Source organism: Bacillus sp. (in: firmicutes) (assembly GCF_031983925.1).
GTDB classification, from domain to species: domain Bacteria; phylum Bacillota; class Bacilli; order Bacillales; family Bacillaceae_G; genus Bacillus_A; species Bacillus_A pacificus.
Window position 1 is genome coordinate 1 of the sequence record NZ_DALYZR010000018.1, and the last position, 56,761, is coordinate 56,761.

Consider the following 56,761-nt stretch of genomic DNA (forward strand, 5'->3'; position numbering starts at 1 on the left):
AAGAACTACTTGGTCGCTCATTTGCGACTTCCTTATGTTAACATCTTCGTTTTTCAATGTCAACTAAGTTTTTCAATTTCTTTTTTGTCGTTTTTTGCGTTTCCGCATCAGCGACGGTTATTAATTTATCATATAATATCTACCAACGTCAACACTTTTTAATAAAAAGTTCTTTTTCTTACATAACGAATACATTCCTCTGCATTAGCGACTCTTCGAAACAAACAAAAAATGATTTTATATCTTTCTTCCATTGCCTTTTTTACAACGTCATGAATACGTTCATCTTCAAAATCAAATAAAAGTTCTTCTAACTCTCTCTTCAATATGTATTCCATTTCTTTTTTCTCTTCTTTCGTTAACATAAACCCAAGCAAATCATCACCTCAATCATTTCTTCCAGAGCAATAAACATTAAGCCCATTTTCATTTAACAAAATCCTACCATCCATTATATCCACTACTTACGATATTAATCCCTTGTTCTCTTTTTTATATTTACAGCATATATGTAACTGAAAAGGATTGGACAAAGGGGCGTAATATTATGTTTTTCTTTTTTATTACGAGTAAAAGAAACTTTAAACACATTAGCTTAATAGTGATACTTTCCTTATTTACAGCATGGCTACTCTTTTTGAAAACATATTCACACGAGTCTGCTTTTTCAACCGCTACAGGACCTAAAGTTATTTACAAAGGCGACACCTCTAAAAAACAAGTTGCATTCACGTTTGATATTAGTTGGGGAGACAAAAAAGCAATTCCAATCCTTGATACACTTAAAGAAAGAGATATTAAGAATGCAACCTTCTTCCTTTCTGCTGCATGGGCAGAAAGACACCCTGATGTTGTTGAACGCATCATAAAAGATGGACATGAAATCGGTAGTATGGGTTATAATTACACGTCCTACACTTCTCTAGAGGCAAATGAAATACGAAGAGATCTTCTGCGAGCACAAGATGTTTTTACAAAACTCGGCGTGAAACAAATTAAACTATTGCGTCCACCTAGTGGAGACTTTAACAAGGCAACACTTAAAATAGCAGAATCACTCGGATACACTGTCGTTCATTGGAGTAATAACTCAAACGATTGGAAAAACCCTGGCGTAAACAATATCGTTTCCACCGTCTCTAATAATCTAAAAGGTGGAGATATCGTCTTATTACATGCATCCGATTCTGCTCTTCAAACAAATAAAGCTTTACCACTGCTTCTACAGAAATTAAAGAGTGACGGCTATGAACAAATATCCGTATCACAACTTATTTCCAACACAAGTACGAAAAGTAAAGATGTCCAATAATTTTTCACACATAAAAAGCTCTACTACCTTTCGTTCAGGTAATAGAGCTTTTTTTATCCCGATATTTTCATTCGTACAACTACCCTGCGTAAAAACTCTCTTAATTAGGCCGACTTACTCGCCTTTCCAATTAAACGATGTAATATAAGTAACTGATATGCATTACATAATAAAAGTGGTATCACCATTAAATATAACCAATCTGTATCATTAATTCGAAGTGCTGGTACCCACTCAAGAATTGTTACAACGACCATAAAGAACAAAGCTGGCACAAATGCCTTTTTATTCGTTTCCTTACTTTTTATATAAGCAACGATGGCACCAAACATAAATAACACCCCAGCAACAAGTATGTTATTCCCTAATGAAACTTCCCCATTTGCAATCAATACCGATCTTAAATACACAAAATCAAATAAAACGAATGCAATAAAGAAGAGCTGGACTATATTCCATAAAGAAGACGATCGAAACATTCCCAGTCCAAAACGGTGGATTGTTAAATAAGCAAAGAACCCCATTTGACTTATCACACTAAAAATAAATCCTACACCCATCAACCAGAAGGAGACTGCCAAAATTTCCTTTCCGTCGAAATTTTGAAAAAATTCAGCGTACTTGTCCCACTCTAAAACAAATCCAATAATGACTGTACTAACCCCACCAAGAAACAACGTCGTAAAAAATAGTCGTACCCACTTGCGGCTATTCACAACACATCCCCCATTATCCTTATATTTCTAATTAAATTGTATCAATGACAATTTCAAAAAGCTAGCCATGTTCATGTATAAATTCCTTAAAGATATTTATATTAAAAAGAGAGAACTGTGCTGAAAGGAGTTCCAACTTATGAAACGGATGCTGCTCGTTTTGACTTCTTCTTTTCTATTTCTTGTACTTGTAGCATGTGCACAAGAAAAAGAAGCAAAGTCCGAACTTGATTATGATCAAACGAAGAAAATGATTGTTGATATTTTAAAAACCGATCAAGGTAAGAAAGCCATTCAAGATGTGTTAACTGATGAAAAAATGAAACAAGCACTCATACTAGATGAAACAGTAGTAAAGAAAACGATTGAAGATGCAATGGTATCCGATAAAGGGCAACAATTCTGGGAAAAGCTCTTTAAAGACCCTGAGTTCTCATCGAAATTCGCTAAAAGTATGGGAAAAGAACAAACAGCCTTAATGAAAACATTACTAAAAGACCCTGAATACCAAGCAGGCGTCATGGAAATTATGAAAAACCCTGAAGTAGAAAAAATGATGTTACAAACGATGAAGAGCAAAGAATACCGTCAATATTTACAACAAGTACTAACAGAAACTGCTGAAAGCCCACTCTTCCAAGCTAAGATGATTGATATTATTAGTAAAGGTGTCCAAAAAGCCGAAAAAAGTGGTTCTGATAAAAAGGAAGCCGGCGGTGAAGGTGGTTCCCAAGAAGGTAAAAAGGAACAGCAGTAAAAATAATAACGATAATAATGAGTGGACAATATATGTATCATCCACTCATTATTATTTTATTTTTGCGCAACAGTTGTTTTATCAATTACCGTTTCAGCTATTGTGCGATAAATAAGACCTGTCGTATGCGTATCTTCATATACTGACGGCGCAAAATCTTCTTTATTCCAATCAGGTTGTTGAAGCGGGATTCGGCCAAGTACTTCTGTTTGAAGTTCTGTAGCTAGTTTATCTCCTCCACCTCTTCCAAACACATATTCTTTTTCGCCAGTTGTTTTACTTTCAAAATAAGCCATATTCTCAACAACACCAAGAATACTATGTTCTGTACGTAAAGCCATTGCTCCAGCACGTGCTGCTACAAATGCCGCTGTTGGATGCGGTGTTGTGACAATAATCTCTTTACAAGCTGGTAGCATCGAATGTAGGTCTAGCGCAACATCACCTGTACCTGGTGGTAAATCTAAAACTAAATAATCTAAATCGCCCCATTCTACTTCTGTAAAGAAATGATTTAACATTTTCCCAAGCATAGGTCCTCTCCAAATAACCGGTGCATTATCTTCTACAAAGAACCCCATTGAGATTACCTTTACACCTAGACGCTCCACTGGAATGATTTTATCTCCTCTTACTACAGGGCGTTTTTCTATCCCCATCATATCAGGTACGCTAAAACCATAAATATCGGCATCAATGATACCAACTTTTTTCCCTAGACGAGCTAGAGCAATAGCAAGATTAACAGAAACTGTTGATTTCCCTACTCCACCTTTTCCACTCGCCACTGCTAAAAATGTCGTTTTCGAATTTGGTGACAATAAAGATTCAGTTTGCTCTTCTTCTTGTTCTGGTGCAAACTGAGCTAATTCCTCTTCTGTAAATTCTGCAAAGCGAAGCCCTACTGTTGCTGCTCCTAGTTCTTTCACTAACTTTACAATTCCAGATTGCAATTGCATTTGTTCCGCTGTACCGGTTTTTAGGATTGCAATTTTAACACTTACATGTTCCTTCTCAGGCTTGACTGTCACCTCTTTAATTGCCCCTGTTTCTTTTAACGTTTTATGTAAAAACGGATCTACAATCCCTTCTAACGCTTCCACTACTTGCTCTTTCGTTACCATAATTAGCCCAGCCCCCTGTATGAAAAATAACATAATGTTAATTAAATATATCTCTCTTTACTTTTGAAATAAATGCGTTTACATTTCCAGTATAACATATTTTCGGAAAACTTCGTTAACGAGAGAAACGCAAAAAAATCCTCCTTATTCTGGAGGATTTCCTTTTTCCGTGAAATAACGTAATATACCACGATATACTGCAGCTGCTACCTTTTGCTGATATTTCTCCGAATTTAACATATACCTTTCATTTACATTCGATAAAAAGCCAGCTTCAATTAAAGCGCCTGGTGTTTTCGCATACTTTAATAAATACACATGAGAAATTGTTTTAGCAGAACGATTTGTATTCTCTAAACTCGTTCTCAACTCAGCTTGTATAAATTTCGCAGCACGTTCATTTTCAATTGAAGAACGGTAATAGAACGTTTGTGCGCCCTTCGATCCACTACTAGTTAAAGCATTTAAATGGATACTTGCAAAAAAGTCTACATCGGGTTTATTAATAATCTCTACACGTTTTTTTAAATCTTCTGCTTTACGTCTACTATATGACTTTGTATCTTTCTGGGCTAAATCATAATCTCCCTCACGCGTTAAAATAACTAGTGCACCTTGCTCTTGTAAATAATCTTGCACCTTCTTTGTGATCTCAAGCGTAATATCTTTTTCTACAATATCCTTGCCACCAACAGCCCCTCCGTCTGGTCCACCATGCCCAGCATCTAATACGATTACTTTCCCTGATAAGGGTAAATTCCAAGCTCGCCACGATTTTGTAATTTGAAATTCTTGTTTGACTAAAAAAAACAAAATAACCGCAGCGAGTGCAAAAGAGATAATTCGAATTCTCTTCATACCTTTCCTCCTCCAGCTAGTCCCTCTAATTACTTATATGGGACAAGAGGAAAGTTTATGCTTGTCTTAATGAAGCTTTAATCGATATCTTCTTTCACCTTTTTCATATCCTTCCTGCCACCATAAGCCGATAAACTGCTGGCAAGATTCAAAAAGTAATTCCTCATCTTGTAATTTAATTTCCCGCATAGTCATGCTCGTTAAAAATTGAAATAGTGTTTCCGTTAATTGTTGCTCTTCTTCTAAGGCCCTATATTTCACATCAAAGAACGATTCGCCATAATAGCCAAATTTACTATATCTCGCTCCTAATAAATACGATTCTATCCCTAATTCAATGCAGTAATCTTCATACTGACGATGAAGTTCCTGCATCTGAAAGGCATCTCTAATATTTGAACGTAATGTTTTTAATGATAATTCCCGCAGCATCTTCCGCTCATATTTCAACTGCTTTTCTTTTTGTTTTTCTTGTAAGCTGACAATGACATTCATAGTACTTATAAACCTCCCTAATACGTATTAGTCTAAACTTCTAAAGAAGAAGCATACGCGAGAGGATAGCACTAAAATATTCCAAACTACAAAAATTACAAAAGAGGAATGAAACATAAAAAAACCCCAACCAAAATGGTTGGGGTTTGTAGTTCGCAAAAATTAACGTTTTGAGAACTGAGGTGCACGACGTGCGCCTTTAAGACCGTATTTTTTACGCTCTTTCATACGTGCGTCACGAGTTAATAGACCTGCACGTTTTAGTGTTAGACGGTATTCTGGATCAGCTTTTAATAAAGCGCGAGAAATACCGTGACGAATAGCACCAGCTTGACCAGTGTATCCACCACCATTTACGTTTACAAGTACATCGTAGTTACCTAAAGTTTCTGTTGCAACTAGAGGTTGTTTCACTACTTCACGTAATGCAGCAAATGGGATATAGTTTTCAAAATCACGACCGTTAATGATAACGCGTCCTTCGCCTGGAACTAGGCGTACGCGCGCTACTGAACTCTTACGACGTCCAGTGCCATAGTATTGAACCTGTGCCAAAGTAAGCCCTCCTTTAATTGATTATCCGCGAAGTTCGTAAACTTCTGGTTTTTGTGCTTGGTGTGGATGCTCTGCTCCAGCATACACGTTTAGTTTCTTAGAAACTTGACGGCCTAAGCGTCCTTTTGGAAGCATGCCTTTAATTGCAAGCTCTAACATTTGTACAGGGTAGTTTGTACGCATTTCAAGAGCTGTTCTTTGTTTAAGTCCACCTGGGTGGTTAGTGTGACGGTAGTAAATTTTATCGTTTAATTTATTACCTGTTAAATGAATTTTCTCAGCGTTAATAATAATTACATGATCACCCGTGTCAACGTGTGGTGTAAATGTAGGTTTGTTTTTACCACGTAAAATGGATGCTACTTCACTAGCAAGGCGACCTAAAGTTTGACCTTCAGCATCAACCACATACCATTTACGCTCAACTTCGTTAGCTTTTGCCATAAAAGTCGTACGCATGTGTTTCCCTCCTCGTTATCTTTTCCATAGAAAAAATCTATTGTTTATCTTAAACACGATTTCCTTCCGGGGCTAATCGTGGTTTTAGAAACAATACCATATGTTATGATATACTTTTGAGTTTCTAATGTCAAGCAAATGTTACACCAGGATTAGTTGTTATAGTTTACCTGCCATAAATAAAGCCCATGACCAGGAGCCATCTTTCCAGCAAACTGACGATTTTGTTTCGCTAAAATCTCTGGAATGCTATCCGGATCAAGCTTTCCTTGCCCTACGCTCAGTAACGTACCAACAATAATCCTGACCATATTATATAAAAATCCATTACCTACAAAACGAAAAATTAATTCGTCGTCCTGCTCAATTAGCTCGATTTCATAAATTGTTCTCACTTTATCTTTTTTGTCAGTTTTTGCCGAACAAAAAGAAGTGAAATCATGCGTTCCAATAAAATAAGGGATCGCTTTTCTTATAGCGTTTATTTCGAGCGGATATGGATATTGATATACGTAATTTCTACGGAATACATCCGCAGTCTTTGATAATAATACACGATAACGATATTCTTTTCTCTCGACACCGTAACGTGCGTGAAATTCTTCTGTTTTTTTCTCTACCTGTGTGATAACAATATCATCTGGTAACATTGTGTTTAATGCATTGTTCCATTGCCACTCTTCAAGAGACAACGGTGTATCAAAGTGTATCACTTGTCCTTTAGCATGAACAGTCGAATCTGTTCTGCCCGATGCCTGAACACGGACAAGTTCCCCTTTATGCAATTTCTGTAAAGCTTTCTCTATTTCTTGTTGAACAGTACGATGCTGCGGTTGAATTTGATAACCACAAAAATGCATGCCATCATATGCAACCGTACATTTTATTCTATCCATTTCTTTATTCTCCATTACGATCGCACCCATGCCAAAATACAAGCTAAACAAAGTAAGCTTATAATTGTTACTGTATCGCTTGTTTTCCAGCGTAGTTGCCTGAATTTAGTACGTCCTTCGCCACTTTGATATCCACGGGCTTCCATAGCAATTGCTAAGTCCTCTGCACGCTTAAAAGCACTGATGAATAGAGGAACGAGTAGTGAAATGATAGCTTTCATCCTATCTTTTATCGGTCCCCCTGCAAAATCAATACCACGTGACGATTGTGCCTTCATTATTTTACTCGTTTCATCCATTAATGTCGGGATAAAGCGAAGAGAAATTGACATCATTAATGCGATTTCATGAACAGGAACTTTTATACGCTTCAACGGCTTTAATAACGTCTCCAAACCATCTGTAATCTCAATAGGTGTCGTCGTTAACGTTAATAATGTCGTCATTAAAATAATAACGAAGAATCGTATAGAAATGTATATTCCTTGCTCTAATCCTTTTTCATGTATCGAAAACCAACCAAGCTGGAATAGTACTTCCCCTTCTTTATTTGTTAAAATATGCAGGAAAAATGTAAAAAGAAAAATCCATAGAATTGGTTTTAAGCCCGAAAGTACATAACGAATCGGCACTTTTGCAAAAAATAAAGCAATGAGTGCATATAAAAATAAAAATCCATATGAAATCGCATTATTTGCTAAGAAAACAACAAATACATATAAAAAGACAATCAGCAGCTTCGTACGTGGATCAAGTTGATGAATAAGAGAATTCCCTGGAATATATCTTCCAATAATCAACTGCTGCATGATTCATGACCACCTTTTCGTAACACCTGCACAACTTCATGAGTAAGATCCTCTAAAGATAAGGTAGCCTTTGGGATTGAAATGCCAAACTTCTCTTCAATTGCACGTTTATACTTTAAAGACATAGGAAGATCCACGCCAATTTTCTCTAGTTCATCAGCATGTGAAAATACTTCCTCTGCACTTCCTTGCAAAAAGACCGTTCCTTTATGCATGACTACAATCTGCTCGGCATATTTAGCAGCATCCTCCATATTATGCGTTACAAGGATAACTGTAAGGCCTTTCTCCTTATGTAGCTTATAAAACATCTCCATAAGTTCATTTTGCCCTTTTGGATCTAGTCCTGCTGTAGGTTCATCTAATACAAGCACTTCGGGTTCCATCGCTAATACGCCTGCTATCGCAACACGCCTCATTTGCCCACCACTTAACTCAAATGGTGAACGTGCTAACAGTTCTGGTTCTAACCCTACAAGTTCAATTGCCTCTCTTGCCTTTTGCTTCGCTTCTTCTACAGATACACCAAAATTAGTAGGTCCGAAGCAAATATCTTTCTCTACAGTCTCTTCAAACAACTGATGTTCTGGGAATTGAAAGACAACCCCTACCTTTTTACGTAGTGGCTTTAGCTTTTTTTCTTTCTTTCCTGCCGAAATGAAATGTTCACCAATTTGAACTGTGCCATTTGTCGGCTGCAATAAACCATTTAAATGTTGAATCATCGTCGACTTACCTGAACCAGTATGACCGATAATGGCATAATAGCCCCCACTTGGAAACGACACGTCTACATCATAAAGTGCGCGTCTTTCAAATGGAGTTTTATGTTGATAACGATGTTCTACTTTTTGGAATGTAATCTCCAAAGTTCGTTCACCAAGCTTTCCATTGTAAGATGCGTATTTTGCAAGAGAATTTCATTTCTTTTTAATAATTCTGCTATTTTCACTGAAAATGGTACATCTAATCCAATTTCTTGGAGCATATGAGAGGACTTGAAAATTTGTTCTGGAGTCCCTTCCTCTAATATCTCTCCCTTATTTAAAATAATGACACGGTCTGACTGTGCCGCTTCTTCTAAATCATGCGTAATTGATAACACGGTAATACCTTTTTCATTAACAAGTTGTCTAACCGTTTCTACCACTTCACGTCTCCCTTGAGGGTCTAGCATTGACGTTGCTTCATCTAATATCAAAATAGATGGCTGAAGTGCTAAAACGCCTGCTATTGCTACTCGCTGCTTTTGCCCACCAGATAACGAATGTGGCTCATCATTAAGAAAATCTTCCATACGGACTAGTCGTAAGGCCTGATCTAATCTTTCTACCATTTGCTCTCTTGGCATTCCGATATTCTCTAAACCAAAGACAACGTCATCTTGCACTGTTGTTCCAACAAATTGATTATCTGGATTTTGAAATACCATCCCAATTTGTTTTCGAACATCCCATACCGTTTCCTCTGACAAAACCATTGTATCATTTACTGTAATTGTCCCTGCTTCTGGCAAAAACAAACCATTCAATAATTTTGCAAGTGTAGACTTCCCAGAACCGTTTTGTCCAATAACAGATACCCATTCACCTTCACCTTCATATAAGGAGAATGAAACATCTTTTAATGCATAAGTGGCTGCACCAGGATATTGAAATGATATATTTTCTGTCCGAAGTTTCTCTTTTTTCAATACAAGGCACCCTTTCCTTCGCCAAGTAAGCCTATTTTTATATTTAAAAAAAAGGGCCATGACCAGTTTCTTGAAAAGAACTGTCCTGCCCTTTTAATTATCATTATACTAACTCGATAATTACCATTGGTGCTGCGTCTCCGCGACGTGGACCAATTTTTGCAATACGAGTGTATCCGCCTTGGCGCTCAGCATAGCGTGGAGCTACATCAGCGAATAGTTTTTGAAGTGCATCTTGACCAGTCTCAGCGTTAGCTACTTCATTGCGAATGAAAGCTGCTGCTTGACGACGAGCATGAAGATCTCCGCGTTTACCTAAAGTGATCATTTTTTCCACTACAGAACGAAGTTCTTTTGCACGAGTTTCTGTCGTTTGGATGCGCTCGTTGATAATTAAATCAGTAGCTAAGTCACGTAACATAGCTTTACGTTGCGCACTTGTACGGCCTAATTTTCTGTATGCCATTCGTAGTTCCCTCCTTTGTTGATGGGTTTAAATCCTCAGTCGTCTTTACGTAAACCTAAACCTAATTCCTCAAGTTTATGTTTAACTTCTTCTAAGGATTTACGTCCTAAGTTACGAACTTTCATCATATCTTCTTCTGTTTTGTTCGCAAGCTCTTGTACAGTATTAATTCCTGCACGTTTTAGGCAATTATAAGAACGAACAGAAAGGTCTAGTTCTTCGATAGTCATCTCAAGAACTTTCTCTTTTTGATCTTCTTCCTTCTCGACCATAATCTCAGCATTTTGTGCTTCATCAGTTAAACCAACAAAGATATTTAAATGCTCAGTTAAGATTTTGGCACCTAAAGAGATAGCTTCTTTTGGCCCGATGCTTCCATCCGTCCATACATCAAGCGTAAGCTTATCATAATTAGCCACTTGTCCGACACGTGTCTTTTCCACTTGGTAAGTCACACGTGATACTGGAGTATAAATAGAATCAATAGGAATTACTCCTATTGGTTGATCTTCGCTTTTATTTGCATCAGCTGGCGTATACCCACGGCCACGCTTTGCAGTTAAACGCACGCGGAAATGCGCATCTTTTGCTAACGTTGCAATGTGTAAATCTGGATTTAAGATTTCTACATCACTATCGTGAGTAATATCAGCAGCTGTGACAATACCTTCGCCCTGCACATCAATTTCCAACGTCTTCTCTTCTTCAGAGTAGATTTTAAGAGCTAACTTTTTCAAGTTTAAGATGATCGTTGTAACGTCTTCTACTACGCCCTCAACTGTTGAAAATTCATGTAATACGCCATCGATTTGGATAGCAGTAACAGCGGCACCAGGGAGTGAAGATAAAAGAATACGACGTAAGGAGTTACCCAACGTAGTACCATATCCACGCTCAAGCGGTTCAATTACGAATTTACCATATTTAGCATCTTCGTTAAGTTCAACCGTTTCGATTTTCGGCTTTTCGATTTCAATCATTAACTAAACCCTCCTTCAAAACGTCGAAACCCCGGTTAAACAAAGGTATAACCCCTGTCTAACCGAAAGTCCCCCTTAGGCAGTTCCCGATTGTGCACAACAAGCGATGTTTCTGTACGAAATTTCTCGATAATGCATCATATCCATTATAGACAAAAGGGAAAATTCTATACAGAAAAATTACACACGACGACGTTTTGGTGGACGACATCCATTATGAGGAACTGGAGTAACATCTCTAATTGCTGTTACTTCTAGACCTGCAGCTTGAAGAGCACGAATTGCAGCTTCACGACCAGCACCAGGACCTTTAACAGTAACCTCTAAAGTTTTTAAACCGTGCTCCATTGCAGCTTTAGCAGCAGTTTCAGCAGCCATTTGCGCAGCGAATGGAGTAGATTTACGAGATCCACGGAAACCAAGTGCACCAGCACTAGACCAAGAAAGCGCGTTACCGTGAGTATCTGTAAGTGTTACGATTGTGTTGTTGAAAGTAGAACGAATATGAGCTACACCAGCTTCAATATTCTTTTTCACACGTTTTTTACGAGTGTTTGTTTTACGTGCCATTGTTAGTTCAACCTCCTTTACTTATTATTTCTTTTTATTTGCTACTGTACGACGTGGACCTTTACGTGTACGAGCATTGTTTTTAGAGTTTTGACCACGAACTGGTAAACCACGACGGTGACGAAGACCACGGTAAGAACCGATCTCCATTAGACGTTTGATGTTAAGAGATACTTCACGACGAAGGTCTCCCTCAACTTTAATACGATCGATGATATCACGGATACGTCCTAATTCGTCTTCCGTTAAATCACGAACTCGTGTTTCTTCAGAAACACCAGCTTCAGCAAGAATTTTTTCAGCAGTTGTGCGACCAATGCCGAATACGTAAGTTAAAGAAATAACAACGCGTTTGTCACGAGGAATATCTACACCTGCGATACGTGCCATTCCGAATGCACCTCCTTCTGATTAACCTTGTTTTTGTTTATGTTTAGGGTTTTCACAAATAACCATTACTTTTCCACGTCTACGAATAACTTTACATTTTTCGCAGATTGGTTTAACTGACGGTCTTACTTTCATGTCTCGAACCTCCTTAAAGATTACGGAGTGCTATATTATTTAAAACGGTACGTAATACGACCACGATTTAAATCGTACGGAGATAATTCTACCGTAACTTTGTCTCCTGGTAAAATACGAATGAAGTTCATACGGATTTTACCAGAAACGTGAGCCAATACGACATGCCCATTCTCTAATTCTACTTTGAACATAGCATTTGGCAACGTTTCAAGAACGGTACCTTCGACTTCAATTACATCATCTTTAGCCATTCAATAGTTCTCCCTTCTTCAAATCAGTAACATTTTACACTGCTCTGAAATCCCGGAGAGCCAGCTACTTATAAAGTGGTAAGGATTTCGTATCCTGCTTCTGTAAGAGCAATCGTGTGCTCAAAATGGGCACACCATTTACCATCTACCGTTACCACTGTCCAGTCATCAGATAGTGTTTTTACATATCGTCTTCCTTGATTCACCATCGGCTCAACACAGATGACCATTCCCGGCTTTAATCTAGGGCCTCTATTTGGTGGACCATAGTGCGGGATTTGAGGGTCCTCATGTAAGTCTTGCCCGATTCCGTGACCAACATACTCCCTAACGATCGAGAATCCATTCTCTTCAGCATGGGTTTGAACCGCATGTGAGATATTTGATAATCTCTCGCCTGGTTTTACTTGTTCTAGACCAAGATACAACGATTTTTCTGTGACATCAAGTAGCTTTTGAACAGATTCAGAAATGTTTCCAACTGGATACGTCCATGCAGAATCTCCATGGTACCCATTGTATTTCGCACCAATATCGATACTGATGATATCGCCCTCTTTGAGCTTGCGCTTCCCTGGAATTCCGTGTACAAGCTCTTCATTTACAGAAGCACATATGCTCCCCGGAAATCCGTTGTATCCTTTAAAAGATGGCGTAGCACCATATTTTTGAATCGTCTTTTCCGCTATTTGATCGAGCTCTTTCGTTGTAATTCCTGGAGTAATGTGCTGTTTTAACTCTTGATGAGTTAAAGCAACGATCCTGCCAGCTTCTCGCATGATTTCTATCTCGCGAGGAGTTTTGCAGATTATCATTACGCTAAGCCTCCGATGAGAACATCGATATCAGCAAATACTTTATTGATATCTTGCTCACCATTAATGCTTTGTAAGTAACCAAGCTCCTCGTAGAAATCAAGCAAAGGTTTAGTTTGCTTAATATTTACATCTAAGCGATTTGCTACAGTTTCTTCATTGTCATCAGAGCGTTGATATAATTCGCCACCACATTTATCGCACACGTCAGCTTTTGCTGGCGGATTGAATTCTAAGTGGTAAGTCGCACCGCACTCTTTACAAATGCGACGGCCTGTAAGGCGCTTTAATAACAACCCTGAATCCACATTAATGTTTAAAACATAGTCGATTTTTTTGCCAAGATCTTTCATAATCTCTTCAAGAGCTGATGCTTGTGCAACAGTTCGTGGGAAACCATCTAATAAGAAGCCTCTTACGCAGTCTTCTTGGCTTAAACGTTCACGAACGATTCCGATTGTAACTTCATCTGGAACAAGTGCACCTTTATCAATAAAAGATTTTGCTTGTAAACCCATTTCAGTTTCAGCCTTCATAGCTGCACGGAACATATCTCCTGTTGAGATGTGAGGGATGTTATACTTGGCAACAATCTGTTCGGCTTGTGTACCTTTACCAGCACCAGGAAGCCCCATTAAAATTAAGTTCATCCTTGTTCCCCCTCAGAGTACATGAGCATGTAGGGAAGACAATACTTCCCACTTACTCACTGCTTGATAAACCCTTTGTAATGGCGTTTTACCAGTTGGCTTTCTAGTTGCTTCATTGTTTCTAAAGCAACGCCGACAACGATTAACATACTCGTTCCACCGATCTGTGCAGATGGAGGAAGATTTCCCAGCTTCGTAAAGATAACTGGTAAGATTGCAATCGCTGCTAGGAAAATTGATCCTACAAAGGTCAAACGATACAAGATTTTTGTTAGATATTGTTCTGTATTCTTACCCGGACGAATACCTGGAACATATCCACCTTGTTTGTTTAGATTCTCTGACATTTGCTCTGGATTAACCTGAACAAACGCATAGAAATATGTGAAGGCTACAATGAGCGCAACATATATGATCATTCCCACTGGGTGAGAATAGTTAAAGTTTGCAATAATCCACTGCGATACATCATGTTTCGGGAAGAACTGTGCAATAGTCGGAGGCGTAATTAAGAATGAAACAGCAAAAATTACTGGAATAACACCAGCACTATTTACCTTAAGCGGTAAATGTGTGTTTTGTGCTCCAGCATAACCACCATTTCCTCCTGTTACACGCTTCGCATATTGAATTGGGATCTTTCTAACAGCCTGTTGAATGAAAATAACACCCACAATAACTGCTAACACAGCTAGTAAGATCAATGCAACTTTAACGATACTCATGAACAATTGATCTCCGATATTTTGAAACTGTTGCTGATACACTTGAGATATAACACTTGGGATCGCTGCGGCAATACCACCAAAGATTAGGATGGAAATACCATTACCTACACCTTTAGCTGTAATCTGTTCACCTAACCACATTAAAAATGCAGTACCAGCAGTCAGTACCGTAGCAATGTATAAATAAGTGCTCCAACCAGGATTCAAAATTAATTGTCCACCTACCATACCGTTAAAACCGATTGACATACCAAACCCCTGAATAAACGCAAGAACAATTGTAAAATAACGCGTGAATTGCGTTAATTTACGACGGCCCATTTCACCTTGTTTCGCCCATTCCGAAAATTTAGGAACAACATCCATCTGCAATAATTGCACGATGATGGATGCTGTAATATACGGCATGATTCCCATCGCAAAGATGGAGAAGTTTTTCAAGGCTCCACCGCCAAATGTATTTAGAATACCTAAAGCATTTAATTGATCTTGTGCCTTCAGTACGTCTCCATTTGTAAATGGCACGGGGATAAACGTGCCAATCCTGAATACGATTAACATCGCTAAAGTGAATAATATTTTACGTCTTATCTCAGCAACGCGCATAAAGTTGGAGATTGTACGAAACATTAGATCACCTCAACTGATCCGCCAGCTGCTTCAATTGCTTCTTTAGCACTTGAAGAGAACTTGTGCGCTTTAACAGTTAGTTTTTTCTCTACTGCGCCGCTTGCAAGAATTTTAACACCGTCGTTTAATTTGCTGATAACGCCAGTTTCCAGCAATAATTCAGGTGTTACTTCTGTACCATCTTCAAAACGATTTAACGTTGATAAGTTTACAATAGCAAACTCTTTACGGTTAATGTTTGTGAAGCCGCGTTTTGGTAAACGACGGAATAATGGAGTTTGACCACCTTCGAAGCCAAGACGAACACCGCCGCCAGAACGTGCGTTTTGTCCTTTATGACCTTTACCAGCAGTTTTACCGTTACCAGAACCGATACCACGACCGACACGGTTACGTACTTTACGAGAACCTTCTGCAGGTTTTAATTCATGAAGTTTCATTCCCAGGCACCTCCTTATATTAATGAGTTATCCTTAAGCTTCTTTTACAGTTACAAGGTGAGAAACTTTGTTGATCATACCAAGAATAGCAGGAGTTTCTTCCTTAACTACAGTTGAATTCAACTTTTTAAGACCTAAAGCTTCTACCGTCGCACGTTGATCTTGTGGACGACCAATTACACTACGAGTGAGGGTAATTTCTAACTTTTTCGCCATTTGTTTTCCCTCCTTAACCTAGTAGCTCTTCTACAGATTTACCGCGTAATTTTGCAACATCTTCAGCGCGCTTAAGTTCGCTTAATCCGTTCACAGTAGCGCGAATCATGTTGATTGGTGTGTTAGAACCAAGAGATTTCGAAAGAATATCTTGTACACCTGCTAATTCAAGGACCGCACGAACAGGTCCACCAGCAATAACACCAGTACCCTCAGCAGCAGGCTTTAAGAATACTTCACCAGCTCCAAAATGACCGTTGATTGTGTGTGGAATTGTTGTACCAACTAATGGTACAGCGATTAAGTTTTTCTTAGCGTCTTCGATAGCTTTGCGGATTGCGTCTGGTACCTCTTGTGCTTTACCAGTACCGAATCCAACATGACCGTTTTTATCGCCAACTACAACTAGTGCAGCAAAGCGGAAACGACGACCACCCTTAACAACTTTCGCGACACGATTTATCGTAACTACACGTTCTTCAAGTTCTAATTTACTTGGGTCAATGCGATGCATCAATTTTCCCTCCTTTGACCATTAAAATTGTAATCCAGCCTCACGAGCAGCTTCAGCTAGAGCTTTAACACGGCCATGGTATAAGTAACCACCGCGATCAAATACTACTTCTTTAACGCCTTTCTCTACAGCACGCTTAGCAACTGATTCTCCAACTTTCGTAGCAGCTTCAATATTGCTAGTACCGTTAAGAGCAAGGTCTTTATCAAGAGTAGATGCACTTACTAACGTTACACCATTTACATCATCAATAACTTGAGCGTAAATATGTTGGTTAGAACGGAACACGTTTAAACGTGGACGTTCTGCAGTACCAGTAAGTTTAGCACGTACACGCGCATGTCTTTTCTTACGAGTCGCATTTTTATCAGCTTTAGTGATCATTCTTGTCACTCCTTTCTCTCACCTAACGGGTTTACTTAGCAGTTTTACCTTCTTTACGACGAACAACTTCGCCTTCGTAACGAATACCTTTACCTTTGTAAGGCTCAGGAGCACGTACAGCACGGATGTTAGCAGCGAATTCGCCAACACGTTGCTTGTCGATACCTTTGATTACGATCTTAGTTGGTGCAGGTACTTCAACTTCAAGACCTGCTTCCGGAGTCATTTCTACTGGATGAGAATAACCTACGCTTAATACAAGTTTATCACCTTGTTTTTGAGCACGGTAACCAACACCGACTAATTCAAGTCCGCGTGCGAAACCTTCAGTTACACCTTCAACCATGTTTCCGATTAAAGCACGAGTTGTACCGTGTAATGCACGGTGTTCCTTCTGTTCAGATGGACGCTCAACTGTTAATGTATTCTCTTCAATTTTGATAAGCATATCAGCATTGAAAGTACGAGTTAATTCACCTTTAGGGCCTTTTACTGTTACAGTATTGTCTTCTGCAACTGTAATAGTAACACCTGCAGGGATTTCAAGAATCTTTTTACCAATACGAGACATGTGGTCACACCTCCGTTCGTTTTAAATATATATTACCAAACGTATGCTACTACTTCTCCACCAGTTTGTAATTGACGAGCGTCTTTGTCTGTCATTACTCCCTTAGATGTAGAAACAAGAGCGATACCTAATCCGTTAAGTACACGTGGTACTTCGTCAGCTTTAGCGTAAACGCGTAAGCCAGGTTTACTGATACGTTTTAATCCAGTGATTACACGTTCGTTGTTTGCACCATATTTCAGGAAAATACGAAGGATACCTTGTTTGTTATCCTCGATGTATTCTACATCACGAATGAAACCTTCACGTTTTAAAAGTTCAGCGATCTCTTTTTTGATTTTAGAAGCAGGAACCTCTAATTTCTCATGACGTACCATGTTCGCATTACGGATGCGAGTAAGCATGTCTGCAATTGGATCTGTCATCACCATGTGTTTTACCTCCTTCCCATTTGTGGGTTTTACCAACTAGCTTTTTTAACACCAGGAATTTGACCTTTATATGCAAGTTCACGGAAACAAATACGGCAAAGTTTAAATTTGCGGTATACAGAATGCGGACGACCGCAGCGTTCGCAACGTGTATACTCTTGTACTTTAAACTTAGGAGTACGCTTTTGTTTCGCAATCATAGATTTTTTAGCCACGTTTTCGCCTCCTCTACTTAGCGTTGGCTTCCATTATTTTTGGAATGGCATACCGAATTGTGTTAAAAGTTCACGAGCTTCTTCATCAGTGTTCGCTGTAGTAACGATTACGATGTCCATACCGCGGACTTTGCTTACTTTATCATAATCAATCTCAGGGAAAATAAGTTGCTCTTTAACACCTAATGTATAGTTTCCACGACCATCGAATGATTTCTTAGAAACACCACGGAAATCACGTACACGTGGTAAAGAAACTGATACTAATTTATCGAAGAACTCATACATTTGCTCGCCGCGTAAAGTTACTTTCGCACCGATTGGCATACCTTCACGAAGACGGAAACCAGCGATTGATTTTTTAGCACGAGTTACAACAGGTTTTTGACCTGCGATTTGTGTTAATTCTTCTACTGCGTTGTCTAAAGCTTTTGAGTTAGATACCGCGTCACCAACACCAGTGTTGATTACGATCTTTTCGATTTTTGGTACCTGCATTACAGATTTATAGTTAAACTTGCTCATTAGAGCAGGAGTAATTTCCTTTTGGAACTTCTCTTTAAGGCGATTCAATGAAGTGACCTCCTTTCTTAAGAAAATTATTTATCTAATAATTCACCAGATTTTTTTGCAATACGAACTTTTTTACCATCTTCTACCTTGAAGCCTACGCGAGTAGGTTCACCTGTTTTCGGATCTAAAATCATAACGTTAGAAACGTGAATAGGTGCCTCTTTAGTAATAATTCCACCTTGTGGATTTAATTGAGATGGCTTAGAGTGCTTCTTAACGATGTTAACACCCTCAACGATAACACGGTTTTGCTTTGGGAAAGCCACAAGGATAACGCCTTGTTTTCCTTTGTCTTTACCAGTGATTACCTGTACTTTATCACCTTTTTTTACATGCATCTTAATTCTGCACCTCCTTAGCAAGGCAATACCTTAAATTATAGAACTTCTGGAGCTAAAGAAACGATCTTCATGAAGTTGCTATCACGTAATTCACGAGCTACTGGTCCGAAGATACGAGTACCACGTGGGCTCTTATCGTCTTTAATGATAACCGCTGCGTTTTCATCAAATTTGATGTAAGAACCATCCGGACGACGAGCACCGCTCTTCGTACGTACTACTACTGCTTTAACAACGTCACCTTTTTTAACAACGCCACCTGGTGTTGCTTGTTTTACCGTAGCAACGATAATGTCACCAATGTTAGCATATTTACGACCAGAGCCGCCTAATACTTTAATTGTTAAAAGTTCACGTGCACCAGAGTTGTCAGCAACTTTCAAACGAGATTCTTGTTGGATCATGTTATGAAACCTCCCTTCGGACTAAAAATTCCGATTCGTCTATTTAGATAATAACCGCTTCTTCAACGATTTCAACTAAACGGAAACGCTTAGTAGCAGAAAGCGGGCGAGTTTCCATGATTTTTACGATATCGCCAAGTTTCGCTTGGTTTTGCTCATCATGGGCTTTGTACTTCTTAGAATACTTAACACGTTTTCCGTACAAGGAATGAGTTTTGTAAGTTTCAACTAAAACTGTAATCGTTTTGTCCATTTTGTCAGACACTACACGACCAGTATAAACTTTGCGTTGGTTACGTTCGCTCACTATGCAAACCTCCCCTCAATTTATCGATTAATTCCGATCTCTCTTTCACGAACTACAGTTTTCATACGAGCAATTGCCTTACGCACTTCACGAATGCGAGTTGGATTCTCTAATTGTCCTGTAGCAAGTTGGAAGCGAAGATTAAACAACTCTTCCTTTAAAGCTTTAACTTTTGTTTCGATTTCGGCAGTGGTTAATTCACGAATATCATTAGTTTTCATTAGATTCACCACCATTTTCTTCACGTTTTACGAATTTACATTTCACAGGTAACTTGTGAGCTGCAAGACGTAATGCTTCGCGTGCTACCTCTTCAGATACACCCGCGATTTCGAACATAATTTTCCCAGGTTTTACTACTGCTACCCAGCCTTCTGGTGCCCCTTTACCGGAACCCATACGTACTTCTAGAGGTTTTGCAGTGTAAGGTTTAGAAGGGAAAATTTTAATCCATACTTTACCGCCACGTTTCATGTAACGAGTCATTGCACGACGAGCAGCTTCGATTTGACGGTTTGTAATCCATGAAGCAGCTTGTGCTTGTAAACCGAATTCACCGAAAGCTACTTCAGTTCCACCTTTAGCACGACCACGCATTTTACCACGATGCTCTCTACGATATTTTACGCGTTTTGGCATTAACATATTATTTTCCTCCTTCCTCAGAAGCTTTCTTTTTTGTAGGAAGGACTTCTCCACGGTAGATCCATACTTTTACGCCTAATTTACCGTATGTTGTATCAGCTTCAACTGCTGCATAGTCAATATCAGCGCGAAGTGTATGAAGTGGAACAGTTCCTTCACTGTAAGATTCTGCACGAGCGATATCAGCTCCGCCAAGACGACCAGAAACCTGTGTTTTAATACCTTTAGCACCTGCACGCATAGCACGTTGAATAACTTGCTTTTGTGCACGACGGAATGATACACGGTTTTCTAATTGACGAGCGATGTTTTCGCCTACTAATTTAGCGTTAAGATCAGCTCTCTTAACTTCTAAAATGTTGATGTGTACACGCTTGCCTGTTAATTGGTTAAGAGCTTTACGAAGTGCTTCAACTTCAGTACCACCTTTACCAATTACCATACCAGGTTTTGCAGTGTGAATTGTAACATTTACACGATTTGCTGCACGTTCGATTTCTACTTTAGCAACAGCAGAATCTTTTAAGCGTACATTAATGTACTCACGGATTTTGATGTCTTCATGTAATAATGTAGCGTAATCTTTCTCAGCGAACCAACGAGATTCCCAGTCACGGATAACGCCGACACGAAGACCAATTGGATTAACCTTTTGACCCATCGATTATCCCTCCTTCTTTTCTGATACCACAACTGTGATGTGGCTTGTGCGTTTGTTAATTTGGCTTGCACGACCCATTGCACGTGGACGGAAACGTTTTAACGTTGGACCTTCGTCAACGAAAACTTTCTCAACAACTAGGTTGTTAATGTCCATTTCATAATTGTGCTCTGCATTTGCGATTGCAGATTTTAAAACTTTTTCTACAACTGGAGAAGCAGTTTTTGGTGTGTGGTTAAGGATAGCAATCGCTTCACCCACTTGCTTACCTCGGATTAAGTCTACAACTAAACGAACTTTACGAGGAGCAATACGAACTGTTCTCGCTACTGCTTTAGCTTGCATTGAAGTGCCTCCTCTCATTATCTTCTAGTTTTCTTATCGTCAGCATCATGACCTTTATACGTACGAGTTGGTGCGAATTCACCTAACTTGTGGCCTACCATGTCTTCAGTAACATATACAGGTACATGTTTACGACCGTCATATACAGCGATTGTGTGACCGATGAACTGAGGGAAGATCGTTGAACGACGAGACCAAGTTTTAACAACTTGCTTTTGCTCAGTTTCATTTAGCTTTGCAATTTTACTCATTAAATGATCATCGACAAATGGTCCTTTTTTCAAGCTACGAGCCATTTTGGTGCCTCCCTTCGTGATTGCCGTACGGTTCTTAAAGTGAACCGTACTACAATCCCATTATTTTTTACGACGACGAACGATGAATTTGTCAGACGCTTTGTTTTTCTTACGAGTTTTGAATCCAAGAGTTGGTTTACCCCATGGAGACATTGGAGACTTACGTCCGATTGGTGAACGTCCTTCACCACCACCGTGTGGGTGATCAACTGGGTTCATTACAGAACCACGAACAGTTGGGCGCTTACCTAACCAGCGAGAGCGACCAGCTTTACCGATCTTGATAAGTTCGTGTGACTCGTTACCAACTTGACCTACAGTTGCACGACAAGCAGATAATACAAGACGCACTTCACCAGAAGTTAAACGTACAAGAACGTATTTACCTTCTTTACCAAGTACTTGTGCAGATGTACCAGCAGAACGAACTAATTGTCCACCACGACCTGGTTTAAGCTCGATGTTATGAACAACAGTACCTACTGGAATGTTGATTAATGGTAATGCGTTACCGATTTTAATGTCAGCTTCAGCGCCAGACATAATTTCCATACCTACTTCTAAGTTCTTAGGAGCAAGAATGTAACGTTTTTCACCGTCAACGTAGTTAATTAATGCGATATTCGCAGAGCGGTTTGGATCGTATTCGATCGTAGCAACGCGTCCTGGAATTCCATCTTTGTTACGTTTGAAGTCGATGATACGGTATTGACGCTTATGTCCGCCACCTTGATGACGTACAGTGATTTTACCTTGGTTATTACGACCAGCCTTTTTGCTTAAAGGAGCAAGTAAAGACTTTTCGGGTCTGTCAGTCGTGATTTCAGCGAAATCATTCGTAGTCATGTTACGACGACCGTTAGTAGTTGGATTATACTTTTTAATTCCCATCTCAATTTCCCTCCTTCTTTAGTAAGAATTAAACGCCTTGGAAGATTTCGATTTCTTTGCTGTCAGCAGTTAGCTTAACGATTGCTTTACGACGACGGCTAGTAAAACCAGCGTGACGACCAACGCGTTTTGCTTTCGGCTTGTAGTTCATGATGTTCACTTTTTCTACTTTAACACCAAAGATCGCTTCTAGAGCATCTTTAACTTCTGTTTTATTAGATTTAACGTCCACATCGAACGTGTATTTTTTTTCAGCCATCATTTCCATAGAACGTTCAGTGATAACTGGGCGCTTAATGATATCACGAGGATCTCTCATTATGCAAGCACCTCCTCTACTTTTTCCACTGCCGCTTTTGTCATGATTAGCTTATCATGATGAAGCACGTCTAAAACGTTTACGCCATCAGCAGTGATTACTGTTACTCCAGGGATATTGCGAGCGGATAACTCTACAGATTCGTTTGCATCAGCAGTTACGATAAGAGCTTTCTTCTCAACAGTTAATCCTTTAAGTACTGCTAGCATATCTTTTGTTTTTGGTGCATTTAACACTAGGTCTTCAAGAACTACAATGTTGTTCTCAACTACTTTAGTAGCTAATGCAGATTTGATTGCTAAACGACGAACTTTCTTAGGAAGTTTGTACGCATAGCTTCTTGGTGTAGGTCCGAATACCGTACCACCACCACGCCATTGAGGAGAGCGGATAGACCCTTGACGAGCACGTCCAGTTCCTTTTTGACGCCATGGTTTACGACCACCACCGCGAACTTCAGAGCGAGTTTTTACTTTGTGTGTACCTTGACGTAAAGATGCACGTTGCATCATTACAGCTTCGAAAAGTACAGCTTCATTTGGTTCGATACCGAAAATAGCTTCAGCTAATTCGATTTCACCAACCTGTGAACCAGTTTGGTTATATACAGTAACTTTTGGCATTGGAATTCCTCCTTCCTATTGTGAATTATTTGCTAACCTTCACAGCGCCTTGAACAACTACAAGAGATTTCTTAGCACCTGGAACGTTACCTTTTACTAGTAATAAGTTGCGCTCAGTGTCAACTTGAACGATTTCTAAGTTTTGGATAGTAACTTGGTCTCCACCCATACGTCCAGCAAGTTTTTTGCCTTTGAATACACGGTTCGGAGCAACTGGGCCCATTGAACCTGGACGACGGTGATAGCGAGAACCATGAGACATAGGTCCGCGAGATTGTCCGTGGCGTTTGATAACACCTTGGAAACCTTTACCTTTAGAAATTCCTGTTACATCAACGATTTCACCTGTAGCGAATACGTCAACTTTTACCTCTTGACCAACCTCTAATCCGTCCACGTCTGCATCGCGGATTTCGCGAATGAAGCGCTTAGGAGTTGTAGATGCTTTAGCAGTGTGGCCTTGTTCAGGTTTGTTAGTTAACTTTTCACGCTTATCTTCAAATCCTAACTGAATTGCGTTGTAGCCATCAGTTTCAGTTGTTTTCTTTTGAAGAACAACGTTTGGATTAGCAGCGATAACTGTTACTGGGATTAACTCACCGTTCTCAGCAAATACTTGAGTCATACCGATCTTTCTTCCTAAGATTCCTTTGGTCATGAGTTACACCTCCTACATTTTTAAGTTATATAAATTATAGTTTGATTTCGATATCTACACCAGATGGTAAGTCTAAACGCATTAATGAATCTACTGTTTGTGGAGTAGGGCTCACGATGTCGATTAGACGTTTGTGCGTGCGCATTTCGAATTGCTCACGAGAATCTTTGTACTTATGAACAGCACGAAGAATTGTGTAAACAGTTTTTTCAGTTGGTAATGGGATCGGACCAGAAACTGTTGCCCCAGAACGCTTAGCTGTTTCTACAATTTTCTCAGCTGACTGATCAAGAATACGGTGATCGTAAGCTTTTAAACGGATACGAATTTTTTCTTTTGCCATTATTTTCCCTCCTTCGTTCGCCTATTTCTAAAATAGACCTTCTCCATGGAAATTTCCTCACACCATGCCATGGCAAAGCGGCCGGGTGTGTCAGCAACCTTCCACTTCATCGCAGTCAAAGACCAACATTGTCTATTATACAATGTTATTCGTCTAGATGCAAGCATCTTTTTGTTTGCATCTGCTTTTCTCTACTTTTGCTATTATACATGGCACTTTAAAGAATTTCAAGTTTTCATCTAGCAGAATTCATTTTACAGTTTCTGGATTTCAGTTTTGATGATTTTACATTACTATAGAAGAAACTCGTCAAAATATGAAACAATCATTTTGTTCATTATATAAATGCAAACAAAAACCCCAAGGGAAAATCCCTCGGGGTTTTTTATATCAGTTAAGATTACTCAACGATAGTAGCAACTACGCCGTAACCTACTGTACGTCCACCTTCACGAATAGAGAATTTAGTTCCCTCTTCGATAGCGATTGGAGCGATAAGTTCGATAGTCATTTCTACGTTGTCACCAGGCATTACCATTTCAGTACCTTCTGGTAATTGGATGATACCAGTTACGTCAGTTGTACGGAAGTAGAACTGTGGACGGTAGTTAGCGAAGAATGGAGTGTGACGTCCACCTTCTTCTTTAGATAATACGAAAACTTCAGCTTTGAATTTAGCGTGAGCTTTTACAGAACCGCTTTTTGCAAGTACTTGTCCACGTTGGATGTCTTCACGAGCAACCCCACGAAGTAAAGCACCGATGTTGTCACCAGCTTGAGCTTGGTCAAGAAGTTTACGGAACATTTCTACACCAGTTACAGTTGTAGAAGCATTTTCTTCAGCAAGACCGATGATTTCTACAACGTCACCAACTTTAACGATACCGCGCTCAACACGACCAGTAGCAACTGTACCACGACCTGTGATAGAGAATACATCCTCTACAGGCATTAAGAATGGTTTGTCAGTTTCACGTTCTGGAGTTGGGATGTAAGCATCAACTTCAGCCATTAATTCAATGATTTTTGCTTCCCAATCAGCTTCTCCTTGAAGAGCTTTAAGAGCAGAACCTTTGATTACAGGAATGTCGTCGCCTGGGAATCCGTATTCAGATAATAGGTCGCGAACTTCCATTTCTACTAATTCTAATAATTCTTCGTCGTCTACCATGTCGCATTTGTTTAAGAATACAACGATGTAAGGTACACCTACTTGACGAGAAAGAAGGATGTGCTCACGAGTTTGAGGCATTGGGCCATCAGCAGCAGATACTACTAAGATACCGCCGTCCATTTGAGCAGCACCAGTGATCATGTTTTTAACATAGTCAGCGTGACCTGGGCAGTCAACGTGTGCATAGTGACGAGTTTCAGTTTCGTACTCAACGTGTGCAGTTGAGATTGTGATACCGCGCTCTCTTTCTTCTGGAGCAGCATCGATTTGATCGTATCCGCGTGCTTCAGCACCACCAGCTTTTGCAAGAACTGTAGTGATCGCAGCAGTTAATGTAGTTTTACCATGGTCAACGTGGCCGATTGTACCGATGTTAACATGGGGTTTAGAACGTTCGAATTTAGCTTTAGCCATTCTAAATTCCTCCTTAGTTTATATAGGTTATTTTATATTTAGTCTAGAAAGCGAAACTTGCGTCCCACTTTCTAAGCTTACATAAGTAGTTATACTTGAACAATCGATAAAAATCAATTATTCACCTTTATTTTTTTTGATAATTTCTTCAGAAACAGACTTTGGTACTTCTTCATAGTGGTCAAACACCATAGAGAATGTTCCGCGTCCTTGAGTGTTAGAACGTAATGACGTTGCATAACCGAACATTTCAGAAAGTGGAACCATAGCGCGAACAACTTGAGCGTTACCGCGAGCTTCCATACCTTCTACACGTCCACGACGAGATGTTACGTCACCCATAATGTCACCCATGTACTCTTCAGGAATTACAACTTCAACTTTCATCATTGGCTCAAGGATTACTGGGTTACATTTAGAAACCGCAGCTTTAAGTGCCATAGATGCAGCGATTTTGAACGCCATCTCAGATGAATCGACATCATGGTAAGATCCGTCAACTAATGCAGCTTTAATGTCTACTACTGGATATCCAGCAAGTACACCATTTTTAAGTGCATCTTCAAGACCTGCGCCTACAGCTGGGATGTATTCACGTGGAACAACACCACCGACGATCTTGTTTTCGAATTCGAATCCTTTACCTTCTTCGTTAGGTTCAAACTCAATCCAAACGTGTCCGAATTGTCCACGTCCACCAGATTGACGAGCGAACTTACCTTCAACTTTCGCAGCAGAGCGGAAAGTCTCACGGTATGCTACCTGAGGAGCACCAACGTTTGCTTCAACTTTGAACTCACGGCGCATACGGTCAACGATGATATCAAGGTGAAGTTCACCCATACCAGCGATGATTGTTTGGCCAGTTTCTTGGTCAGTGTGAGCACGGAATGTTGGATCTTCTTCAGAAAGCTTAGCTAATGCTGTACCCATTTTATCTTGGTCAGCTTTAGATTTTGGTTCGATAGCTACAGAGATAACTGGCTCTGGGAATTCCATAGACTCAAGGATAACAAGGCTCTTCTCGTCACAAAGAGTATCACCAGTAGTAGTATCTTTTAAACCTACAGCAGCAGCGATGTCACCAGCGTAAACTGTTGAGATCTCTTCACGGCTGTTAGCGTGCATTTGTAGGATACGACCTACACGCTCACGCTTACCTTTAGTTGAGTTTTTCACGTATGATCCAGAGTTTAACACACCAGAGTACACACGGAAGAACGTTAACTTACCAACATAAGGGTCAGTCATGATTTTGAATGCTAATGCTGAGAAAGGCTCTTCATCGCTAGACTTACGTTCTACTTCTTCATCTGTATCAGGAACGATACCTTTAATAGCAGGTACGTCTAATGGAGATGGTAGGTAGTCGATAACTGCGTCTAACAGAATTTGAACACCTTTGTTTTTGAATGCAGAACCACAGATTACTGGGAAGAATTCTACAGAAGTTGTAGCCTTACGGATACCAGCTTTAAGCTCTTCTACAGTGATTTCTTCACCTTCTAGGTACTTCATCATCATTTCTTCATCTAGCTCAGCTACCGCTTCGATAAGTTTTCCACGGTATTCTTCAGCTAGTTCTTTGTGCTCTTCAGGAATCTCAACACGTTGAATGTCTGTTCCTAAATCGTTACCGTACATGTAAGCACATTCTTCAACAAGGTCAATGATACCATTGAACTCATCTTCAGCACCGATTGGTAACTGAATTGGATGTGCGTTTGCTTGTAAACGATCGTGGATTGTTCCTACAGAGTATAAGAAGTCCGCACCAATCTTATCCATTTTGTTAACGAATACGATACGAGGTACGCCATAAGTAGTAGCCTGACGCCAAACAGTTTCTGTTTGTGGTTCAACACCAGATTGTGCATCAAGTACTGCTACCGCGCCATCAAGTACGCGTAAAGAACGTTCTACTTCTACTGTGAAGTCTACGTGACCTGGAGTGTCAATGATGTTTACACGGTGACCTTTCCATTGTGCTGTAGTTGCAGCAGAAGTAATTGTGATACCACGCTCTTGCTCTTGCTCCATCCAGTCCATCTGAGATGCACCTTCGTGAGTTTCACCGATTTTATGAATACGTCCTGTGTAGTACAGAATACGCTCAGTAGCTGTTGTTTTACCAGCATCGATGTGAGCCATGATACCAATATTACGAGTGTTTTCTAAAGAGAACTCTCTTCCCATTTGGTGTCTTGCTCCTTCCATATATGGATTGGATTTTTTATTTTAAGTAGCAAAAAAGCCACTTTATATTGTTACATATGTCAGTATGTCCAGTACTCTCATTATGTAAAACGAGCGCCATTGAAAGGGAGAGGCATTCTCCCTCTCCACACTTCCATAAGCGACAAATAAAGCGGTCTATGCTTACATTTATTTTACGTTGTATCCTACCAACGGTAATGAGCAAATGCTTTGTTAGCTTCTGCCATTTTATGAGTGTCTTCACGTTTCTTAACAGATGCACCAGCGTTGTTAGCTGCATCTAAGATTTCGTTAGCAAGACGCTCTTCCATAGTTTTTTCACCACGAAGACGAGCGTAGTTTACTAACCAACGAAGACCTAAAGTTGTACGGCGTTCTGGACGAACCTCAACTGGAACTTGGTAGTTAGCACCACCAACACGACGAGCGCGTACTTCAAGAACAGGCATAATGTTCTTAAGAGCTTGCTCGAATACTTCCATTGGCTCTTTACCAGTACGTTCGCTTACGATATCGAACGCATTATAAAGAATTGTTTGAGATTTACCTTTTTTACCGTCAACCATCATTTTGTTGATAAGGCGTGTTACTAGCTTTGAATTGTACATTGGATCTGGTAACACGTCACGTTTTGCAACAGGTCCTTTACGAGGCATATTGAGTTCCTCCTTTCATTAAAAAGTTATTATTTCTTAGCCGCTTTTGGCTTTTTAGTACCGTATTTAGAACGGCCTTGCATACGCTTGTCAACACCAGCTGTATCAAGCGCACCACGAACGATGTGGTAACGTACCCCTGGTAAGTCTTTTACACGACCACCGCGAATTAATACTACGCTGTGCTCTTGTAAGTTGTGACCGATACCTGGGATGTATGCTGTTACCTCAATACCATTTGTTAAACGAACACGAGCATATTTACGTAACGCTGAGTTTGGTTTCTTTGGAGTCATTGTACCAACACGAGTACATACACCACGTTTTTGAGGTGCAGAGATATCAGTTGATTTTTTCTTTAAAGAGTTAAAACCTTTGTTTAACGCAGGTGATTTAGATTTCCATACTTTATCAGTACGACCATTTCTCACTAATTGGTTAATAGTAGGCATTTGATTATCCTCCCTTCGCATGTTTGTATGACCACATATCCAGGTGGTTCATTATTAGTTGAAAACAAAGTTTTTGCAAGGGAGAGCAAATGCTCTCTCCTCACAAAAACAGTTTTAACTTATTATTCCTATTGCTGAAGCTCCCACTTGAATCCCCGCAACTTTTCCAAGTTTACGAACTGATTCAACTTTTGTTATGGGTATGTTATGTTGCAATGCAGTACGAATGATAACATGGGTTAACCGCATATCAGCATCTTCTGCAATGACAACTTCTTTAACTATACCATTTTTGATTGCTTCCAATGTGCGTTTATGACCAACGACCACATTTTCAGCATTTGACACTTTTTGATAAGACATATAAATATCCTCCAAAGCATCGTTCAGGAGCAACCTTGCTTATAGTAACATTTTGACTCATACAATGTCAACTAGGATTAACTGTTTTTATACAAAATTTACGACGGAAAATTTTACTGTTCCACATAAACTTCATCGTTTTCTACATTCATGTCATCTTGTGTTGTTTTAACAAGATCCACTTTGCGATAACGATTCATACCTGTTCCAGCAGGAACAAGTTTACCGATAATAACATTTTCTTTCAATCCTAGAAGCTCATCACGTTTACCCTTAATTGCTGCATCAGTTAAGACACGAGTTGTTTCTTGGAACGATGCTGCAGATAAGAATGAATCTGTTTCAAGTGAAGCTTTTGTAATACCAAGTAGAACAGGTCTAGCTGTTGCTGGTTGTTTACCTTGTAGTAACACCTTCGCATTTGCATCAGTAAACTGATGGATATCTAGTAATGTTCCTGGTAATACATCTGTTTCACCTGCATCACTTACACGAACTTTACGTAACATTTGGCGTACCATTACTTCTACGTGTTTGTCACCAATTTCTACCCCTTGCATACGGTATACTTTTTGAACTTCACGTAATAAGTATTCTTGAACTGCCGTAATGTCCGTTACTTTTAGTAATTCTTTCGGATCAATAGAACCTTCTGTTAACTCTTTACCGTGGCTAATTTGCTGTCCTGGAATTACTTTCAGACGAGCACCGTAAGGAATAGCATACGTACGAGTTTCAACTTCACCCTGTACAACTACTTCTTGGCGATCTTTAACATCGTTGATCGCTGCGATAACACCGTCGATTTCACTGATAACTGCCTGACCTTTCGGATTACGAGCTTCGAAGATCTCTTGGATACGAGGTAAACCTTGAGTGATATCATCTCCGGCAACCCCACCTGTATGGAACGTACGCATCGTTAACTGTGTACCTGGCTCACCGATAGATTGAGCTGCGATAATACCTACCGCTTCCCCTACCTCTACGTCTGTTCCAGTTGCTAAGTTACGACCGTAACACTTCTTACATACACCGTGGCGAGTGTTACACGTGAACGCTGAACGAATGTTTACAGTTTCAACACCCGAATTTTCAACGATATGAGCGATATCTTCAGTAATTAATTGATTTTCAGCAACTAATACTTCACCTGTTTCAGGATGTTTTACAGTTTTTCTTGCAAAACGTCCAACAAGACGATCATATAATGACTCGATAACTTCATTACCCTCTTTAATCGCACCAATTAATAAACCGCGATCTGTTCCACAATCATCTTCACGAACGATTACATCTTGTGCAACGTCAACAAGACGACGTGTTAAGTAACCAGAATCGGCAGTTTTCAGTGCTGTATCGGCAAGACCTTTACGCGCACCATGCGTAGAGATGAAGTACTCAAGTACTGTTAAACCTTCACGGAAACTTGATTTGATTGGAAGTTCGATGATACGACCAGATGGATTGGCCATCAGACCACGCATACCAGCAAGCTGAGTAAAGTTCGATGCGTTACCACGGGCACCGGAATCACTCATCATGAAGATTGGGTTGCGTTTATTCAAGGATTTCATCAGTTTTCCTTGGATAACATCTTTTGCATTACTCCAAATAGAGATAACGCGATCGTAACGTTCTTCTTCCGTGATTAAACCGCGACGGAATTGTTTAATTACATTATCTACTTTTGCTTGTGCTTCGTGGAGAATTTCATCTTTTTCACCTAATACAAGAATGTCAGATACCCCAACTGTAATACCAGCTTTTGTAGAGTACTTGAATCCTAAGTTTTTCATACGGTCAAGCATGCGAGACGTTTCTGTAATTTTGAAACGTTTAAACACTTCCGCAATGATGTTACCAAGGATTTTCTTGCTGAATGGCGCCACTTCTTCGCGACTAGCAATAATCTCTTTAATGTTCGCACCTTTTTCAACGAAATATTTCGCTGGTGTTTCTTTTTCAAGGTTTGAATTTGTTGGTTCATTAATATAAGGGAACGACTCTGGTAAGATTTCGTTAAATATTAATTTACCAACTGTTGTTAATAGAAGCATACTCTTTTGTTCTTCAGTAAATGTTGCGTTGTTTACTGCGCTTGCAGCTACTGCAACACGTGTATGAAGATGTACATATCCATTTTGGTATGCAAGTAATGCCTCGTTCGCATCTTTGAAGACCATACCTTCACCGATTGCACCTTCACGCTCAAGTGTTAAGTAGTAGTTACCTAATACCATATCCTGAGATGGAGTAACAACTGGTTTACCGTCTTTCGGGTTCAAGATGTTTTGTGCCGCTAACATAAGAAGACGAGCTTCTGCTTGTGCTTCTGATGATAAAGGTACGTGAACGGCCATTTGGTCACCGTCAAAGTCCGCGTTGTATGCAGTACATACAAGTGGGTGAAGACGGATTGCGCGACCTTCTACTAATGTAGGTTCAAACGCCTGAATACCAAGACGGTGAAGTGTTGGTGCGCGGTTTAGAAGTACTGGATGTTCTTTAATCACAGATTCTAAAACGTCCCAAACTTCAGGTTGTACACGCTCGATTTTACGTTTCGCACTCTTAATGTTGTGTGCTAATCCTTTTTCAACTAACTCTTTCATTACGAAAGGTTTGAACAGTTCAAGCGCCATCTCTTTTGGTAATCCACATTGGTACATCTTTAAGTTCGGTCCTACAACGATTACAGAACGACCAGAGTAGTCAACACGTTTACCTAATAAGTTTTGACGGAAGCGTCCTTGTTTACCTTTAAGCATGTGAGATAGTGATTTTAATGGACGGTTACCTGGTCCAGTAACTGGACGGCCACGACGACCATTATCGATTAATGCGTCTACAGCTTCTTGTAACATACGTTTTTCGTTCTGAACGATAATGCTTGGTGCACCTAAGTCCAATAGACGTTTTAAACGGTTGTTACGGTTAATTACACGACGGTATAAGTCGTTTAAGTCAGAAGTAGCAAAACGTCCACCATCTAACTGTACCATTGGGCGTAGTTCTGGTGGGATTACTGGTAGAACATCTAAGATCATCCAAGATGGCTCATTTCCAGAGTTACGGAATGCTTCTAATACTTCTAGACGTTTAATAGCACGAGTACGGCGTTGTCCTTGTGCTGTTTTTAATTCTTCTTTTAAGAAGTCTACTTCTTTATCTAAATCGATGTCTTGTAATAGCTTTTTAATCGCTTCTGCACCCATAGCAGCTTGGAATGTGCTACCATATCGATCACGATATGCACGGTATTCTTTTTCAGAAAGTAATTGCTTCTTATCAAGTGGTGTATCTCCACTTTCTGTTACAACATAAGAAGCGAAATAAATTACTTCTTCAAGCGCGCGAGGGGACATGTCTAAGACAAGTCCCATGCGGCTCGGGATACCTTTGAAATACCAAATATGAGATACAGGAGCAGCTAATTCGATATGACCCATACGTTCACGACGCACTTTCGCACGCGTTACTTCAACGCCACATCGATCACAAACTACACCTTTATAACGTACACGTTTGTATTTTCCGCAATGACATTCCCAGTCCTTTTGTGGTCCGAAAATACGCTCACAGAACAAGCCATCTTTTTCAGGCTTTAACGTACGATAGTTAATTGTTTCTGGTTTCTTAACTTCACCGTATGACCAAGAACGAATCTTGTCAGGTGAAGCAAGTCCAATCTTCATATATTCAAAGTTATTTACATCTATCAAGGGGCCTACCTCCCTTTTAGTCTACAGGTTATCCCAATTATTCCTTAGTTGTCTCAACTTCGACATTCAATTTGTCTGCTGATTGATGATCATCGTCATCTTCCGTATCACGCATTTCAATTTCTGTATCGTCGCTAGACATCATTTTAACGTCCATACCTAAACTTTGCAGCTCTTTAATCAATACTTTGAATGATTCAGGAACGCCTGGTTCTGGAACATTTTCGCCTTTAACAATTGCTTCATACGTCTTAACACGTCCAACAACATCATCAGACTTCACTGTTAAGATTTCTTGAAGAGTATAAGCAGCACCATAAGCTTCAAGTGCCCAAACCTCCATCTCACCGAAACGCTGTCCACCGAACTGAGCTTTACCTCCAAGAGGCTGCTGCGTTACAAGTGAGTATGGTCCAGTAGAACGAGCATGAAGTTTATCGTCAACCATGTGCGCAAGTTTGATCATATACATGACACCAACAGATACACGGTTATCGAATGGTTCACCAGTACGTCCGTCATACAGGATTGTTTTCGCGTCATTTGCCATACCAGCTTCTTCAATTGTGCCCCAAACATCTTCCTCACGAGCACCATCGAATACTGGTGTTGCAATGTGAATGCCAAGGTATCTTGCTGCCATACCAAGATGAAGCTCTAATACCTGACCGATATTCATACGAGATGGTACCCCTAATGGGTTTAACATGATATCGATTGGCGTACCGTCTGGTAAGTAAGGCATATCTTCTTCTGGTAAAATACGAGAGATAACACCTTTGTTACCGTGACGTCCGGCCATCTTGTCACCTTCAGAAATTTTACGTTTTTGAACGATATATGCACGCACAAGTTGATTCACGCCTGGTGGCAATTCGTCGCCATCTTCACGGTTGAATACTTTTACGTCTAAGATAATACCGCCACCACCGTGTGGTACACGTAGTGATGTATCACGTACTTCACGCGCTTTTTCTCCAAAGATAGCATGTAATAGACGTTCTTCAGCTGTTAATTCTGTTACACCTTTAGGTGTTACTTTACCAACAAGTAAATCTCCATCTTTTACTTCCGCACCAACGCGAATGATACCGCGCTCGTCAAGGTTGCGTAATGCATCTTCCCCAACGTTTGGAATGTCACGTGTAATTTCTTCTGGTCCAAGCTTCGTATCACGAGCTTCTGACTCATATTCTTCAATATGAATAGAAGTGTACACATCATCTTTTACAAGGCGCTCACTCATAATGATCGCATCCTCGTAGTTATAACCGTCCCAAGTCATGAAACCAACAAGCACGTTACGTCCAAGTGCTAGTTCACCTAATTCCATAGAAGGACCATCCGCAAGGATTTCACCTTTTACAACTTCATTTCCAACACTTACGATTGGACGTTGGTTGTAGCAAGTTCCTTGGTTAGAACGAATGAATTTTTGCATTTTGTAGCGATCTAAGTCGCCTTTTACTGTTTGACCGTCAACTTCTACATAGCGACGTACCCAAACTTCACGTGCTTCTACTCGTTCAACAATACCAGGGTGTTTACAGATTACTGCAGCACCTGAGTCTTTTGCTGATACGTACTCCATACCTGTACCTACAATCGGAGATTCCGGATTCATTAACGGAACCGCCTGACGTTGCATGTTCGCTCCCATAAGTGCGCGGTTAGAGTCATCGTTTTCTAAGAACGGAATACAAGCTGTCGCTGCCGACACTACTTGTTTTGGTGATACATCCATGTAGTCGATGCGTTCTTTATTTGTGACAATGTTTTCACCACGGAAACGAGCTACGATATCTTCATCAAGGAATTCTCCTTCTTCAGATAATTTCATATTCGCTTGGGCTACAACATAATTATCTTCTTCATCTGCTGTTAAATAATCAACATGCCCTGTTACAAGACCAGTTTCTGGGTCAACACGACGGTATGGTGTTTCAATGAAACCAAACTCATTTACTTTCGCGAACGAAGATAATGAGTTAATCAAACCGATGTTTGGTCCCTCTGGTGTTTCAATCGGACACATACGACCATAGTGAGAGTAGTGAACGTCACGTACTTCAAAGCCTGCGCGCTCACGCGTTAAACCACCAGGTCCTAATGCAGATAATCTTCGTTTGTGAGTTAACTCTGCTAACGGATTTGTTTGGTCCATGAACTGAGATAACTGAGAACTTCCGAAGAACTCTTTAATAGATGCAATAACAGGACGAATATTAATTAATGCCTGTGGTGTAATTGCATTTGTATCTTGGATCGACATTCTCTCACGAACAACACGTTCCATACGAGAAAGACCGATACGGAATTGATTTTGTAATAGTTCTCCAACAGAACGCAGACGACGGTTTCCTAAGTGGTCGATATCATCTGTATCCCCTACTTTATATAGTAGGTTGAAGAAGTAACTGATAGAAGCAAGGATATCACCTGGTGTGATGTGTTTTACATCGCGAGTAATATTTGCATTACCAATTACGTTAATTACGCGCTCGCCTTCTGACTCAGGAGCATAAATCTTAATAGATTGCAGCTCAACATCGCCTTCTACCACTCCACCCATTGGTTTCGCTGTTTTGAATCCAATGTTTTTCTCTAAGTAAGGTAAAATGCGATCAAGTGTACGACGATCTAAGATTGTTCCTTCTGCCGCTAAAATTTCACCAGTTTCTGGATCCACTAATGTTTCAGCTAAACGTTGATTAAACAATCTGTTTTTAATGTGTAACTTTTTGTTGATCTTGTAGCGACCTACATTTGCTAAATCGTAGCGCTTTGGATCAAAGAAACGAGACACAAGTAAGCTCTTAGCATTTTCTACTGTTGGTGGTTCACCAGGACGTAGGCGCTCATAAATTTCAAGCAATGCTTTTTCTGTGCTATCTGTGTTGTCTTTTTCTAATGTGTTGCTTAAGTATTCGTTATCACCTAAAAGCTCGGTGATTTCTTGATCAGAGCCAAACCCTAATGCGCGTAACAAAACAGTTACAGGAAGTTTACGCGTACGGTCAATACGCACATATACAACATCCTTAGCATCTGTCTCATACTCTAACCAAGCTCCGCGGTTTGGAATTACAGTAGCAGTAAAACCACGTTTTCCGTTTTTATCCACTTTGCCACTATAGTATACGCTTGGAGAGCGAACTAACTGGGAAACGATAACACGTTCTGCACCGTTAATTACGAATGTTCCAGTCTCTGTCATGAGTGGGAAATCTCCCATGAACACATCTTGTTCTTTTACTTCACCAGTTTCCTTGTTGATTAGACGCACTTTTACACGAAGTGGTGCTGCATACGTCACATCACGCTCTTTGCATTCGTCTACAGAGTATTTAGGTTCACCTAAGCTGTAGTCGATAAATTCAAGCGATAGATTTCCCGTAAAGTCTTCAATCGGAGAAATGTCTTGGAACATTTCTCGCAAACCCTCATCAAGAAACCACTGATAAGAAGAGGTTTGAATTTCGATAAGATTTGGTAACTCTAATACTTCACTAATACGGGCATAACTTCTTCGTTGGCGGTGGCGTCCGTATTGAACTAGTTGACCTGTCAACTGCTTCACCCCTCAAATCATGAGTATTATAAATGCACAAAAAAATTTGTGCAAAATCACAAATAAATACAACTACTGCTATTTAGCGTAGTCTTTTTTCTCTTAAAGATAAATACGTTGAGTCTTTCTACCTGTTCAAAAAAGAAAAATGGCTTCTATAAGAAAACCATCATTCTGTTTCATAATCTGCTGATTTTACTATCTTTTCCAAGAGAAACAAAAATATACATCTTTCTCAACGCAGAAAATCATATATTGGCATTGTATAATGTTAACATAGCCAAAAATAACCGTCAACGTTTTTTTGATTTTATGATATAATATCCTTTTTTCTTTTCTACAACTTCGACTTCAGAAAACACTTCTTCTAGTTTCTTCAGCGCAGATGGTGCACCTTGTTTCTTTTGAATAACAATCCACAACTCTCCACCTGGAACTAAATGTTCTACAGCTTTTTCTAAAATCTCATGCACGATATCTTTACCTGCACGAATTGGAGGATTAGATAGAATAGCAGCATACATACCATCTACATTTTCATAGACGCTACTTTGAAAAATGTGCACATTTCCAATTCTATTGTTAGCGGCATTTTCTTTTGCAAGCTCAAGTGCCCTTTCATTCACATCCACCATGTGAACTTTACGGTCTTGAAACTCTTTCGCCAACGATAAACCAATTGGTCCATATCCACAACCTACGTCTAATATGTCACCTTTAATATCTGGCACTTGAAACGCTTCAATTAAAAGACGAGAACCAAAGTCCACTTCGTTTTTCGAGAACACCCCACGGTCAGATAAGAAAGTAAATTGAGATCCACGAAGCGTAAATTCCCATCGCTTACGATCACTTTTACTAGAAGGGTCGTTAGAAAAATAATGGTCTGCCATATGGCCACCTCTTTTCTTTACAGTTAAAAAAAAAGCTCGCATGAGAGCGAGCTTTTTTTAAAGCATCAAAAGTTAATTACTTAACTTCTACAGCAGCGCCAACTTCTTCAAGTTTAGCTTTGATTTCTTCAGCTTCTTCTTTAGCAGCAGCTTCTTTGATTACTTTTGGAGTGTTGTCAACTAATTCTTTAGCTTCTTTTAAGCCAAGACCAGTGATTTCACGAACAACTTTGATAACTTTGATTTTTTGTGCACCAGCGCTAGTTAGTTCCACATCAAATTCAGTTTTCTCAGCAGCAGCTTCTCCAGCGCCACCAGCAACAGCTACAGGAGCAGCAGCAGTTACGCCGAATTCTTCCTCGATAGCTTTTACTAAGTCGTTAAGTTCTAATACAGTCATAGATTTAACTGCTTCAATGATTTGTTCTTTAGTCATTGTAAATATCCTCCCTTAAATAGGTTTGTATTGTTTTATCGATAATACGTAATTATCTTTTAAAAAATTAAGCGCCTTGCTCTTCCTTTTGGTCTGCAACTGCTTTAGTAGCAAGTGCAAGGTTACGGATTGGAGCTTGAAGAACGCTAAGAAGCATAGAAAGTAAGCCTTCACGTGATGGAAGAGTAGCGATAGCTTTAACCTCATCAAGTGTTACAAGTTTACCTTCGATTACGCCCGCTTTAATTTCTAAAGCTTCATGATCTTTAGCGAAGTCGTTTAATACTTTCGCAGGAGCAACTACATCCTCGTTACTGAACGCGATTGCGTTTGGTCCTGTTAAGAATTCATTTAACTCAGCCATTTCAGCAGATTCTGCAGCACGACGAGTTAGAGAGTTTTTGTAAACTTTGAACTCAACGCCAGCTTCACGTAATTGCTTACGTAATTCTGTTGCTTCAGAAACTGTTAAACCACGGTAGTCAACAACGATTGTAGATTTACTAGCGCGAAGTTTGTCCGCGATTTCAGTTACAACTTGTTGTTTAGTTTCGATTACTTTGCTCATGTTATTACACCTCCTGTAGATTATATAGAAGATGTACCGAAAGTGCACTAAAAACCTCCATGCCCAACTTGTAGACATGGAGGCATATAGTCACAGAAAAAAATTCCGCTTCGTATATTAACACCTAGGTAGGAAATTAAGTCTATTGACACCTACTGTCTACGGTACACTAATTAAATTCACAACATAAATGATTATATTAAAACTTCTTTATGAAGTCAACTTCCAAAATTTACGCTAATGTAGAAACGTCTACACGTACGCCAGGTCCCATTGTAGAAGCAACTGTTACGTTCTTCATGTAAGTACCTTTTGCAGCAGCTGGCTTAACTTTTTGTAAAGTGTCAGCGATTGTTCTGAAGTTTTCTACTAATTTAGCATCTTCGAAAGATACTTTACCGATTGGAACGTGGATGTTACCAGCTTTATCAACGCGGTATTCAACTTTACCAGCTTTGATTTCGTTAACAGCTTTAGTTACATCGAAAGTAACTGTTCCAGTTTTAGGGTTTGGCATTAAACCTTTAGGTCCTAATACGCGACCAAGTTTACCAACTTCACCCATCATGTCAGGAGTTGCTACTACTACATCGAAATCGAACCAACCTTGTTGGATTTTACCGATGTAATCAGCATCGCCTACGAAGTCAGCTCCAGCAGCTTCAGCTTCTTTAGCTTTTTCACCTTTAGCGAATACTAATACACGTTGTACTTTACCAGTACCGTGTGGAAGAACAACTGCACCACGGATTTGTTGGTCAGCTTTCTTAGGGTCAACACCTAAACGGAATGCAGCTTCTACAGTTGCATCAAATTTAGCTGTGTTTGTTTTCTTTACTAATTCTACTGCTTCTGTTGCAGAGTAAGCAGCTGCACGATCAACAAGCTTTGCAGCTTCTACGTACTTTTTACCTCTTTTAGCCATTTTTATTTCCTCCTCGAATGTGGTTTTAGCGGAATAACCTCCCACGTTTACGCTTATTTTCAGGTATAACCTGAGGATGCGCGCCACCCATTTATTTAAAAACGATAATCATTTACGATAATAAAGGTTGCGAATTGGAATTCCAGACCCGCAACCTTTTTTAAAAAACAAATCGAATTAGTCTTCGATAACGATGCCCATACTGCGTGCAGTACCTTCAACCATACGCATTGCAGCTTCTACGCTAGCAGCGTTTAGGTCAGGCATTTTAGTTTCAGCGATTTCGCGTACTTTATCACGCTTAACAGTTGCCACTTTATTACGGTTTGGTTCACCAGAACCAGACTCAATACCAGCTACTTTCTTAAGAAGAACAGCAGCAGGAGGAGTTTTAGTAATGAAAGTGAATGAACGGTCCTCAAATACCGTAATTTCAACAGGGATGATAAGACCAGCTTGATCTGCTGTACGAGCGTTAAACTCTTTACAGAAGCCCATGATGTTAACACCTGCTTGTCCTAATGCTGGACCAACTGGTGGAGCTGGGTTAGCTTTACCTGCAGGAATTTGAAGCTTTACCATTTTAATTACCTTTTTAGCCACGAGACACACCTCCTTAAGTCCGTGATGTGGTCAATTGGACAGTGATTTGCCCTCCCACGTCATATTTTATCTCTAAGGATAAAATCTTTCAAAAAACGTCTCCGATAACGAAGACGTACTGACTTAAAAGATATTATCACTTTTTACAATTCATTTCAAGTTTCATTTTATAATTTTTCAATTTGATGGAAGTCAAGTTCAACTGGAGTCTCGCGACCAAACATGTCCACAAGCACGCTAACCTTCTTCTTCTCCACATCAATTTCTTCGATAGCACCTGTATAATCTGCGAATGGCCCCTCATTTACACGTACTGTCTCATGAAGTTCAAAGTCGAAATCAACCACCTCGTTGTCCATTCCCATATGTTTCATAATGGTAACAACTTCCTCTTCTAATAGAGGTGATGGTTTAGATCCAGAACCAGAAGAACCAACGAACCCAGTTACACCTGGTGTGTTACGTACAACATACCAAGAGTCATCAGTCATGATTAATTCTACTAATACATAACCTGGGAACACTTTTCTTTTCATTAATTTTTCTTTACCATTTTTCATTTCTACTTCTACTTCTTCCGGGACAACAACACGGAAAATTTTATCTTGCATACCCATTGATTCTACACGTTTCTCTAGGTTTGCTTTTACTTTATTTTCATATCCAGAATAAGTATGGACAACATACCAACTTTTTTCCATTCATTTAGGACGAGCGTCCTTCCCTCCCTGACGTACATTTTTTTGCGCAAATGAAAAAACCCGTTCACCGGGCTTTTACACAGTTCTTATAAATAACATTATATCATGGATAAGTGCTTCTTATTCAAGAATTAACCAAGAATTAACCGAATTAAAGAAGAAATGCCCATATCAACAACTGCGAAGAAAATCGCAAAGAAGACAACTGTAGCGATAACAGTCGCTGTTGAACGGAGTAATTCATCTTTTTTAGGCCAACTTACTTTTTTCATTTCGCGACCTACATCGCCGAAAAAGTTCGTTAAACGCATCTACGGGACCTCCAGTGTATTATTTCAATTATTTATTTTGTTTCCTTGTGAACTGTATGCTGATTGCATGTTTTACAAAATTTCTTTATTTCAAGTCGCTCTACTGAGCTCGTATCTTTCATCGTAGAGTAGTTTCGATTTTTACACTCTTCACATGAGAGTACAACTTTTTTCCTCATTAGTTACACCAACCTTGTAACATTATGTCCCTAAAAATGTATCATACAATAAAAGACAATGTCAATGTCATGCCTTTTGTACTCCCTACAAAAAGAAAACAGGTGATTTTTACACCTGTAGTACTTGTTATGAATTTAAAGTAGTACTCTCTCGCATTTCCATATATCGTTCCAATTTCCGCTTCACCCTCTGTAAAGCGTTATCAATAGATTTCACATGTCTATTTAACTGTTCCGAAATCTCTTGATAAGAACGGCCGTCTAGATATAAAGAAAGCACTTTTCTTTCTAAATCGCTTAATAATTCAGATATTTTAGATTCTATGTCTGTATATTCTTCCTGACTTATAATCATTTCTTCAGGATCAGTTACCTTCGCTTCCGAAATAACATCTAATAATGTCCGATCAGATTCCTCGTCATAAATCGGTTTATCTAAAGACACATATGAATTTAACGGAATATGCTTTTGCCTGGTTGCTGTTTTAATAGCGGTAATAATTTGTCGAGTGATACACAGTTCAGCAAATGCTTTGAATGAAGACAGCTTGTCCTCCTTATAATCACGAATCGCTTTAAACAATCCAATCATACCTTCTTGAACAATATCTTCTCGATCGGCACCCACTAAGAAATAAGATCTCGATTTCGCGCGAACAAAGTTCTTATATTTGTGAATCAAATATTCTAGAGCGTCAGTATTACCTTTTCGAACTAACTCAACGATTGCCTCATCTTCTAAATCACGAAATGTAACGTCGCCTACACTTACGAAGCCTGCTTCCACCTTGATCCCTCCGACCGCTATTTATTTAGCAATATTATACAGTAAAAAGACAAAGAGCGTCAATGCTTCAACGCTCTCCTCTTCTTAATTTTTCTAACTTTTCTGTAATATCTTTACTAAATATCTTTCGCATGGCGGGTTGCTTTTCTTTTGTGTCTTGTGTACGCCTTCTTACTTGTTGCTCCATCGCTTGTACTTCCAACTCTAATTCCCGCGCAGATTTCCGGAGCGCACCTTGAGCAAATATAACCCATTGTTCCGTATAATCAGAAGTCGCAACATATATTTGCGTATTTATATTTCTAAGTTCAATCGCAAGTTGCTCTATCTTTTCATCTGCCGTTTGATTCTTCCTCGTGAATATAACTTCCACACGCGATTGTTTCATCTTTTTTTCAATACCGTGGACTGTATACGCATCAAAAACTATCATTACCTTTGTCCCTGTGTAACCTTGGTAATCCGCCATCTTATCAATCAGTGCATCTCTTGATGACTGCAAATCTACATCCCGTAGTTTCTTCAAGTCTCCCCAAGCTCCAATAATGTTATAACCGTCAACGATTAAAATATCGTTCATTTTTTATTTACCAATTTCGTTACGTTTACGATATACCTCATACATTAACAAACTTGCGGCCACTGAAGCATTTAAGGATGTAACTTTACCAACCATCGGTAAAGTAATTAAGAAATCACATTTTTCACCAATAATACGACTCATACCTTTTCCTTCACTTCCAATTACTAATCCAATTGGCATTTTACCATCTAAATTACGATAATCCGTTTTCCCTTTTGCATCTGTACCAGCAATCCAAAGTCCACGTTCTTTTAATTCATCGATTGTACGAGATAAATTCGTTACGCGTGCAACAGGAATATATTCAATTGCCCCAGTAGATGCTTTCGCAACTGATGCAGTAAGTCCCACAGCTCTTCTTTTCGGAATTATAATTCCATGAGCCCCTGTTGCGTCCGCAGTACGCATAATAGAACCTAGGTTATGCGGGTCTTCAATTTCATCTAGAATTAAGAAGAACGGATCTTCGTTACGCTTCTCTGCTACTTTAAATAGATCTTCTAGCTCCGCATATTGATATGCGGCCACTTGAGCAATTACACCTTGATGGTTCCCCTCAACTAATTGATCTAACTTCTTTTTTGGTGCATGTTGCAAAATAATTTTATTTTCTTTCGCTAGTGCTAGTACAATTTGTACTTGTCCTTTGGCAGCACCTTCTGCGATCCAAATTTTATTAATATCTCTCCCTGATCGTAACGCTTCAATTACAGGGTTACGTCCGATAATATATTCACTACTCATGATGATGTGCCCCCTTCCTTTTCTTCTAGAACAGCAATTGCCTTATATACAATTTCGTCTAATCTTTCACGATTATTTAATAAGTGATGATAGCCAATTAACGCTTCAAAGGCTGTACTATGTCGATATGTTTGTACATCTGTATTTTTCGGAACAGTACCTGAATTTGCATTACGCCCTCTTCTTAGTACTGCCTCTTCTTCCTCAGTTAAAAATGCTGTCTCTAATAAATGATAAACAACTTTCGCCTGTGCTTTTGCCGAAACAAAGCTTGTCCCTAATCGATGCAACTGATTAGGACGAACCTTCCCTTTTTGAAGTAGGTGATAGCGGATATATTGTTCATATACCGCATCACCCATATATGCTAACGCTAAGCTGTTTAATTGCTTTGCATCAATCATTCTTATCCTCTTTTCCATCTTGTACCTTGAGCGGTATCTTCTAAAATAATATTACGATCTTTTAAATCATCGCGAATTTGATCTGATAATGCAAAATCACGATTTTTACGAGCTTCAATACGTTTTTGAATAAGCGCCTCAATTTCTTCATCTAGTAACTCTTCTTGTGCTAATTCTAACCCTAAAATATCAAATAATGTTTCAAGTTGTTTTACGTATGCTTGAATTACCACTGTAGACGTATGTTCTTCCAGTAAATATTGATTTGCATGATTTGCTACATTATATAACTCAGTGATTGCATTAGCAGTATTGAAATCATCATTCATCGCTTCTTCAAATGCAGTTTGGAATTTTTCCAGATCAGCTAACCATTTCTCATTATGATCTGTTAAATCCGTACTACTTTCCATACGGTGTTTCAAATTACCGTAAGCTGTTTTAATTCTTTCCAGTCCGTTATTTGTGCTTTGTAATAACTCTTCACTGAAATTAATTGGGTGACGATAATGTACTGATAGCATAAAGAATCTAATTAACTGCGGATCATATTGCTTAATGATATCGTGAACTAAAATGAAGTTCCCAAGTGACTTAGACATTTTCTCATTATTAATATTAATATATCCATTGTGCATCCAATAACGTGCAAATGTTTTTCCTGTTAGCGCCTCAGACTGCGCAATTTCATTCTCATGATGAGGAAATGCCAAGTCTTGACCACCGGCGTGAATATCAATTGTGTCCCCTAAGTATTTACGCGCCATTGCCGAGCATTCGATATGCCAGCCTGGACGACCTTGACCCCAAGGGCTTTCCCAGAAGATTTCTCCTTCTTTCGCAGCTTTCCATAGTGCAAAATCAAGAGGGTCTTGTTTCTTTTCTCCTACTTCAATACGCGCACCGTGACGTAAGTCCGCGATCGGTTGATGTGATAACTTACCGTACCCTTCGAATTCCTTCGTTCTAAAGTACACATCCCCTTCTGATTCATATGCATATCCTTTATTCACAAGTTCTTGAATAAATTCAATAATAATATCCATATTTTCTGTTACACGCGGATGAACTGTTGCATGTTTGCAACCTAATGCCGTTACATCTTCAAAGTACGCTTCCACGAAACGGTCCGCAATTGTCGGCACATCTTCGCCTAACTCATTTGCTGCTTTAATTAATTTATCATCTACGTCAGTAAAGTTAGATACATACTGCACATCGTACCCTTTATATTCTAAATAACGGCGCACTGTATCAAATACCATAGGTGGTCTTGCGTTCCCGATGTGAATATAGTTATAAACTGTAGGTCCGCATACATACATCTTCACCTTATTTTCTTCTAATGGAATAAACTCTTCCTTTTGACGTGTTAACGTATTATAAATGTGAATAGTCATTTTTATCCTTCCTTTCTACCTTTACTTCAAGTTGTTTTTTCAATTTATCAAGTTCTACTTCCATGACCTTTAATTTATCAAAAATTGGGTCTGGAAGGTCGGAATGATTTAATTCCTGACCGATCTTTACTCCATTTTGAATAACGACTCGGCCAGGTATACCTACAACTGTAGAATGTGCAGGGACTTCTTTTAATACGACAGAACCTGCTCCAATTTTAGAATTCTCTCCAACTGTAATAGAACCTAGTACTTTAGCACCCGTTGCAATTAATACATTATCCTGGATTGTAGGGTGCCTCTTTCCCTTTTCTTTACCCGTACCACCTAATGTAACTCCTTGATAGATCGTTACATTGTCACCAATTTCGCACGTCTCTCCAATTACAACCCCCATTCCATGGTCAATGAAAAAACGACGACCAATTGTTGCTCCTGGATGAATCTCAATGCCAGTAAAGAAACGACTAACTTGTGAGATCCAACGTGCAATAAAGAAGAAATTCTTTTTATAAAAAGCATGTGCAATTCGATGGGCCCAAACTGCATGTAATCCAGAGTAAGTCAAAATGACTTCGAAATAACTTCTTGCCGCTGGATCCTGTTCAAAAACGACTTCAATATCTTCCCGAAGCCTCTTAAACATCGACGTTCCCTCCCCTTTATGGGCTGCTTTTTCGAGTGAACTAACTCCCTACTTATCCCCCTAAATCTTTATACACGTGGATAAAGCTTATACTCACACCCAGTTTTACGGTATAAAAAAAGACGCCTCTGTCATATTGACAGAGACGCCTTATAAGCGCGGTTCCACTCTGTTTAGGCTAAAAAAGCCTCAAACTCATCTCTGATAACGGTGTACACCGCTTCTGCTTACTTTACGTCCTAAGACGTTTCGCAAAACCATTTGCTGTTCAGCAGAAGACTCGAAGGGGCATTTCAAAAACCCGCTTATAAACCACTTCCAGCCTAAGGTGGTTCTCTCTGTAAAAAGCCTGATTTTCTACTTCTCCTTCTCGTCGCTTTTCCTTATTAGGTTTTAAGTATACTTATTATATTTCTAAACCTAGAAAATGTTAACCAATTACTTTTTGAAGACGATTTAAAACTTTTTCTTTTCCAAGAAGTGCAATAGCATTAGGAAGCTCTGGGCCGTGTGTTTGACCCGTAGTTGCAACACGGATTGGCATAAATAAGTTTTTACCTTTATGACCTGTTTCCTTTTGAACTGCCTTAATAGCCGCCTTAATTGCTGCCGGTTCCATAGCTTCTAGTGCTTCTACTTGACCAGCAAATGCACGAAGTACTTCTGGTACTTGTTCACCTTTTAATACTTCTTGTCCTTCTTCTTCATAATCAACATGATCTTTGAAGAACATTTCAGAAAGCTCTACAATTTCAGCTCCAAAGCTCATTTGTTCATGATATAACGCAATTACATCACGAATCCACGCTTGTTCTTGTTCACTTAAAGTTTCACCTATACGTCCAGCCTTCACTAAATGCGGTAAGCTTAATTCTACTACCGTATCTAAATCTTGCTTTTTCATATATTGGTTGTTCATCCATTTTAGTTTTTGAGAATCAAATAATGCAGGTGATTTTGATAAACGAGCTGCATCGAACATTTTGATAAACTCTTCTTGAGAGAAGATTTCTTCTTCTCCTACTGGCGACCAACCTAGTAATGCAATAAAGTTAAAGATTGCTTCTGGAAGATATCCAAGCTCTTTATATTGCTCAATAAATTGAATAATAGATTCATCACGCTTACTTAATTTTTTACGGCTTTCATTTACAATTAAAGTCATATGACCGAATTGTGGAATATCCCAACCGAAAGCTTCATAAATCATCATTTGTTTTGGAGTGTTTGAAATATGGTCATCACCACGAAGCACGTGTGTAATTTCCATTAAGTGATCATCTACTGCTACTGCAAAGTTATAAGTTGGAATCCCATCTTTTTTCACAATAACGAAATCACCGAAATCATTTGAATGGAATGCAACTTCATCTTTTACAATATCTTTAAATGTGTAATCACGGTCAGCTGGTACACGGAAACGAATACTTGGAATACGTCCCTCAGCTTCAAATTCTTTCACTTGCGCTTCAGTTAAATCACGGTGGTTACCTGCGTAACGAGGTGTTTCACCACGAGCAATTTGCCCTTCGCGTTCTGCTTCTAGTTCTTCTTCTGTCATATAACATTTGTAAGCTAAACCACGCTCTAATAAATCTTCATATAACTTTTTATAAATATCTAAACGCTCTGTTTGACGATATGGTCCAAATTCACCACCAACATCAACACCTTCATCCCAGTCCATACCGAGCCATTTCAAGTATTTTAATTGGCTTTCTTCTCCACCAGCAACATTACGTTTTACATCAGTATCTTCAATACGAATAATAAACTTACCATCTTGATGACGAGCAAATAAATAATTAAATAATGCCGTACGCGCATTTCCGATATGTAAGTGTCCTGTTGGACTTGGCGCATAGCGCACTCTCACTTGCTTTTCCATAATTGGTACACCTTCCATTCTTAATGTCAACACATTCTATAATTGTACACCAAAAAAATGTGATTATCCATCTTACGAATTAAAAACCATTATTTTTTCTGTAATAAAACAACTGCTTGAGAAGCAATTCCTTCTTCTCTACCTGTAAATCCTAATTTTTCTGTTGTTGTTGCCTTTACATTGATATTATCAATAGACGTTTCTAATAGTTCACTAATGCGTTTACGCATACTTTCAATATGTGGTGCCATTTTTGGCTTTTGAGCAATAATTGTACAATCTAAATTTCCTAATTCATAACCTTGTTCACGCACAAATTCCCAAACCTTTTGCAACAATACAGCTGAATCAGCATCTTTAAAGGCAGGGTCTGTATCAGGGAAATGTTTTCCGATATCTCCTGCTGCAATTGCACCTAAACAAGCGTCCGCGATTGTATGTAACAATACATCTGCATCGGAGTGACCGATTAATCCTTTCTCATGAGGAATTGTAACCCCACCAATAATTAACGGTCTACCCTCTGCGAATTCATGTACATCAAAACCTTGTCCAATTCGAAACATTTTTTACATCCTCCTCGAGCTAAACTACTGAGCTTTATGATTCTATATTATATCGCTATCTTTATAAAGAAAAGCCCGGCTGTTGCCGAGCTTTTCTTCGCTATAATCATTGCTATCATTTCTTTTGAACGTGAAGAAAACTTTCAGCAATTAGTAAATCCTCTGGAGTCGTCACCTTAATATTATAGTAACTCCCCTCTACTACACCTACTTGCTTCCCGATACGTTCTACCAGACTTGCATCATCTGTACCAAGAAAACAACTCTGTTTCGCACTTCTATGAGCTTCTAACAAAAGAGAAACAGAGAACCCTTGCGGTGTTTGTACAGCTTTCAGCTGAGATCTTTCTACTGTTTCTACAACAACACCCTGCTCTACTTTCTTAACAGTATCTTTCACTGGCACCGCACAAATGGAAGCTCCATATTTTTCTGCTGCAGTTAATACATCTTGAATCACTTTATTCGTTACAAACGGGCGCGCACCGTCATGTACAAGAACATACTCAACATCACTCGTATGCTGAATCGCGTTATATACACTATCTTGTCTTTCAGCTCCACCTTGAATAAATTGCACTGGCTTTTTAACCGGATACTTCTGCATTAACTCTTCAAAATACGGGCGCTCTTCTTCATTAATTGCCATAATAATATTTTTACATGCTTTATCCTTTTCAAAAGCACGTAACGTATGCACAATAATCGGTACTTCATTAATAAGTAAGAACAACTTATTTTTGCCAGCACCCATCCGCTTTCCTTGACCCGCTGCTGGAATAATTAATGTATACATATTAATAATCCTCTACTTATAATGCTTTTTCTAATAATTTACGTTTGGCAAAAATCATACGCCCCGCCGATGTTTGTAACACACTCGTAACGAGTACATCGAGTTGTGAGCCCACATATTCTCTACCATCTTCTACTACAATCATTGTGCCATCATCTAAATATGCCACACCTTGATTTTGTTCTTTTCCATCTTTTACAACATAAACACTTAGTTCTTCACCTGGGAGTACAACAGGTTTAATTGCATTAGCTAAATCGTTAATGTTTAGCACCGTTACCCCTTGTAATTCAGAGACCTTGTTTAAGTTGAAGTCATTCGTTACTACCGTTCCACCAGTGATTTTCGCTAACTTTACAAGTTTGCTATCCACTTCTTGAATATCGTCGAAATCGCCTTCATAAATTTCTACCGGAATCGGCATCTCTTTTTGAATACGATTTAAAATATCTAATCCTCTGCGACCACGATTACGTTTTAAAGCATCAGAAGAATCGGCAATGTGCTGAAGTTCTTCTAACACGAATTGTGGAATGACAATTGTTCCTTCTAAAAACTTTGTTTGGCAAATATCAGCAATACGTCCATCGATAATTACACTTGTATCAAGAATTTTCCAATGCGCTAAAGATTCTTCTACCTCATTTTCTGGTTCTTCATTCTCACTATTATTATTTTTCTTTTTCCCACGTTGTGGTAATGTAAATAATCCTAGCAATTCATTCCTCTTTTTAAACCCTACTTGGAATCCTAAATATCCTAGTAAAAGAGTAAAGAACACTTGCAACACTGTACTAATAACTGGAATTGTAAATTCACGAATTGGTATTAAAATTAAATACGCAACAATAAGCCCAGAGATTAACCCTAATGTACCAAATAAAACATCTGCTACAGGCGCCTTTACAAGAGCCTCTTCAATATGCTTAATAAGTTGAACAATATAATCTACAAGCCAAAATGTTGTTAAAAATAAAATAATTGCACCAATAATTGCACGAACATACGATCCTTCCAATAAAGGAACGGCACCGATGTCTAATACATTAATAACTTTTGGGATTAAGTAAATCCCTAACGCTCCCCCGATTACTAAAAAGAAGAGCTGTACAATCCGTTTTAACATCCAACCACCTCCTACTCATTATTAACCATTGTTTCGCTAATCAAAACGCCGAATGCAAAAGCGGACGTGTTTTTTTATAAATAGTTTTATTTACCAATATATCATATCATATACCAAAAATGTTCTAGTGTCGTTATATTATGGAATCAATGTAATATTCTTAATTGTGTCTACTCATATAGAGATGCTCTTGAATTCTTTTTAGGCCTTCTCGTATTTTCTTCGCCCTGACTTCTCCAATTCCTTCCACATCATCTAATTCATTAATAGTTGCACGACAAACACCCTGCAAGGTTTTAAATCGATTAATTAAATTTTCAATGATAAGTGGTGGAACACGCGAAATTTTGCTTGTGATTCGGTATCCTCTCGGCGTCACACTTTCTTCTAAGCTCGTTTGTCCCGGGTATCCGAGCAATTTAACTAAATCACTATCCTCTAGAAGTTGTGTATTCGCAAGCTCTTGTAACTTTTTCAAAATTTGATGATGGTCTTGTGTTTTTTCTTGATAGTAATCTTTAATTAATAGCGCTGCCTCTGCTTCTAAGTCGGCTAGTAGTTCCGTAAGTTGTAAACGAATTAACCTACCTTCTGTTCCCAATTCATGAATATAGCTCAATATTTCATTTTTAATACGTAGTACCATTTCAACACTATGTAAAACATGAACCACCTCGGACATTGTAACAACCTCTTCAAATTCTAGAATGCCCAAATTCGTAATCCCATCATTCCATACAGCCTTATATTTTTCTAACGTTTGAATAGCTTGGTTTGCCTTTGTTAAAATAACACCTATATCTTTTAGTGTATAACGTAAATTCCCTTGGTATAGCGTAATTACGTTACGTCTCTGTGAAATAGCCACAACAAGGCTACCAGTCTGCTTTGCTACACGCTCCGCTGTTCGGTGGCGCATACCTGTCTCAATAGAGTCGATAGATGACTCTGGAACTAACTGTGCGTTCGCAATCAAAATTTTACTTCCAGTTTCATTTAAAATAAGTGCCCCATCCATTTTTGCTAATTCGTATAAACTAGCCGGAGAAAATGCACAATTAATATGAAAACCTCCATCAACAATACTTTTAATCTGCTCATTATATCCAAGAACAATTAATCCCCCTGTTTGTGCGCGAAGTACATTATCTATCCCTTCGCGCAGTGGTGTTCCCGGGGCCACAAGTTGTAAAATATTAATCATACTTTTGACACGTTGCTTGTTTTCTTCCATAGCCTAGCCTCCTAATGTCAAACGAAGCGCTTCTCCTAAATTAGATACACCAACTACCTCAATCCCATCTGGAATTGTCCATCCTCCCAAATTTTTTCTAGGAATAATAGCGCGTTGAAATCCTAATTTAGCTGCTTCTTGTACACGTTGTTCAATTCTTGATACTCTTCTTATTTCTCCAGTTAATCCTACTTCTCCTATTACTGCATCGGTTGGTGCCGTAGATTTATCTCTAAAACTTGAAGCTATACTTAAAGCGACAGCTAAATCAATTGCTGGTTCATCTAACTTTAAACCACCTGCTACTTTTAAATATGCATCCTGATTTTGCAATAATAAGCCTGTTCTTTTTTCTAGCACTGCCATAATAAGCGATACACGGTTATGATCAATTCCCGTTGCCATTCTTCGAGGGTTTCCAAAACTAGTAGGGGAGATTAATGCTTGTATTTCTACTAAAACTGGTCTTGTTCCTTCCATTGAGGCAACCACTGTTGATCCTGCAACCCCAACTGGTCTTTCCTCAAGAAAAATTTCAGAAGGGTTTAATACTTCTGCAAGGCCAAGCTCTTTCATTTCAAAAATACCCATTTCATTCGTAGAACCAAAACGATTCTTTACTGCTCGCAAAATGCGGTATGTATGATGACGGTCTCCTTCAAAGTAAAGAACTGCATCGACCATATGTTCTAACATACGAGGTCCTGCAATCGCTCCCTCTTTTGTCACATGTCCAACGATAAAAATAGGGATCCCTTTCGTTTTTGCAAGTTTCATTAATTCCGCTGTACATTCACGAACTTGTGCCACACTTCCCGGCGCTGATGTTACTTCAGGTAGATGTATTGTTTGAATAGAATCAATAACAACAAAGGCTGGGTTCACCTCTTCAATATGTGTTGCAATTCGCTGTAAATCCGTCTCTGATACAACAAATAGATTACTACCATTTACATGTAAACGATCCGCACGCAGTTTAATCTGTTTTGCTGATTCTTCACCCGATATATATAGGACATCATATGAAGAATCTGCTAATTGCGATGATATTTGTAACAGTAACGTTGATTTTCCAATCCCGGGGTCTCCACCAATCAGTACTAAGGATCCATCTACAATCCCGCCACCAAGTACACGGTTAAATTCTTGAAATTTTGTTTCAATACGCGCCTCAGACTTTGTTTCCACTTCTGTTAGACGTCTTGGTTTTGTTACTTCTGTTTGAATTGCATTGGCATAATTAAGGCGCCTTGATGATACAACTGGTTCCATCTCTTCAACAAGCGTATTCCATTGACCACATCCAGGGCATTTCCCCATATATTTTGGTGACTGATACCCACACTCTTGACATGTGAATTTTGTTTTCTTTTTAGCCATATCGTTTTATATCTCACTTCACTTTCATCTATAAACAATTTATCTTTGTCGTACAAGAAAGAGGGCTATCTCGTAGCCCTCTTAGTTTGTCTATACTTATTTTACCTTTTCAGCACTATGAATGACAAATGATTCTCCTTCAACATCAAAGATAACTTTTTGTCCTTTCTCAATAGCACCTTTTAAAAGTTCTTCCGATAGTCTATCTTCTACATGTTTCTGAATTGCTCTACGAAGCGGACGAGCACCGTACTCTCGGTCAAACCCTTTATCAGCAATAGCTGAAATCGCTCCTTCTGTTAAATGCAATTCAATTTCTTGCTCTTTTAAGCGATTTACTAACTGATTTACCATAAGTGTTACAATCTCTTGAATATGTTTTTTCTCAAGCATATGGAACACGATAATTTCATCAATACGGTTTAAGAATTCTGGACGGAATGCCTTTTTCAGTTCATCCATTACTTTACCTTTCATATCTGAATAATCGCGGCTCTCATCTTGTACGTTAAATCCAAGATGTTTATTACGTTTTAACGCTTCTGCACCAACGTTAGATGTCATAATAACAATTGTATTACGGAAATCAACTGTACGCCCTTTAGAATCTGTTAAGCGACCATCTTCTAATACTTGTAGTAAAATGTTAAACACATCAGGATGAGCTTTCTCTACTTCATCTAATAAGACAACTGAATATGGCTTACGGCGAACCTTTTCTGTTAATTGTCCACCTTCTTCATATCCAACATATCCTGGAGGAGATCCAACTAAACGAGAAGTAGAATGCTTCTCCATGTACTCAGACATATCGATGCGAATCATTGCATCCTCATCACCGAACATAGATTCTGCCAACGCTCTTGCTAGCTCCGTTTTACCTACACCTGTTGGTCCTAAGAAAATAAATGAACCAATCGGACGTTTCGGATCTTTCAAGCCTGCTCTAGCACGACGAACAGCTTTCGCTACAGCTACTACCGCTTCATCTTGACCAATAACACGATCGTGAAGAATCGATTCTAAGTTTAATAATTTATCAGTCTCTGTTTGTGCAAGTTTAGAAACCGGGATACGAGTCCACGTAGAAACGACATTTGCAATATCTTCTACTGTCACTTCTGAGTTTTCTTTTCCTTGTTGCTCTTTCCATTGACGCTTCGTATCTTCTAACTTCTCACGTAAGCGTTGTTCCATATCACGTAGCGAAGCAGCTTTTTCAAATTCTTGACTTTGTACAGCTGCATCTTTCTCTTTTCTAATTTCCTCAAGCTTCACTTCAAGCTCTTTTAGATTTGGTGGTGTTGTATAAGAGCGTAAGCGAACCTTTGAAGCAGCTTCATCAATTAAATCAATTGCTTTATCTGGTAAGAAACGATCTGTAATATAACGATCTGAAAGCTTTACAGCTGCATCAATTGCATCATCCGTAATAGATACGCGGTGATGTGCCTCATAACGATCGCGTAAACCTTTCAAAATTTGAGTTGATTCATCTAAACTTGGCTCATCAACGTGAATTGGTTGGAAACGTCTCTCTAAAGCTGCGTCTTTTTCAATATATTTGCGGTATTCATCTAACGTTGTCGCCCCAATACATTGTAATTCACCACGAGCTAAAGATGGTTTTAAAATATTCGATGCGTCAATAGCACCTTCTGCGCCACCTGCACCAATTAATGTATGAAGTTCATCAATAAATAGAATGATATTTCCTGCTTGGCGGATTTCATCCATTACTTTCTTCAAACGGTCTTCAAATTCACCACGGTATTTCGTTCCGGCTACCACCGTACCCATATCTAGTGTCATAACACGCTTATCTCTTAAAGTTTCAGGAACTTCATTATTTACAATTTGTTGTGCTAATCCTTCTGCAATTGCCGTTTTACCTACACCAGGCTCCCCAATTAATACAGGGTTGTTTTTTGTTCTACGACTTAAAACTTCAATTACACGTTGAATTTCTTTACCACGTCCAATAACAGGATCTAAACGATTTTCACGTGCAACAACTGTTAAATCACGTGCTAAGCTATCAAGTGTTGGTGTATTTGCATTTGTTGAAGAACCACCTTGATGACCTGAACTTGCTTCATTACTTCCAAGAAGTTGCAATACTTGTTGTCTTGCCTTATTTAAGCTAACACCTAAATTATTTAAAACACGTGCTGCTACCCCTTCACCTTCGCGGATTAAACCAAGTAAGATATGTTCTGTTCCAACATAAGAATGGCCTAATTTGCGAGCTTCATCCATAGACAACTCAATAACCTTTTTAGCACGCGGTGTATAATGTACAGTTTGAGAAGCTTCTGTTCCGCGCCCAATTAACGCTTCTACCTCTTTTTGAACTTTCTCCGGGCTTAATCCAAGAGCAATCAACGCTTTTGCTGCAATTCCTTCACCTTCGCGTACAAGCCCAAGTAAAATATGTTCTGTTCCAATATTGTTATGCCCAATACGAATCGCTTCCTCTTGAGATAAAGCTAATACTTTCTGTGCTCTTTCTGTAAATCTTCCAAACATCATAGAAATCGCCTCCTACTTGCGCTTAGTTTTTTTCAATACGTAATCGCTCACGGATTAAGGTTGCTCTTCGATAATCTCTTTCTTCTGGTCCTAAAGGTCCTCCTGCATATTGTTGTAAAATGCCTGGTTGTGTAAGGACCATTAGCTCAGTCAAAATATTTCTCGATATACCTTTTATATATCCTAAATCAATACCAAGTCGTAAATCTGATAAGCAATTGGCTGCTTCTGCAGATTGAATTAAACGACTGTTGGCTAGTATGCCATAAGAGCGATAAACTTTATCTTCAAGCTCAATACTTGAATTTTGTACAATTAATTCTCTAGCCATCTTTTCTTGCTGTATGATTTGTTGAATGACACTCTTTAAATCTGCAATAATATCTTCTTCAGATTTTCCTAGCGTCATTTGGTTTGACACTTGAAATATATTACCTAACGCTTCGCTACCTTCACCGTATATTCCTCTTACTACTAACCCTAATTTTTGAATTACTTGTATAATACGGCTAATTCTTTTCGTTAAAACGAGTCCCGGTAAATGAATCATTACGGAAGCCCTCAATCCTGTACCAACATTAGTAGGGCAGCTTGTAATATATCCAAGTGATTCATCAAAAGCATATTCAACCTCTTTCTCAATCCAATTATCTATTTGATTGGCACTTTGAAGAGCCTCTGATAACTGCAATCCTGAAAATAAGCACTGAATCCGAATATGGTCTTCTTCATTCAGCATAACACTAATATGTTCGCTTTCTGACAATAGACATGCTCCATATTCTGTTCCTGCAAGGTTGGGACTAATTAAATGCTTTTCAACTAATACTCTCCTTTGAAGAGGCGTTAATTCATTCATTTTTAATAGCTCAAACTCTCCAAAAGGTTCTACCGTTTTATTTATAAATTCCTTTTTAAATAATTCTTGAATCAGTTTAGCTTCTTCTTCATTTTGCATAGTAGAGAATTGATATTTTTTAAAATTACGAGCCAAACGAATTCGACTACTTAAAACAAT

Annotated in this window: 72 protein-coding genes and 2 other annotated features (1 of these 74 cut by a window edge); of the genes, 2 read left to right on the forward strand and 70 right to left on the reverse strand. The window is 39.1% G+C overall.

The window, feature by feature from the left end; genetic code table 11:
- Nucleotides 1-158: 158 nt before the first annotated feature.
- Nucleotides 159-377, reverse strand: a complete 219-nt coding sequence (locus tag RTP99_RS25895; protein WP_000900296.1) for a hypothetical protein — start codon at nt 375-377, stop codon at nt 159-161.
- A gap of 170 nt (nt 378-547) precedes the next feature.
- Here RTP99_RS25895 and pdaB point away from each other — a divergent pair, with 170 nt between their 5' ends.
- On the forward strand, nt 548-1,312 hold the full coding sequence (gene pdaB, locus RTP99_RS25900; protein WP_000464707.1) for a polysaccharide deacetylase family sporulation protein PdaB: 765 nt from the start codon (nt 548-550) through the stop codon (nt 1,310-1,312).
- Between the two features lie 104 nt (nt 1,313-1,416).
- On the opposite strand, the gene kbaA is transcribed toward pdaB, so the two are convergent.
- Nucleotides 1,417-2,028 (reverse strand): KinB signaling pathway activation protein KbaA, encoded by a 612-nt coding sequence (kbaA, locus tag RTP99_RS25905; protein ID WP_001088515.1) that lies wholly within the window; start codon nt 2,026-2,028, stop codon nt 1,417-1,419.
- A gap of 139 nt (nt 2,029-2,167) precedes the next feature.
- Here kbaA and gerD point away from each other — a divergent pair, with 139 nt between their 5' ends.
- Nucleotides 2,168-2,785, forward strand: coding sequence for a spore germination protein GerD (gene gerD, locus RTP99_RS25910; protein ID WP_000827521.1), 618 nt, complete (start codon nt 2,168-2,170; stop codon nt 2,783-2,785).
- A gap of 56 nt (nt 2,786-2,841) precedes the next feature.
- Here the strand turns inward: gerD and RTP99_RS25915 are convergent, their stop codons facing one another.
- The 68 genes from RTP99_RS25915 to mcsB all read right to left on the reverse strand — a co-directional run.
- The gene (locus RTP99_RS25915) at nt 2,842-3,909 is read right to left on the reverse strand and encodes an Mrp/NBP35 family ATP-binding protein (protein WP_000256603.1); all 1,068 of its coding nucleotides are present in this window, start codon (nt 3,907-3,909) and stop codon (nt 2,842-2,844) included.
- A gap of 144 nt (nt 3,910-4,053) precedes the next feature.
- Nucleotides 4,054-4,767 carry an N-acetylmuramoyl-L-alanine amidase CwlD gene (cwlD, locus tag RTP99_RS25920; protein ID WP_000822436.1) on the reverse strand — a complete coding sequence of 238 codons (714 nt, stop codon included), beginning with the start codon at nt 4,765-4,767 and terminating at the stop codon, nt 4,054-4,056.
- A gap of 66 nt (nt 4,768-4,833) precedes the next feature.
- Nucleotides 4,834-5,262: a YbaK family protein gene (locus RTP99_RS25925; protein ID WP_001101006.1), complete on the reverse strand. Its 429-nt coding sequence runs from the start codon at nt 5,260-5,262 to the stop codon at nt 4,834-4,836.
- 162 nt (nt 5,263-5,424) lie between these two features.
- Complete coding sequence (rpsI, locus tag RTP99_RS25930; RefSeq protein WP_000079986.1) at nt 5,425-5,817, reverse strand: 30S ribosomal protein S9; 393 nt, start codon at nt 5,815-5,817, stop codon at nt 5,425-5,427.
- A 21-nt stretch (nt 5,818-5,838) separates the two neighbouring features.
- Nucleotides 5,839-6,276: a 50S ribosomal protein L13 gene (gene rplM, locus RTP99_RS25935; protein ID WP_001260793.1), complete on the reverse strand. Its 438-nt coding sequence runs from the start codon at nt 6,274-6,276 to the stop codon at nt 5,839-5,841.
- Nucleotides 6,277-6,428: 152 nt separating this feature from the next.
- Nucleotides 6,429-7,172 carry a tRNA pseudouridine(38-40) synthase TruA gene (gene truA, locus RTP99_RS25940; RefSeq protein ID WP_011039908.1) on the reverse strand — a complete coding sequence of 248 codons (744 nt, stop codon included), beginning with the start codon at nt 7,170-7,172 and terminating at the stop codon, nt 6,429-6,431.
- A gap of 14 nt (nt 7,173-7,186) precedes the next feature.
- Nucleotides 7,187-7,981 (reverse strand): energy-coupling factor transporter transmembrane component T family protein, encoded by a 795-nt coding sequence (locus RTP99_RS25945; RefSeq protein WP_001186536.1) that lies wholly within the window; start codon nt 7,979-7,981, stop codon nt 7,187-7,189.
- Entirely contained in the window at nt 7,969-8,850 is an 882-nt protein-coding gene (locus tag RTP99_RS25950; protein WP_000406506.1) for an energy-coupling factor ABC transporter ATP-binding protein, read from the reverse strand. The genes RTP99_RS25945 and RTP99_RS25950 overlap by 13 nt, the downstream gene beginning before the upstream one ends.
- Nucleotides 8,826-9,674, reverse strand: coding sequence for an energy-coupling factor ABC transporter ATP-binding protein (locus tag RTP99_RS25955; protein WP_312368114.1), 849 nt, complete (start codon nt 9,672-9,674; stop codon nt 8,826-8,828). The genes RTP99_RS25950 and RTP99_RS25955 overlap by 25 nt, the downstream gene beginning before the upstream one ends.
- Before the next feature lie 103 nt (nt 9,675-9,777).
- The gene (gene rplQ, locus RTP99_RS25960) at nt 9,778-10,140 is read right to left on the reverse strand and encodes a 50S ribosomal protein L17 (protein ID WP_000331490.1); all 363 of its coding nucleotides are present in this window, start codon (nt 10,138-10,140) and stop codon (nt 9,778-9,780) included.
- Nucleotides 10,141-10,175: 35 nt separating this feature from the next.
- Entirely contained in the window at nt 10,176-11,120 is a 945-nt protein-coding gene (locus tag RTP99_RS25965) for a DNA-directed RNA polymerase subunit alpha (protein ID WP_000569643.1), read from the reverse strand.
- A 180-nt stretch (nt 11,121-11,300) separates the two neighbouring features.
- Nucleotides 11,301-11,690 carry a 30S ribosomal protein S11 gene (gene rpsK / locus RTP99_RS25970; RefSeq protein WP_000101799.1) on the reverse strand — a complete coding sequence of 130 codons (390 nt, stop codon included), beginning with the start codon at nt 11,688-11,690 and terminating at the stop codon, nt 11,301-11,303.
- Nucleotides 11,691-11,714: 24 nt separating this feature from the next.
- Nucleotides 11,715-12,080: a 30S ribosomal protein S13 gene (gene rpsM / locus RTP99_RS25975; protein ID WP_000090789.1), complete on the reverse strand. Its 366-nt coding sequence runs from the start codon at nt 12,078-12,080 to the stop codon at nt 11,715-11,717.
- 21 nt (nt 12,081-12,101) lie between these two features.
- A complete protein-coding gene (gene rpmJ, locus RTP99_RS25980) occupies nt 12,102-12,215 on the reverse strand; it encodes a 50S ribosomal protein L36 (RefSeq protein WP_000868344.1) in 114 nt (37 codons plus the stop codon).
- A gap of 35 nt (nt 12,216-12,250) precedes the next feature.
- Entirely contained in the window at nt 12,251-12,469 is a 219-nt protein-coding gene (gene infA, locus RTP99_RS25985) for a translation initiation factor IF-1 (RefSeq protein WP_001029884.1), read from the reverse strand.
- Between the two features lie 68 nt (nt 12,470-12,537).
- Nucleotides 12,538-13,284, reverse strand: coding sequence for a type I methionyl aminopeptidase (gene map, locus RTP99_RS25990; protein ID WP_000582539.1), 747 nt, complete (start codon nt 13,282-13,284; stop codon nt 12,538-12,540).
- Nucleotides 13,284-13,934, reverse strand: coding sequence for an adenylate kinase (locus RTP99_RS25995; RefSeq protein ID WP_001048996.1), 651 nt, complete (start codon nt 13,932-13,934; stop codon nt 13,284-13,286). Before RTP99_RS25995 ends, map begins: the two co-directional genes overlap by 1 nt.
- A gap of 56 nt (nt 13,935-13,990) precedes the next feature.
- Nucleotides 13,991-15,292, reverse strand: coding sequence for a preprotein translocase subunit SecY (secY, locus tag RTP99_RS26000; RefSeq protein WP_000490114.1), 1,302 nt, complete (start codon nt 15,290-15,292; stop codon nt 13,991-13,993).
- Nucleotides 15,292-15,732 carry a 50S ribosomal protein L15 gene (gene rplO / locus RTP99_RS26005; RefSeq protein ID WP_000766080.1) on the reverse strand — a complete coding sequence of 147 codons (441 nt, stop codon included), beginning with the start codon at nt 15,730-15,732 and terminating at the stop codon, nt 15,292-15,294. The genes secY and rplO overlap by 1 nt, the downstream gene beginning before the upstream one ends.
- A 33-nt stretch (nt 15,733-15,765) precedes the next feature.
- Nucleotides 15,766-15,948, reverse strand: a complete 183-nt coding sequence (gene rpmD, locus RTP99_RS26010) for a 50S ribosomal protein L30 (protein ID WP_001085234.1) — start codon at nt 15,946-15,948, stop codon at nt 15,766-15,768.
- Between the two features lie 13 nt (nt 15,949-15,961).
- Entirely contained in the window at nt 15,962-16,462 is a 501-nt protein-coding gene (gene rpsE / locus RTP99_RS26015) for a 30S ribosomal protein S5 (RefSeq protein ID WP_000554646.1), read from the reverse strand.
- Nucleotides 16,463-16,483: 21 nt separating this feature from the next.
- Entirely contained in the window at nt 16,484-16,846 is a 363-nt protein-coding gene (rplR, locus tag RTP99_RS26020) for a 50S ribosomal protein L18 (RefSeq protein ID WP_000628816.1), read from the reverse strand.
- A gap of 31 nt (nt 16,847-16,877) precedes the next feature.
- Nucleotides 16,878-17,417 carry a 50S ribosomal protein L6 gene (gene rplF / locus RTP99_RS26025; RefSeq protein ID WP_000086558.1) on the reverse strand — a complete coding sequence of 180 codons (540 nt, stop codon included), beginning with the start codon at nt 17,415-17,417 and terminating at the stop codon, nt 16,878-16,880.
- A gap of 32 nt (nt 17,418-17,449) precedes the next feature.
- Nucleotides 17,450-17,848: a 30S ribosomal protein S8 gene (rpsH, locus tag RTP99_RS26030; protein WP_000245511.1), complete on the reverse strand. Its 399-nt coding sequence runs from the start codon at nt 17,846-17,848 to the stop codon at nt 17,450-17,452.
- Between the two features lie 29 nt (nt 17,849-17,877).
- Complete coding sequence (rpsN, locus tag RTP99_RS26035; protein ID WP_001085700.1) at nt 17,878-18,063, reverse strand: 30S ribosomal protein S14; 186 nt, start codon at nt 18,061-18,063, stop codon at nt 17,878-17,880.
- A gap of 33 nt (nt 18,064-18,096) precedes the next feature.
- Nucleotides 18,097-18,636 carry a 50S ribosomal protein L5 gene (gene rplE / locus RTP99_RS26040; protein ID WP_001080827.1) on the reverse strand — a complete coding sequence of 180 codons (540 nt, stop codon included), beginning with the start codon at nt 18,634-18,636 and terminating at the stop codon, nt 18,097-18,099.
- A gap of 26 nt (nt 18,637-18,662) precedes the next feature.
- Nucleotides 18,663-18,974, reverse strand: a complete 312-nt coding sequence (rplX, locus tag RTP99_RS26045; protein ID WP_000558200.1) for a 50S ribosomal protein L24 — start codon at nt 18,972-18,974, stop codon at nt 18,663-18,665.
- A gap of 38 nt (nt 18,975-19,012) precedes the next feature.
- On the reverse strand, nt 19,013-19,381 hold the full coding sequence (rplN, locus tag RTP99_RS26050; protein ID WP_000615912.1) for a 50S ribosomal protein L14: 369 nt from the start codon (nt 19,379-19,381) through the stop codon (nt 19,013-19,015).
- A gap of 43 nt (nt 19,382-19,424) precedes the next feature.
- Entirely contained in the window at nt 19,425-19,688 is a 264-nt protein-coding gene (rpsQ, locus tag RTP99_RS26055; RefSeq protein WP_000004106.1) for a 30S ribosomal protein S17, read from the reverse strand.
- A gap of 20 nt (nt 19,689-19,708) precedes the next feature.
- Nucleotides 19,709-19,909, reverse strand: a complete 201-nt coding sequence (gene rpmC, locus RTP99_RS26060; RefSeq protein ID WP_000855718.1) for a 50S ribosomal protein L29 — start codon at nt 19,907-19,909, stop codon at nt 19,709-19,711.
- Nucleotides 19,899-20,333, reverse strand: coding sequence for a 50S ribosomal protein L16 (gene rplP, locus RTP99_RS26065; protein ID WP_000928971.1), 435 nt, complete (start codon nt 20,331-20,333; stop codon nt 19,899-19,901). Before rplP ends, rpmC begins: the two co-directional genes overlap by 11 nt.
- A 1-nt stretch (nt 20,334) precedes the next feature.
- Nucleotides 20,335-20,994, reverse strand: a complete 660-nt coding sequence (gene rpsC, locus RTP99_RS26070; RefSeq protein WP_000529956.1) for a 30S ribosomal protein S3 — start codon at nt 20,992-20,994, stop codon at nt 20,335-20,337.
- 3 nt (nt 20,995-20,997) lie between these two features.
- Nucleotides 20,998-21,339 (reverse strand): 50S ribosomal protein L22, encoded by a 342-nt coding sequence (gene rplV, locus RTP99_RS26075; protein ID WP_001148024.1) that lies wholly within the window; start codon nt 21,337-21,339, stop codon nt 20,998-21,000.
- A 17-nt stretch (nt 21,340-21,356) separates the two neighbouring features.
- Nucleotides 21,357-21,635, reverse strand: a complete 279-nt coding sequence (gene rpsS, locus RTP99_RS26080; RefSeq protein ID WP_000124453.1) for a 30S ribosomal protein S19 — start codon at nt 21,633-21,635, stop codon at nt 21,357-21,359.
- A 60-nt stretch (nt 21,636-21,695) separates the two neighbouring features.
- The gene (gene rplB / locus RTP99_RS26085) at nt 21,696-22,526 is read right to left on the reverse strand and encodes a 50S ribosomal protein L2 (RefSeq protein ID WP_000511580.1); all 831 of its coding nucleotides are present in this window, start codon (nt 22,524-22,526) and stop codon (nt 21,696-21,698) included.
- A gap of 28 nt (nt 22,527-22,554) precedes the next feature.
- Nucleotides 22,555-22,845, reverse strand: a complete 291-nt coding sequence (gene rplW, locus RTP99_RS26090) for a 50S ribosomal protein L23 (RefSeq protein WP_001205558.1) — start codon at nt 22,843-22,845, stop codon at nt 22,555-22,557.
- Nucleotides 22,845-23,468, reverse strand: a complete 624-nt coding sequence (gene rplD, locus RTP99_RS26095; protein WP_001127258.1) for a 50S ribosomal protein L4 — start codon at nt 23,466-23,468, stop codon at nt 22,845-22,847. Before rplD ends, rplW begins: the two co-directional genes overlap by 1 nt.
- Nucleotides 23,469-23,493: 25 nt before the next feature.
- A complete protein-coding gene (gene rplC / locus RTP99_RS26100) occupies nt 23,494-24,126 on the reverse strand; it encodes a 50S ribosomal protein L3 (RefSeq protein ID WP_000160207.1) in 633 nt (210 codons plus the stop codon).
- A 34-nt stretch (nt 24,127-24,160) separates the two neighbouring features.
- Nucleotides 24,161-24,469, reverse strand: a complete 309-nt coding sequence (gene rpsJ / locus RTP99_RS26105; protein WP_001040596.1) for a 30S ribosomal protein S10 — start codon at nt 24,467-24,469, stop codon at nt 24,161-24,163.
- Nucleotides 24,470-24,869: 400 nt separating this feature from the next.
- The gene (tuf, locus tag RTP99_RS26110) at nt 24,870-26,057 is read right to left on the reverse strand and encodes an elongation factor Tu (RefSeq protein WP_001029615.1); all 1,188 of its coding nucleotides are present in this window, start codon (nt 26,055-26,057) and stop codon (nt 24,870-24,872) included.
- A gap of 117 nt (nt 26,058-26,174) precedes the next feature.
- Nucleotides 26,175-28,253: an elongation factor G gene (gene fusA / locus RTP99_RS26115; RefSeq protein WP_000532231.1), complete on the reverse strand. Its 2,079-nt coding sequence runs from the start codon at nt 28,251-28,253 to the stop codon at nt 26,175-26,177.
- A gap of 206 nt (nt 28,254-28,459) precedes the next feature.
- Nucleotides 28,460-28,930 (reverse strand): 30S ribosomal protein S7, encoded by a 471-nt coding sequence (rpsG, locus tag RTP99_RS26120; protein WP_001137493.1) that lies wholly within the window; start codon nt 28,928-28,930, stop codon nt 28,460-28,462.
- 29 nt (nt 28,931-28,959) lie between these two features.
- Entirely contained in the window at nt 28,960-29,382 is a 423-nt protein-coding gene (gene rpsL, locus RTP99_RS26125; protein WP_001142340.1) for a 30S ribosomal protein S12, read from the reverse strand.
- Nucleotides 29,383-29,496: 114 nt separating this feature from the next.
- Nucleotides 29,497-29,745 carry a 50S ribosomal protein L7ae-like protein gene (locus RTP99_RS26130; protein WP_000121830.1) on the reverse strand — a complete coding sequence of 83 codons (249 nt, stop codon included), beginning with the start codon at nt 29,743-29,745 and terminating at the stop codon, nt 29,497-29,499.
- Between the two features lie 113 nt (nt 29,746-29,858).
- Nucleotides 29,859-33,470, reverse strand: a complete 3,612-nt coding sequence (gene rpoC / locus RTP99_RS26135) for a DNA-directed RNA polymerase subunit beta' (RefSeq protein WP_000567938.1) — start codon at nt 33,468-33,470, stop codon at nt 29,859-29,861.
- Nucleotides 33,471-33,507: 37 nt separating this feature from the next.
- Nucleotides 33,508-37,041: a DNA-directed RNA polymerase subunit beta gene (gene rpoB, locus RTP99_RS26140; RefSeq protein WP_000147554.1), complete on the reverse strand. Its 3,534-nt coding sequence runs from the start codon at nt 37,039-37,041 to the stop codon at nt 33,508-33,510.
- A gap of 293 nt (nt 37,042-37,334) precedes the next feature.
- The gene (locus RTP99_RS26145) at nt 37,335-37,934 is read right to left on the reverse strand and encodes a class I SAM-dependent methyltransferase (RefSeq protein WP_000763282.1); all 600 of its coding nucleotides are present in this window, start codon (nt 37,932-37,934) and stop codon (nt 37,335-37,337) included.
- 76 nt (nt 37,935-38,010) lie between these two features.
- Nucleotides 38,011-38,370, reverse strand: a complete 360-nt coding sequence (gene rplL / locus RTP99_RS26150) for a 50S ribosomal protein L7/L12 (RefSeq protein ID WP_000159736.1) — start codon at nt 38,368-38,370, stop codon at nt 38,011-38,013.
- 67 nt (nt 38,371-38,437) lie between these two features.
- Entirely contained in the window at nt 38,438-38,938 is a 501-nt protein-coding gene (gene rplJ / locus RTP99_RS26155; RefSeq protein ID WP_000048716.1) for a 50S ribosomal protein L10, read from the reverse strand.
- 39 nt (nt 38,939-38,977) lie between these two features.
- Nucleotides 38,978-39,121 (reverse strand) — a sequence feature (ribosomal protein L10 leader region).
- 49 nt (nt 39,122-39,170) lie between these two features.
- Nucleotides 39,171-39,863: a 50S ribosomal protein L1 gene (gene rplA / locus RTP99_RS26160; RefSeq protein WP_002020168.1), complete on the reverse strand. Its 693-nt coding sequence runs from the start codon at nt 39,861-39,863 to the stop codon at nt 39,171-39,173.
- A 177-nt stretch (nt 39,864-40,040) separates the two neighbouring features.
- Nucleotides 40,041-40,466, reverse strand: coding sequence for a 50S ribosomal protein L11 (rplK, locus tag RTP99_RS26165; protein WP_001085872.1), 426 nt, complete (start codon nt 40,464-40,466; stop codon nt 40,041-40,043).
- A 167-nt stretch (nt 40,467-40,633) separates the two neighbouring features.
- The gene (gene nusG, locus RTP99_RS26170; RefSeq protein ID WP_000415794.1) at nt 40,634-41,167 is read right to left on the reverse strand and encodes a transcription termination/antitermination protein NusG; all 534 of its coding nucleotides are present in this window, start codon (nt 41,165-41,167) and stop codon (nt 40,634-40,636) included.
- Between the two features lie 131 nt (nt 41,168-41,298).
- Nucleotides 41,299-41,478: a preprotein translocase subunit SecE gene (gene secE / locus RTP99_RS26175; RefSeq protein WP_001241321.1), complete on the reverse strand. Its 180-nt coding sequence runs from the start codon at nt 41,476-41,478 to the stop codon at nt 41,299-41,301.
- A gap of 32 nt (nt 41,479-41,510) precedes the next feature.
- Nucleotides 41,511-41,657 carry a 50S ribosomal protein L33 gene (gene rpmG / locus RTP99_RS26180; RefSeq protein WP_002070160.1) on the reverse strand — a complete coding sequence of 49 codons (147 nt, stop codon included), beginning with the start codon at nt 41,655-41,657 and terminating at the stop codon, nt 41,511-41,513.
- Nucleotides 41,658-41,784: 127 nt separating this feature from the next.
- Nucleotides 41,785-42,444 carry an RNA polymerase factor sigma-70 gene (locus RTP99_RS26185; protein WP_000387198.1) on the reverse strand — a complete coding sequence of 220 codons (660 nt, stop codon included), beginning with the start codon at nt 42,442-42,444 and terminating at the stop codon, nt 41,785-41,787.
- A gap of 67 nt (nt 42,445-42,511) precedes the next feature.
- Nucleotides 42,512-43,024: an NYN domain-containing protein gene (locus tag RTP99_RS26190; RefSeq protein ID WP_000997883.1), complete on the reverse strand. Its 513-nt coding sequence runs from the start codon at nt 43,022-43,024 to the stop codon at nt 42,512-42,514.
- A gap of 3 nt (nt 43,025-43,027) precedes the next feature.
- Nucleotides 43,028-43,771, reverse strand: a complete 744-nt coding sequence (gene rlmB, locus RTP99_RS26195; RefSeq protein ID WP_000093759.1) for a 23S rRNA (guanosine(2251)-2'-O)-methyltransferase RlmB — start codon at nt 43,769-43,771, stop codon at nt 43,028-43,030.
- Complete coding sequence (locus RTP99_RS26200) at nt 43,768-44,175, reverse strand: Mini-ribonuclease 3 (protein ID WP_000564261.1); 408 nt, start codon at nt 44,173-44,175, stop codon at nt 43,768-43,770. The genes rlmB and RTP99_RS26200 overlap by 4 nt, the downstream gene beginning before the upstream one ends.
- A 2-nt stretch (nt 44,176-44,177) precedes the next feature.
- A complete protein-coding gene (gene cysS, locus RTP99_RS26205; RefSeq protein WP_000152256.1) occupies nt 44,178-45,575 on the reverse strand; it encodes a cysteine--tRNA ligase in 1,398 nt (465 codons plus the stop codon).
- Nucleotides 45,556-46,221 (reverse strand): serine O-acetyltransferase, encoded by a 666-nt coding sequence (gene cysE / locus RTP99_RS26210; RefSeq protein ID WP_000476500.1) that lies wholly within the window; start codon nt 46,219-46,221, stop codon nt 45,556-45,558. Before cysE ends, cysS begins: the two co-directional genes overlap by 20 nt.
- Before the next feature lie 138 nt (nt 46,222-46,359).
- Nucleotides 46,360-46,604 (reverse strand) — a binding site (T-box leader).
- 47 nt (nt 46,605-46,651) lie between these two features.
- Nucleotides 46,652-48,109 carry a glutamate--tRNA ligase gene (gene gltX, locus RTP99_RS26215; RefSeq protein ID WP_000415154.1) on the reverse strand — a complete coding sequence of 486 codons (1,458 nt, stop codon included), beginning with the start codon at nt 48,107-48,109 and terminating at the stop codon, nt 46,652-46,654.
- Nucleotides 48,110-48,198: 89 nt separating this feature from the next.
- On the reverse strand, nt 48,199-48,675 hold the full coding sequence (ispF, locus tag RTP99_RS26220; RefSeq protein WP_000488396.1) for a 2-C-methyl-D-erythritol 2,4-cyclodiphosphate synthase: 477 nt from the start codon (nt 48,673-48,675) through the stop codon (nt 48,199-48,201).
- 115 nt (nt 48,676-48,790) lie between these two features.
- Nucleotides 48,791-49,471: a 2-C-methyl-D-erythritol 4-phosphate cytidylyltransferase gene (ispD, locus tag RTP99_RS26225; RefSeq protein ID WP_000288294.1), complete on the reverse strand. Its 681-nt coding sequence runs from the start codon at nt 49,469-49,471 to the stop codon at nt 48,791-48,793.
- Between the two features lie 16 nt (nt 49,472-49,487).
- Nucleotides 49,488-50,597 carry a PIN/TRAM domain-containing protein gene (locus RTP99_RS26230; protein ID WP_000919684.1) on the reverse strand — a complete coding sequence of 370 codons (1,110 nt, stop codon included), beginning with the start codon at nt 50,595-50,597 and terminating at the stop codon, nt 49,488-49,490.
- 160 nt (nt 50,598-50,757) lie between these two features.
- The gene (gene disA / locus RTP99_RS26235; RefSeq protein WP_000392168.1) at nt 50,758-51,831 is read right to left on the reverse strand and encodes a DNA integrity scanning diadenylate cyclase DisA; all 1,074 of its coding nucleotides are present in this window, start codon (nt 51,829-51,831) and stop codon (nt 50,758-50,760) included.
- Nucleotides 51,832-51,834: 3 nt separating this feature from the next.
- Nucleotides 51,835-53,211, reverse strand: coding sequence for a DNA repair protein RadA (gene radA, locus RTP99_RS26240; RefSeq protein WP_001085212.1), 1,377 nt, complete (start codon nt 53,209-53,211; stop codon nt 51,835-51,837).
- Nucleotides 53,212-53,307: 96 nt separating this feature from the next.
- The gene (clpC, locus tag RTP99_RS26245) at nt 53,308-55,743 is read right to left on the reverse strand and encodes an ATP-dependent protease ATP-binding subunit ClpC (RefSeq protein ID WP_000971179.1); all 2,436 of its coding nucleotides are present in this window, start codon (nt 55,741-55,743) and stop codon (nt 53,308-53,310) included.
- Between the two features lie 22 nt (nt 55,744-55,765).
- A protein-coding gene (gene mcsB, locus RTP99_RS26250) for a protein-arginine kinase McsB (protein WP_000050822.1) crosses the window boundary here: on the reverse strand, nt 55,766-56,761 show its 3' portion. The gene runs 69 nt beyond the window's last position; only the last 996 of its 1,065 coding nucleotides appear in the window; its start codon lies beyond the right edge, outside the window; the stop codon is at nt 55,766-55,768.

Bases quoted from the DNA above. Each gene is read 5' to 3' on its own strand.
- fusA (WP_000532231.1), bottom strand. From the start codon at position 28,253: ATGGGAAGAGAGTTCTCTTTAGAAAACACTCGTAATATTGGTATCATG.
- rplC (WP_000160207.1), bottom strand. From the start codon at position 24,126: ATGACCAAAGGAATCTTAGGAAGAAAGATCGGTATGACTCAAGTATTT.
- cysS (WP_000152256.1), bottom strand. From the start codon at position 45,575: ATGACTATTCACATTTATAATACGTTAACACGTCAAAAGGAAGAGTTT.
- rpmJ (WP_000868344.1), bottom strand. From the start codon at position 12,215: ATGAAAGTAAGACCGTCAGTTAAACCAATCTGCGAAAAATGTAAAGTT.
- nusG (WP_000415794.1), bottom strand. From the start codon at position 41,167: ATGGAAAAAAGTTGGTATGTTGTCCATACTTATTCTGGATATGAAAAT.
- rplP (WP_000928971.1), bottom strand. From the start codon at position 20,333: ATGTTAATGCCAAAACGCGTAAAATATCGTAGAGAGCATCGTGGTAAA.
- rpsS (WP_000124453.1), bottom strand. From the start codon at position 21,635: ATGGCTCGTAGCTTGAAAAAAGGACCATTTGTCGATGATCATTTAATG.
- cwlD (WP_000822436.1), bottom strand. From the start codon at position 4,767: ATGAAGAGAATTCGAATTATCTCTTTTGCACTCGCTGCGGTTATTTTG.
- ispD (WP_000288294.1), bottom strand. From the start codon at position 49,471: ATGTATACATTAATTATTCCAGCAGCGGGTCAAGGAAAGCGGATGGGT.
- rpmG (WP_002070160.1), bottom strand. From the start codon at position 41,657: ATGAGGAAAAAAGTTGTACTCTCATGTGAAGAGTGTAAAAATCGAAAC.
- clpC (WP_000971179.1), bottom strand. From the start codon at position 55,743: ATGATGTTTGGAAGATTTACAGAAAGAGCACAGAAAGTATTAGCTTTA.
- ispF (WP_000488396.1), bottom strand. From the start codon at position 48,675: ATGTTTCGAATTGGACAAGGTTTTGATGTACATGAATTCGCAGAGGGT.
- RTP99_RS25995 (WP_001048996.1), bottom strand. From the start codon at position 13,934: ATGAACTTAATTTTAATGGGGCTTCCTGGTGCTGGTAAAGGTACACAA.
- tuf (WP_001029615.1), bottom strand. From the start codon at position 26,057: ATGGCTAAAGCTAAATTCGAACGTTCTAAACCCCATGTTAACATCGGT.
- disA (WP_000392168.1), bottom strand. From the start codon at position 51,831: ATGGAAGAAAACAAGCAACGTGTCAAAAGTATGATTAATATTTTACAA.
- rpsK (WP_000101799.1), bottom strand. From the start codon at position 11,690: ATGGCACGTAAAACAAACACTCGTAAAAAACGTGTGAAAAAGAATATT.
- rpsL (WP_001142340.1), bottom strand. From the start codon at position 29,382: ATGCCTACTATTAACCAATTAGTGAGAAATGGTCGTACTGATAAAGTA.
- secE (WP_001241321.1), bottom strand. From the start codon at position 41,478: ATGCGTTTAACGAACTTTTTCGGCGATGTAGGTCGCGAAATGAAAAAA.
- rpmC (WP_000855718.1), bottom strand. From the start codon at position 19,909: ATGAAAACTAATGATATTCGTGAATTAACCACTGCCGAAATCGAAACA.
- rpsH (WP_000245511.1), bottom strand. From the start codon at position 17,848: ATGGTGATGACAGATCCAATTGCAGACATGCTTACTCGCATCCGTAAT.
- pdaB (WP_000464707.1), top strand. From the start codon at position 548: ATGTTTTTCTTTTTTATTACGAGTAAAAGAAACTTTAAACACATTAGC.
- map (WP_000582539.1), bottom strand. From the start codon at position 13,284: ATGATAATCTGCAAAACTCCTCGCGAGATAGAAATCATGCGAGAAGCT.
- rplV (WP_001148024.1), bottom strand. From the start codon at position 21,339: ATGCAAGCTAAAGCAGTAGCGAGAACAGTTCGTATTGCTCCTCGTAAA.
- cysE (WP_000476500.1), bottom strand. From the start codon at position 46,221: ATGTTTAAGAGGCTTCGGGAAGATATTGAAGTCGTTTTTGAACAGGAT.
- rplJ (WP_000048716.1), bottom strand. From the start codon at position 38,938: ATGAGCAAAGTAATCGAAACTAAACAACAAGTTGTAACTGAAATCGCG.
- rplN (WP_000615912.1), bottom strand. From the start codon at position 19,381: ATGATCCAACAAGAATCTCGTTTGAAAGTTGCTGACAACTCTGGTGCA.
- RTP99_RS25965 (WP_000569643.1), bottom strand. From the start codon at position 11,120: ATGATTGAAATCGAAAAGCCGAAAATCGAAACGGTTGAACTTAACGAA.
- RTP99_RS25945 (WP_001186536.1), bottom strand. From the start codon at position 7,981: ATGCAGCAGTTGATTATTGGAAGATATATTCCAGGGAATTCTCTTATT.
- RTP99_RS25925 (WP_001101006.1), bottom strand. From the start codon at position 5,262: ATGAATGTCATTGTCAGCTTACAAGAAAAACAAAAAGAAAAGCAGTTG.
- gltX (WP_000415154.1), bottom strand. From the start codon at position 48,109: ATGGAAAAGCAAGTGAGAGTGCGCTATGCGCCAAGTCCAACAGGACAC.
- rpmD (WP_001085234.1), bottom strand. From the start codon at position 15,948: ATGGCGAAAAAGTTAGAAATTACCCTCACTCGTAGTGTAATTGGTCGT.
- secY (WP_000490114.1), bottom strand. From the start codon at position 15,292: ATGTTTCGTACAATCTCCAACTTTATGCGCGTTGCTGAGATAAGACGT.
- rplF (WP_000086558.1), bottom strand. From the start codon at position 17,417: ATGTCTCGTATTGGTAAAAAGATTCTTGAAATCCCTGCAGGTGTTACT.
- rplX (WP_000558200.1), bottom strand. From the start codon at position 18,974: ATGCATGTAAAAAAAGGTGATAAAGTACAGGTAATCACTGGTAAAGAC.
- rplQ (WP_000331490.1), bottom strand. From the start codon at position 10,140: ATGGCATACAGAAAATTAGGCCGTACAAGTGCGCAACGTAAAGCTATG.
- rpsM (WP_000090789.1), bottom strand. From the start codon at position 12,080: ATGGCACGTATCGCAGGTGTAGATATTCCTCGTGACAAACGCGTTGTT.
- RTP99_RS25915 (WP_000256603.1), bottom strand. From the start codon at position 3,909: ATGGTAACGAAAGAGCAAGTAGTGGAAGCGTTAGAAGGGATTGTAGAT.
- rplB (WP_000511580.1), bottom strand. From the start codon at position 22,526: ATGGGAATTAAAAAGTATAATCCAACTACTAACGGTCGTCGTAACATG.
- radA (WP_001085212.1), bottom strand. From the start codon at position 53,211: ATGGCTAAAAAGAAAACAAAATTCACATGTCAAGAGTGTGGGTATCAG.
- RTP99_RS26130 (WP_000121830.1), bottom strand. From the start codon at position 29,745: ATGTCTTATCAAAAAGTGTCAAATGCTGAAAATGTGGTCGTTGGTCAT.
- rpsC (WP_000529956.1), bottom strand. From the start codon at position 20,994: ATGGGTCAAAAGGTTAATCCAATTGGTCTTCGTGTCGGCGTTATCCGT.
- rplD (WP_001127258.1), bottom strand. From the start codon at position 23,468: ATGCCAAAAGTTACTGTATATAACCAAACTGGTTCACAGGTTGGTGAA.
- rpsJ (WP_001040596.1), bottom strand. From the start codon at position 24,469: ATGGCAAAAGAAAAAATTCGTATCCGTTTAAAAGCTTACGATCACCGT.
- rplA (WP_002020168.1), bottom strand. From the start codon at position 39,863: ATGGCTAAAAGAGGTAAAAAGTACGTAGAAGCTGCAAAGCTTGTTGAT.
- rplO (WP_000766080.1), bottom strand. From the start codon at position 15,732: ATGAAACTTCATGAATTAAAACCTGCAGAAGGTTCTCGTAAAGTACGT.
- gerD (WP_000827521.1), top strand. From the start codon at position 2,168: ATGAAACGGATGCTGCTCGTTTTGACTTCTTCTTTTCTATTTCTTGTA.
- rplW (WP_001205558.1), bottom strand. From the start codon at position 22,845: ATGAGAGATCCTCGTGATATCATTAAGCGCCCAGTTATCACTGAACGT.
- rpsE (WP_000554646.1), bottom strand. From the start codon at position 16,462: ATGCATCGCATTGACCCAAGTAAATTAGAACTTGAAGAACGTGTAGTT.
- RTP99_RS26200 (WP_000564261.1), bottom strand. From the start codon at position 44,175: ATGATTGATGCAAAGCAATTAAACAGCTTAGCGTTAGCATATATGGGT.
- RTP99_RS26230 (WP_000919684.1), bottom strand. From the start codon at position 50,597: ATGTTAAAACGGATTGTACAGCTCTTCTTTTTAGTAATCGGGGGAGCG.
- rplR (WP_000628816.1), bottom strand. From the start codon at position 16,846: ATGATCACTAAAGCTGATAAAAATGCGACTCGTAAGAAAAGACATGCG.
- infA (WP_001029884.1), bottom strand. From the start codon at position 12,469: ATGGCTAAAGATGATGTAATTGAAGTCGAAGGTACCGTTCTTGAAACG.
- rplM (WP_001260793.1), bottom strand. From the start codon at position 6,276: ATGCGTACGACTTTTATGGCAAAAGCTAACGAAGTTGAGCGTAAATGG.
- truA (WP_011039908.1), bottom strand. From the start codon at position 7,172: ATGGATAGAATAAAATGTACGGTTGCATATGATGGCATGCATTTTTGT.
- rlmB (WP_000093759.1), bottom strand. From the start codon at position 43,771: ATGAGTAGTGAATATATTATCGGACGTAACCCTGTAATTGAAGCGTTA.
- RTP99_RS26145 (WP_000763282.1), bottom strand. From the start codon at position 37,934: ATGGCAGACCATTATTTTTCTAACGACCCTTCTAGTAAAAGTGATCGT.
- rpsG (WP_001137493.1), bottom strand. From the start codon at position 28,930: ATGCCTCGTAAAGGACCTGTTGCAAAACGTGACGTGTTACCAGATCCA.
- RTP99_RS26190 (WP_000997883.1), bottom strand. From the start codon at position 43,024: ATGAACGATATTTTAATCGTTGACGGTTATAACATTATTGGAGCTTGG.
- rplL (WP_000159736.1), bottom strand. From the start codon at position 38,370: ATGACTAAAGAACAAATCATTGAAGCAGTTAAATCTATGACTGTATTA.